Raw genomic sequence first — 57,671 nt, 5'->3', positions numbered from 1 at the left:
GGAACGATCAGCAATTTGCGCAGCCTCTCCATCCATCTTCTGAACAAGCGCAACGCTGGCTTCGATGCTGTTCACCTGCGTCTGCGCTCCTTCGGCTAATTTTTCTGTAATCGACGCAACATGCTCCGTAGCTTGTCCCGTTTGTTCCGCGCTGGCTGTCAGCTCTTCCGATGAGGCGGCAACCTGCTCCGCATTTGTGCCCACCTCCCGGATCAGCTCCCGCAAATGCTTGCCCATGTTGTTGAAGGCTTCTGCCAATTGACCAATCTCATCCTTATTCTTAATCTCCACCAAGGTATTTCGTAAATCCCCTCCGGCAATTTGAACGGCCATCTTCTGGAGCTTCTGGATTGGATTCGAAATTGCTCTGCTGATAATAATCGAAGCCAGAACTCCCAAGATCAGAGCGGAAGCTGTCAAAGCAAGGACCAGCTTCTTAATGTCAGAGACCTCCCCGAGAGTCGCCTCGGCTTCCATACTCAGTTCCTCCTCCTGAAGCTTTACAAAACGTTCCGCGGTACTGCTAAATTTGTTTAGGAGAGGACCCTGAGTTTTGAGGGTCTCCAGATAATCACTGTTATTCCGCTTCTTGCTGTCGATGATTTGCATAGCCGTACTGCTGTAATGTTCCTGAAGGAGATCTAGGCCGGCAAGGATTTGTTTATCATCACGATCGGGTACTAGTAATTTCAGCTGCCCGAGAGCGGTACGGAAATTCTCCTGCGCTTCCTCAAAGGCAGCCACATTCGCTTCATCTCCATCAATCAAAAAACTGCTGATACTTGCTCTTTCCATCTCCACTGCAATTCGCAAATCTTTAATCAGTTGGACCGACTGGGCTTTATTCGTCAGCAGTTGAGTGTAAGTATCATTGACCTTGGAAAGGTAAGAGTAGCTGGTGAAGGCTACTACAAGCAGGAGGATCAAGATCAATCCGAACCCGCCATATAATTTTTTTGTAATTGTCAGGTTGCCGAGTCTGCTCATTTCGCTCCCCCCTTCTCATTGCCCTTCAGAATGGAGTCAGCTTCTGTCCGATATTCCTGCGCCCCTTGTTCCGGGGTGATACTGCCGTCTAGCACACGATCACTTATGATCTGATACGCATTGTTGATAATGATTGAGCTACTTGGAACAGGAGGATCGATCGGCGATGAATGGGTAGTGAGATACTCCATCAGTTCATACTGTTGTTTCCCCGCTTCTTCGAGTTTGTCAGAGAGACTTGCAGCTATTACACTAGAGACAGGAACTCCCCGTTCCCCCTTCAGGATGTCATTTGCCGCTTCACTATTGATGAAGAAATCAATGAATTTGGCAGCTTCTTCCGGATATTTAGAATAGGAAGAAACTGCGAGGAACATGGATGGTTTAATGAACCGTCCTTCTTTCTCCCCCGCTTTCGGAAGCGGCAACAGCTTGATGGTACGTCCCGCCTTGTTACTCAAGACTGAGGCTGCATTACTGGAAACGGAGAAGAAAGCTGTCTTGCCCGTAATTACAGGATGATTCTCATCACTGCTGACTCCCTTGAACGAGCCTATCAAGCCTTCATCCGTCCATTGTTTATAGAGGGCGAAGTAATCCGCCAGATCCTTGTCTTCTTCATAACCAAGAGCCGTTCCGTCCGCATTATACATGGATACGCCTCTTGTTCTCAGAAAATAGCTTGCAGCAAACATATTCCCCATCGGATAGAAATCGGGGTCATCTATAGTTTCTTTTAGTTCTATAAGTGTCTTGTACAGCTCATCTATTGTATAGTCCTGAGAGGGGGCTTCAATGCCCGCTTCCTGAAAGAATGCCGGATCATAGACTAGAGCTTCTGAATTAATGCCGATATTTACCGCATATAATTCATCGTTCTTCATGCCTGCAACCAGGTACTCCGGAGGAACGTTCGATACGGAAAGACTCTTATTCGCAATATAGGGTCCAAGCGGCTCAATGAGATCCCGATTAATATAATTGAAAATAAAACCATAATCCCCCTGGATGATATCTGCGGTATTCTGATCCGCCGTCTCCATAGCCAGTTGAGCAGATACTGCATCTGTACCCGAGAAATCCTCAGTCACAATCTTGACGCCCGGATGATCCTTCATGTACATATTAATTATCTTGAGCGTATCCTCTTTCCGTTGCTCTTTCCCCCACCAAATAAACTTCAGTGTAATTTCCTGTTCTACAGCCTTTTCCTTGGTTGTGCCACTGGAGCTACTGCACCCTACAATTCCTGTAAGGACCAGAAGACCCACCAATACCTTCAATACCCCCAAAGCCTTACTTGTCCCCATAAAAAAACCACCGCCCGATCTATCTAATGATGTCGAATATACAAATATTTTGTAGTAATTTGTATATTTAACAACTAATTTCTTTATCGGATTATGTCGCGGATTTATGAACACAAATCGAGTAATACATTACATGGAATGTTAAAATATATCCCTCTCACAATCCCCTTCATCAAGGTCCGGCTGCTTGCTGTATCAGCAAACGCAAAAACAGATTTTAAACGCAGGATTTTAAATGACCGACGACAACCCCTAGCTCATGCACACGGGTATGATACGAATCCAATAGCAGGCTTATCTACTGAATTCTGCCGTCTGCTCCGCGAACATCTTCAGCAACTCGTCCACATCTAGCTCATACCGCAGCGTCGCCTGTAGAATCACATCCAGTGCGGGCAGCACTTCTTCGGGATTCTCCCGTAGAAAGTCAGTATAGGTAGTCAGCACCTCCACCCGGCCAGACAGAAGCTCAAGCGCATATCCGTTCGCTTGGGCCAGAAATCGGAACTCCTCTACAACCTCCACCCAGTCCTCACCTAGATCCTCCAGCCATCCCATCTCGGCATACTTATCAATGCAAGCACGCGCTTCCTCATACTTCCCCTTCTCCTGATAAGCCATTCCCCGAATCAGATGACTGAATCCGTAATAATAGACCAGCGGATGCCCCAGCTCGATTGTCAACAGTGGCAGAGACTTAGCCTTTCGATACTGCTGCTCCTGATACAAGCACTGCACGCATTCGTACAAAATCTCCGATGTCTCAATCACCTTGTCCCACTTCTCCAAGCGGCAAGCCATCTCTACCATCTCCACAATAACATCGAGGTTTAGTGATTTTAGAAAGGATGGGCGCACGGGTAGAGCCTCCTTTAGGCTATAAGAATATTTTTTATTTTTTGAGGGTACGTTATCTGTAAGCTATGTTTTGGGCCGAGTAACTTTGGATAATCGAGATACTACCAAGAAGTGCAGAAACGACATCAAAATATGTATATATTTTACTTTTTGTTGAATACTTTATCTGTTGTGACCATTATATCAGATTGATAATGGACTTAAAAGGGGTTATTTTCCTTGAGTGATCCGTCCAATATCATTAAGCAAATTATCGGAAAAACTGTTAAAGCGATACGCATCAAACAAGGACTAAGCCAAGAAGATCTAGCGCACGAATGCAATGTCGACCGATCCTATATTTCCATGATTGAGGTTGGCAGAAACGAGCCTTCCGTCACGAAAATATTTGATCTCTGCAAAGGACTGAAGATCAAGCCGTCTGACTTTTTTAAGCTGATTGAGATCGAATATGAGAAAGCGCGGGAGAGCGAGTGAACGTGAATAAGAGCGGGGCATGAAGCTGTTAGCTTGTGTTCCGCTCTTATCGTTTTTATGGGACACATGTTGTAAATCATAGGTTAATCTATGCTTGTTGTACGGCAAAATGCTTCCATACAAATAAGGAACAGTCTAACATTAATGAACCTGTCCCTTAACGATACCAGCCTTATAAGCAGTGTGACGTTATTAATTTAAGTTCTTATATCTTTATGACGCAGACTTAAAACGACTGCATTTTGCTTACTTTCACTGAGTCGATATCTGTCTCATTAAGTAGTGGTACTGATTATAATTAATTGTCTTTAGTCGATAAGCTCGCACTATCATTGCAGTACAATCAAAGTTGTCAGGATATTAGCAATTTCAATAGGAACTTGCAGAGTGTGTTGTTCGGATCACAAAGAATGTCCCTCGTGAATTGCTCCAGTTCCGCCTCTTCATCCAGTTTTGCCACGTTTCTCATAATCTCATCGTTTATAGTTCCAGCGGGAATTTTGATAACCTCATATAATTCATCAATCTCATGTATTTTTATTAATCTTCTCATATCATTTCGTTCTCCAAACGGATAAAGACGCTAGTGCATATCCTTTGTTTTCATTGCCGATCGTGCTTATTCAACCACATACTCGTCCATTAACTCGTCATGATTCATTATATATGACAGAACTTGACCATTTTTTTGGTTAAGAGCAAAAGGGATTAATAAAAATCCTACGTCCTGATGTTTTGTGATGGATAGAAGTAAGTTGGAAGATCATCAAGTGTCATCAATACTATTCCTGTTCCATTTGCATATGTACTAGCTCCAGACTGATACCCGGATGCTGAAACCATAATCCCCATTAAATTATCTATATCAAGGATTTTTGATTTGAATTCGCCTACTTTCCCCTTATCTACTGGTCGCCTATGGTTTTTACATTCAATAGCTACTCGGTGTTTAACAATTGCTTTTGTGAATTCATAGTACACGTCGAACTGATGAGAGGCCCCCGTCTTTCCCAGAATGGTAACGTTTTTTGAAATTAGTACAGTTTTATCTTCAAGTCTTAAAATAGCGGAGTAAACCTCATGCACAAAAGTTTCAAATGTTATACCTTTATTAACCATAGATGTCGTCTCACTCAGATTATAAATTGCTTCGAATACTCTTTTGATGTTCATAGCAGTAGATCCTTTTATTGAATGGTTTTGATTGCGACAAACAATATTCTTTAACTTTCTCCGTCATTGGCTTACCACATGCTGCACAAACATATAGATCACCGTCAGATGACCGCTGCGATTGCCTTATAGGTTCGGCAACATTTTGAGACACAATAATCTACAATACATACCAAGATATTACAATATCATTTCGACAAGGACAACATGATAGAGAATATATTATTCGGAAAGAGAGCTTGAATGTGAATTGGGAGTGGAATTATGAAAATGCTGGACTTATCGTTCCAACATCCCACATAAAGCAAAAAAGATAAACATTCTGAGGAAATGAGTGTTCATCCTGTTCTAAAGAAGGCCTGATTTTTATCTATTCAATGATTTAACCTTACGATTATCCTACAAGTTAACCAATCATTGTGTAGTACGATAAAAACTTCGCAGAAGCCTGTTTAAGCACCGTTCCGGCCAAAGAGTGACCTACCCTGCTCCTATAGTCGGCATGTTTTTCTGCAAAAAACTTGCCCGATACGGTTCTCTGCGCTGTCAGTAAGGGCAAGTTTCGTTAATCTATTCGTGCTCCGAATGCTATTCTAAAACCAAGGTCATCTATCTTGAAATCAGGCATGCTTTTCCTTCTAACCGTAGAACCACAGTTGTTTTCAACTTCTGCCCAACTCCCGCCTCGGAAGACCCTATAGTTGCCATATCGGTCTGTATCATAGAGATCCCAGCACCATTCCCAAACATTCCCGATCATATCGTAAAGTCCCCATGGATTAGAAAGCATTTTCCCAACTTCCTGGGCTGAACCGTTGGAATTTTCCTTATACCACGCAATCTTATCGATTCTTTCATACCGATATCCCTTGGTTCCCGCTTTGCATGCATACTGCCATTCAGCGTCCGATAGTAATCGAAATCCATTCGCTTCTTTGTTATATATTGTGCTCTCACTTTCCCTTGTTATTGTGTAGCATTCAGTTCTGTCAAGCACTCTAGATAATTTGTTACAAAAGACAAGAGTATCTAGCCACGAAACTTGCGTAATTGGCAGGTTACTCGCATCAGGTTCTACTTCTTCTTCATCCATGATAAAATGATACAACTGCCGTGTTACTGGATACTTCATTACATAGAAAGGTTCAATTGTTTCATTCAATAAAATAACCTTTCTATCACTTCCTCTTCCAGGGTCTGATAACGTGTAGTTAGAACTAAGCCATTTATTCGTATTAATATAATCGCGTAATTCAACAACCCCACCCTCAATCCGTACCATCATATTCATTATATCTTTGATAAAACCTTCACTGTTATTTCCGTACTGTCCTAATGTCATATGAAGTCCCCCGTTCACTCCAATATTTTCTCCATAGTCTACATCCACCAATCTGCATCTAGAGTACGTAAATTTATTCTCTTAGTAGTGATGCTTTGATTACTAGTTCATAGCCGAATTGGCATTCAGAACCTTCGAACCGCCGCGGTCTAAGGGATTACGGCACGGTTTACAATAACATCACTAAAGCTATTACATCTGTAAAGTTAGCCAAACAATGTACAAATATTCCCAATTTCAAAGAATCTTTTTTGTATACCAAATAAAATAGTGGTAAAAATGCTACAATTCTTGCGACTATTAGCCAAGGAGACCAGAAATGATAAACCGCAAATAATGCGAGATTGACCAGTACACTATACTTGCCCATCCATTTCATACGAGCCAGTAGAAATCCTCGAAAATAGAGTTCCTCCGTTATGGGTAGTATAAGTGTAATAATGAAAAAGCTTGCTACTATTGCAATTATGATATAGTTTTCACTGAATAGGCTCATGTCCTGGACATAATTGTACTCACTTGGAAGCCAATGAAATACTGAAACGGATCGGCTACTGCTGAATGATACAGCAAGCACATGGAGCATCGGAAAAAGTGCCGTAAATGCGCAGAGGATGAGGAACAACCCATTCAGAATACGAGCAATCTTTTTTACCATAGCCCTCCCTCCATCAGCGAACGCTATTACTCATATTTCGCAAGGCTTCTAAAAATTTTGCCCTACTTGTGATACGGGCTCTCGTCCTCATGAACCGATATGCCCAATCGCCGTCACAAAGAGGAAGAGGAAGACAGCCATCGATCCATTAATGATTTCAAAAAGTATAAGTGGCTTAGACATTTTAGTCGGTGATTTTGGAAAAATACCAGCTAAATCGATAATGTACACGATAAAGTATAAAACAGCGATAATTTTCGTGATGAAAATCGCATTAGGATGTGCAATCAACAAGAGATAACACGTGATAAACGACATAACACCAAGTAAGATAAGAAACAGATTAAATCCCCAAAATACAACCCCTTTTAATTTTGAAAAATCTCTATTCTCAATCGGCCCTCCCGGAACCAATATCGCCAACAACATTACATTAAAAAACACTAGTAAACTTGCTATGATCATAATATCCTGCATCGTTATTCCTTCCTCTCATCTGTTAGTGTCTCAAGATTAGCAGGAAGGAATAACAGTGTATTGTAAAAAATCAGCATCTATATGATCTGGCGTTCATCACTTCTGACCATGCCAGACATATCGAAGGGTTAATTCATGTGGAAGTTTCTCTAACTCTTTGACGGTTTTGCCTGCAAACTTTTTGAATGTTTTGATGAGGTGAGACTGATCATAGTAACGATACTGCATCTCCTCCCTCAATCTTTCATCCTCAACATGTTTTCTAAACTTCACAATATCCCCATACGTCTTTGGGGTAAGCCCGACATGCCTTTTGAAGAAACGCTCTAACGTACTTACTGAAATGCAAAAAAATTTTGCCATACGCACAATGTTCAAGTTTTCATACTCTCGTTCTACATAAGTAAGCATTTCCTCTATGCGGCCAGTATCCTTCTTATTCAACATCATCTTATCGAGTAAATAATGATTGATTGCTGTGATATTTTGTTCCACATCTTTAAATCTCATCATCCGGTACAGTTCATCTAGATCAGGGTCCACATCGGTGGCTTGTAGGATTCGCTCTTCCAATTCGAGGCCGGGCACTTGAAACAAGTGTATAAATCCTAACGGAGTTAATGAAATCCCGATTTGATACAACTGTTGTCCATATCGAACATATTTCGCGCTTTTCATTTGACCAATCACAACCGTATTGGGGATCACCACTTCCTGATCTTCTCTTACCAGACTGTAAGCAGACCCGTAATTGAAAATGATATTGATATACCCCAGCGGCATAATAATATCTTCTCTGTTGTCATTAGCGAGAAAGTCAAAGTCTACTACCCAGATATAGTCCACTATCCTATGTAAGCTATTTATTGGTTCAAAGGTTCGAATCATCGCATGTATCTCCTTACGAATTTTTCGCCATTACTTATGAGACGTTTGACCGCAACCTCTATTTGCATGATTTCCGACATGACTATTCATCTTCGTGAACAGCAGGAGGGCCAGCAGTAAAGCTATACTTACAACTGCAAGTCCTAACCAATTCAAGTGGAGAATGGAGGAATGGCTAATTACAAGGCCACCCAAACCAGAGCCAAGCGCAAATCCAAACTGAATAAAAGAGGTGTTCACACTTAAGGCAATATCAGGTGAATGGGGCACTAAGGTGACAAGATTTAATTGTTGAGCCGGCGAAATGCTCCAAGTCGCCAGCATCCAGATCATTAAGACACCGATTAACAATACCAGATTGTTACCAACAAGAGATAAAAAGAGAAACATGACTACTTGCAAGGTTAGCCCCAGGAAAATGGTCGATTTTGGCCCTTTCGAATCTGCCAATAATCCCCCACTCTCGAACCAACGAAACTGCAAACCCCAGCAAGAAATAAGATTCCACTAATTTCGGTCATCGAAAGAGGTGATGTCGCCTGGAGAAACAGCGTAATGTAGGTAAACAATGTTGAATAGCCACCGATATAAAGCAAGGTGATGACTAAGGCTACCAGAATTCTTTTGTCTTTTAATATAGAGAGCTGCATCCCAATGGTAACGGCTTCTTTTTCTTTAATGGCAGGAACTTTCTTATAGATTACGAGCAGTGGAAAAATAGTTATAAACCCCATCCAAATAAACAAGGATTTCCAGCCAAGCCAATCACTAAAGTAAGTGCCGATGGGAACACCGAATACGAGTGAACTGCTGAGGCCCATTAAAATAATACCGATGGCGTTGCCCCTTTTTTCCTTAACTGCCAGCCTAGTCGACACCGCCACTTAACCCTTGCAAAATGCGAGAAACAAGTACGGCCTCAAAGGTAGAGCTGAACAATGTTAACCAATTACTAAGGATGAACACACTAAGTGCACTCATTAATACTTTCTTACGGTCCATATTAATGGTCGTTGCAATTAAAATTTGGGCACCAATGGCAGCTGAGAGAGCAAACGCAGTCACTAATAATCCTGCGACCGAAGTAGAAACCTTCAAGTCTAACGCAATCATTTCGATGACTCCTGTAATAATATATTCAATGGTTCCGATCAAGAAAACAGCCAGAGCCAGAATATAGATCACTGTACTATTTTTCAATCCTCTCCACCACCTTTTATCGGAATTTGAATTTCTATCAATTGGATATCTTGTTCCGTGGGGAGCGGCAAATAAATCTCTCTGCCAGGTTGATCCTCTTTGATTTGATAACCATTGTTCTCGATCCATGTGGCTAAATCCACACAAGCGGTACAAGCAAAGGCTGAATCTGAGTGGAAGGTCAGTGTCGCCATTAATTCTGGGGGAAGAGAACGAATTTGAAGTTCATCAGGAAGTACTGACAGTTCGCCCTTTAAAAAATGGCCTACTTCAAATTCAAACTCATCCACGTTTTCATCCAATTCACTCCATATAACGATTTTGGGACTCTCCACCAGATTCAGGTTTTCTTTTCTTATCCATTGATTAAACGTTCGAAAAAGTCCCGGAATATCCTGTTCCTTACCGCGTGCTTTAAGTGAAAGAAATAGCTTATGTTCTACTGCTTTAATCACGACTTCCTGCTCTCTCTCCACACATCCCTCTTTCTCGATCAGCTGCATACGCTCCTTAATTCGAGTGAGTTTGGCTTGCTCAGTGTCGATGACCTGCTGAATTTCACTTCTTTTCAGGTTGAACATGCCTCGAATTTGTTCTAACGTAATGTCTTCATTTAGAAGCTCAATAATTTGTGGCAATGTAAAACCTAATTCCTTATACATAAAGATTCGGTTCAGCTCGAGGATTTGGTCAGCTGAATAATATCGATATCCTGTGTCCTGGTCAACGGTTCTTGGTTTTAACATGCCAATGTGGTCATAGTATCGCAATGCTTTTAAGGAAACCTTGCTTAACCTGGAAAATTCACTGATTTTGAACAAAATTTCGCCTCCAATCTAGATGATATTCAGAGTATAAAGCTTCCTGTGCAGGGGAAAGTCAAGCAGATTAACAAGCAGAGGACACGGCTCAGCAGAGGGAATCGACAGATAAAATGAAAACAAGGACGATTTCATAAACGAAAACGTCCCTGTTATTTTGCAACATCCTGACCTTATTCCAGTAAAAATTGTTTTAGCTGTGTGTCTATGAATAATGAATCTGGTTCATGCTGTCCAATCCCGGAACAGTGCCCCCATTTGGACTCAATTGGGAGAAAGATTGCGTTATGCATATGATGAGTCTCATACTCATTATCTTCAGGAGGAAAGAAAAGATCCGTACTCCCCGGCATGACAAGCGCTCGAGATGTTATCTTGCTTAGCGCAAGCTCAAAATCTCCTTGATACCGTTGATTTGCGCTAATATCTCCATGTATCCCTGTACGCAGCATGGTAATCAGGTCATTGGCATCGAAGGTTAGGAATACTTCATCCCAATAATCTACGAGATACTCTTCGAGCGTAAGGTAACCTTCCTGCTGAAATAGCTGCTCCAGATAATAAGCCTGAGAGAACCCCCATGCGGCATAAACCCGCCCCATTGCAGCTAATCCTGCCTTGGGCTGTTCGGTATAAAAGCCTTGCTTCCAAGCAGAATCAGCCTGAAGGGCTGCGATAAGTCCTTCAAAAACAACCTTCGCATGTGGCCGGGTCTTGGCCGTTCCTCCGAATGGAGCGATCCGATCCACCATATCAGGATAGCTTGCTCCCCATTGAAAGGTTTGTACGGCCCCGAGTGACCAGCCGACGACTAAAGCAATTTTGTTAATACCGAACTTCTGAGTTACTAGCTGATGCTGGAGTCGCACATTGTCATAGATCGTAACCTCTGGAAAGTTGGCCCGGTCATAAGGAGGGGGCGTGTTGCTCGGTGATGAGGACAACCCGTTGCCAAGCATATTCGGTACGATGATAAAATACTTATTCGGATCCAATGCCTTATCCGGTCCGATCAACCATTCATTATCGGCATGCTGACCTGCAAACCAGGTAGGATAAACAATCACATTATTTTTGGCTGCATTCAACGTCCCATAGGTTTTGTAGGCGAGAAACGCTTGAGGAAGTATTTCTCCGGATTGCAGTGTGATATCCCCAAGCTTAAAAATCTCATAATCTCTCAAGTAATCTTCTCCTCTCCGTATTCAAAGGTGGGCAATGAATTTCTTGTCATCACTTTAAGGCAATGCTATTGTTAAGTCAAAGAAACGTTTTTGAATAAAACGTTCATTTTTTTTGAACAAAAGGAGGACAGTACGATGGAATTGCGTCAACTTAAAACGTTTCATACCCTGGCCTCTACCCTCAATTTTAGCCGCGCAGCGGAAGCGCAGAACTACGTCCCCTCAACCATTACGATGCAGATGAAAGCATTAGAGGATGAGCTTGGGGTCAAGCTGGTCGATCGAATGGGGAAAAAGGTGGCGCTGACCGATGCGGGCAGAAGCTTTCTGGCTTATGTGGATCACATTTTGAGTGACCTGGAAGAGGCGCAGCATGCCGTCAAGCAAACGGGTGAAATGACAGGTACGCTAACTATAAGTGCGGATGATACCTTGTGTACGTACCGAATTCCGGCAGTGCTTAAGCGATTTCGCTTGCGCTATCCGGGAGTCCGGTTGATGTTTCGCCCGCTCTCGGAGCCAAACCTGAAGCAAAGCTTGCGGGAAGGCAGTGCAGACATTATTTTTGTGCTGGATGAGATCAAGGGAGAGGCAGGACTTTGTGGGGAAAAGGTGCTTGACGAGACCTTCTATTTATTGGTTGCACCAGAGCATCGGCTTGCTTCGCAGACAGCTTTGACGGTTGAGGACTTTAATGGCGAGACCTTCCTACTAACGGAGCAGGGGTGCTCCTATCGGATGTTTTTTGAGCGGAGTCTTTCCCAGAAGGCGATGGGAAGCATTACAGAATTAGAGTTTAATAGTGCGGAGGCGATTAAGCAATGTGCCAAAATGGGGATGGGTATCGCCATTTTGCCTGAAATGGCTGTAGCAGCAGAGGTGAATCGGGGAGAACTGATTCCGCTACCCTGGGATTTGACAGCCGTATCCTTTGCAACGCAAATGTTCTGGCATGAAGAGAAATGGATCTCGCCCGCGATTGATGCCTTTATAAATTTAACCAGAGAGACGTTCTCGAACCATCTGCCGGATTGTGGTGAATGATCCGTTTCTTGCTATCGTTTATCCACCAAAAGCCTTACGCTATAACGACTAAAGTATGCTAACATAATATTTATTACAAGTCACAATATTTGAGGTGATCAGAATGTTAGAACGTTCCATGGAGAATGTAATGGAATCCGTAAAAGGAAGGAGTGATGTCTAAAATTAAAAAGAAAAGAGGACGATTACATTGAATAAATACCTTAATATAAATAGCGATGGATTTGAACTGAATTATAGTGTAAAAGGAACTGGGATACCTATTTTGGTGATAGGCAGCAGCGTTTATTACCCTCAACTATTCTCAGAAAATTTATATGATACATTCCAGTTTATTTTCCTTGATCATAGAGGATTTGTGAAACCACCCCGAACTCTGCAACCCGAAGATTATAGATTGGACAAAGTATTAGATGATATAGAGACGGCAAGGCAGGATCTTAACTTAACAAATTTCATCCTATTAGGGCATTCAGGACATGCTTTCATGGCTTTAGAATATGCTAAAAAATATCCCCACCATGTCCAAAAAGTTGTCTTATTGAATTCAGCACCTACAAATAGCAAAGAAAGACAGCGTCAAAGTTTTGCATTTTTTAATGAGACAGCAAGTCCAGAGAGAAAAAGACAGTTCGAGATGGATACTGCTTTGTTAGAAAGTGACATTCAGAAAGATCCTGAACGACGATTCGTTCACATGTGTATACGGATGGGAGCCCAAAGCTTTTATGACTATACATTTGACGCAGCTTACATGTGGGAAGATGTATATACGAATATGCCAATTATCGATCATCTGTGGGGAGAAGCATTCGGAGAACTGAATCTTATACAATCACTCGCTAAATTCAACAAACCAGTATTTATCGGTTTAGGCAGGTATGATTATTTGGTAGCGCCTGTTTCACTTTGGAATTCTGTTGATGAGACCTATGAGCACGTAAAAAAAGTGATCTTTGAGCATAGTGGTCACAATCCGATGTTTGAAGAACCTCGAACCTTTGACAAAGAGCTAAGCAAGTGGATTCTTGAGGGCAATTGAGACTTTCCTTTGTATATCGAAAAACACTAAGTTGATTCTTAGTGTTTTTTTATTTCCTGCCTCTTTGGTTTTCCCGAATGAGTTTTACCACTGTGTCTAACTATTAAGACAGATGGTTTGGGATGAGTATCTCTTGAATCTATGTAATATTCTTCTAAATTCATAGTATTATACTAGTCTGATATTGTAAATCGAATATCGCTTTCTCTGCCTCCTTCAATAACTACCTGAGAAGCTTCTGCTAATACACGATTATAGGAATTAAACATCCACACTCAAACCCAATCATTATATAGCACAATAAAAAAGCTCGCATAAGCCTGTTTACACATTGTTTTTCATAGAGAGTGACCTACCCCACTCCTACGGTTTGGATGATGTTAATACAGGCTCCTGCGAGCTTTTCTTCAAAAACTTGCCCCTACTCATATACGGTTTACCGAACATCACATAAGATTAAAATAATACGAAAAGCCCGAGCATTGTCATTCTGCTCGGGCTTCTTGGGATGCTCTCTTATTTCATATTATACTAAAATAATCATCTTGTTTATAAGATCGGTCATAGCGTCGCCAATCTCTTTGGCAATAATAGCTGAAAAAGCTTGAGTTGCAAATATTTTTTTAAAGGTGTCTTGCATCTCTCGCATGGTTTGGTCATAGCTGATAGGCTTTTGATAAACCCCATCAATAATTTTCCTGATTTGTTCATTGCCATATGATAAATTAAAAGCTACTTTATCCATAACCATATAATACTTCTCACTAGAACTAAAGTATTGGCGTATAGCTTGATGTAAAATCTGAGTATTTCTTTGTTTATCAGACCACTTACTTATGAGTGCAGGATTTATATCGCAGAATGCAAGGTCTTTATAGTGTTGATTCTTATCAAATTCTTGAACCAAATGCTCCAATTCTATATCTATAAGATTATCGACTACCGTACCAATAACCTGTGATTCATAAAGTGTAAGAAAATCAGGGATTTCGTTACATAGAATTTTGTTCAACATAGCTTTCATATTGATGCTAAAGTTACCGTAGACATTAGCTCTAGTCGTATGACCTTGACCCCTTTGCAACTTATTATAATATGCAACGACACTTCTCCCACTAAGAGTATATTTTGTTGTTATGGTATATCCATTCACGACGGAATTGTCCTCAGTAAGGACATTTTGTATTGAATTGAAAATATTAGAAATCATTTTGCCTTCAACCTTCATCTCTACAGCTGGAGCATCCGCATCAATAGCAGTAACAAAGAGCGGGGTTTCAATACCTTCAGGTAGAATCCGTTTTTGTGTTTCACGAATTATTTCATCTATATTCTGATATAATCCAGTTGGTGTAAAACGTTCAAACTTATCACTGCCCTGATTTTTTAGTGCACGTTGTATGGGGTCAATCCCCTCATCCAAATATCTTAATGATAGCCACATTCCATTTTTCTGCGGAAGTTTAGTTAAATATCCCCTGATATTTTCCTCCATATTATCAATTGCACCGAGAATAGTTGCGTCATAATCATCTTGCTTAAGTACAACTGTTTCTTTGTTAGATTTATTAACAAGGTTTCCGATGAGTCGATCAGCCTTTGTGAATATAACATTAACTGGAACATCCAGTTTAGTAGCTTTAGAAAGTTTCTCTGCAATTGCATCACAACTTTCTGCAATGACATCATCACGTTCTTCAAGATTCATCAGCAACAAAATACTATCAGGACTACAATTTAATGCAATGTCCAATGCATCTTTAATGGAGTTACTATCCATTCCGATCTGAGTAAGTCCCATGGTATCACGTAAACAAAATCTCAGTGGAATGTTTTCATCTGACCTAGTTATTATCTCTGTTCTTGGTCTGCAAGCCAAGGTAATATCCTCAACAATTAAGCTGAATGGTTCGAACGGATCAAATAGTGTTTGAAGAATTGTTCCACCATACATAAAGATATCGTCTTCATTTGCACTGTAATCATGTATTCCTCCAAGTGAGTTATCTTCACCTAATAATAGATTCAAATTATTGGTAATATTCTCTCCTATATAATCAAGCCACTTAAAATATCTAGCTAATAAGTCATCAGAAATACTCCCCCAAATATCCTCAAAAACCATTCTTCTAATTTCGGATATTTTTACTTTCTGCTGAGCCAGTTCCTTCTTCTTTACCTTTACACGTTCTGAGAACGATGGCTCTGCATTCTCAATTGCACATAAGACATCAGCAATTGATTCTTTAAAATCCTCAATGGAAATCTGCTTTTCCATCTTCCCTAAATGATAGGCTGCATCTTTCGGTTCCAGAATATTCTGGAACCACTCAACATCAATGGAATCCAAAGTGTCCTCTGTAGACAGTTCGTTACTCGCAAATAGTTTTGCCAGCTGTTCAAGAATTTCGATATGTACATCCTTTGCCGAAAAATCTTTGATCCTAATACGCATGGCAAAATGCTCATCTTTTTCAATACGCTCATCGAATGCAAAGTTGCAAGGAATGATTGTGGTTTGGCTCTTGTCTCCGATTCCCACAGTGATAAACCCAATTATTCTATGATTCACCAACACATAAACCAAGGTACTCTTGCCAGATGTCGATGGTCCAATGACCACAATTGTTGGTGCTGACTTACTGCGCTTCAAAGCCTCTCTCGGCATAAGACTAGCAAACTTTTTTCTTTTCATAGTAAAAAACCTCCTTATTGGAATATAGAGATATGTCTTCCAACAAGGAGGTTTACATAGTGAAAAACCGTGCAAGTATGCACAGCATCATCGTAAAACCTCATGATTGCCGCATACAGGGAATCCTCGTAAGTTAAGGAATGTGTACTGGTTTATGATTTCACTCAGCGTTTTCGTGAATGCGCTTCTTGTGAAGATCATATCTCTTGTACTGATTTTATTGGAATAAGAGAAGTTTGTCAAACCTTTAGCTCATGATAGCTGAAGGAGCATGTGTACGCAGCTTTCTCATGGGAATGTGACCCAGCCCTAACCCATGGTCCTCATGCTGTAAATACAGGCTCCTGCGAGTTTTTCTTCAAAAAACTTGCCCCTATTTATGGTACGGTTCACCGTGACTAATCTTCACCGCGAGGTTCACCATTGACTTAAATCAATGAAGCTCCTGTGCCCGTATAGTACAATGTAACCACCAATCAATAGAAGGAGGTAATGTTGATGTCTGCTACAGTGGCGCGAATTGCCGGTATTTCAATCATTCTGATGGCGGTCGCCGCCTCGCTCTCGTATGGATATATTCATGGAAGTCTTGTCGTGGAGGGGGACGCGGCCGTTACCTTTGGCAACCTGAAGTCTTCCCCCATGCTGTTTAGAGCTGAAATTCTGGGATGGGTTCTGATCATAGCCTGTGACATCGTAGCCGCGTGGGCATTATATACGGTTCTGAAGCCTGTGCATCCGAGCCTGTCTATGTTGGGCGCATGGCTGCGTCTATCCTATACGGCGGTTTTGGCGATTGCCGTCTCCAGCCTGGTTGTCGTCTCGCTTCTTACAGACAGCAAGGGCCAGGCGCTTTCCGGATTCACGTCTGATCAGCTGCAGTCAGGGGTTGTGCTGTTTCTTCGAGCCTTTGAAGCGATATGGTCGGTCGGTTTGATTCTGTTTGGGGGGCATCTGCTGATTATAGGCCTGCTGACGTTCAAATCGGGGAATATACCGAAGATGATCAGTGTTCTGTTGCTGCTGGCTGCGGCCGGTTATTTCGTTATCCATCTGTTCCGCACCCTTGTTCCCGAGTATGAAGATCTCATTAAAGTGCTTGAATGGGTGTTAATGCTGCCGATGACCGCGGGAGAGCTGGGCCTTGGGATATGGCTGCTGTTCAGAGTCCCGGCTCCTCGTATTCGCGATAAATCCGCTTCTTGATCCGGCTCAGCGACTCCGGCGTCATCCCGAGATAGCTCGCCAGCTGATGCTGGGGGACCCGGCTGAGCAGTCCGGGTCTTTTTTGAACCAGAGTCTTCAAGCGCTCTTCGGGGGAAGAGGCAATAAAAGCGGCGAACTCCTCTTGAACCTGACCGAAGTTTTCCTCAATCATCCGGCGTGTCATGGTTTCCAGCTGCGTATATTTGGCGTACATTTCCCTCTCGTTGTCCAGCGGACCGACAACCATTACGCAGTCCTCCAGACAGGTCAGGGTGTACTCTGACGATTTATCCGGCTTATGTGCATTAAAGATGGAGATCGCCTGCTCCTCCGTGTAGAAGTTGGAGGTGATTTCCCGCCCCATGGCGTCAACTGCATGCTGCCGCACACACCCCTTCAGGACGAAATAGCATTTGTCGGGAACCGCTCCCTGTCTAAGCAGAACGGTTCCTTTCCTGTATTCTTCGACAAGAATTTCATCCAGAATCACGTGCTGCTCTTCTTCGCTTAAGGAGCTCAGCCGAGTCATATATTTGAGTAAAAGTTGCTTCATTTTACAGTCGTCCTCCCTCTACAATCATTGTTAGTTCTCATATATTCTGCCATAGTCTTTTCATATTAACAATCTCTATAGAAAGAAGCTGTGCTCATCAATGCATAATATCCTCCGATAACGCTCAACCTACTGGTTAGTGCTCTTAACGGGCGCATCAACTACCAGGAGGCGATACACTAATGGCAAAACCGGATAATCGGGCAGATAATGTCGAGCATTTGCAGCAAAATATTCAGCATACACTTCGGAACTTAAATGAAGCTGAGGATTATTTAGACGAATTCTCTTCTGAAATCAGCAGTGAAGAGCGTAACCAAATCGAAGAAAAGAATGAACGGCGTAGAGACAGTATTAAGGGCTTTCGCGAGGAAGTTAAGGACGAAGCAGCGCATTCCCAGGAATAGATGAACAAAGGCGATCAACCCCAATGTTCAAACGGGGAGTGATCGCTTTTTCTGCGGTGGATAAGAAGCTCCTACTTAAATTCTGTTAGTACTTGGTTGCGATCTTCACTTGCCGCATTCTTCCAATAACAGCCAGCATTAGCAAAATAGCCGTAGCTAGCAGGTAATACCGATATAACCCTAGGTCAAGAGATTGCTGTGAGGCTCCCATGAAATCCATAACTTCTAATTTGTTCAGAGGACCCAGATACCACATTAACATAAATATCACCTGAAAAATCTTGCCATTTCCCGACCATACACCTAAAGCTACTGCTAACGTTGGGATAAATAATCCTCCTACTGCCATCGCCTTTAGACTTTCCCATTCACCTGCGATAAGAAAATGAATGATAGCCCCGCTGCCTGTCAAATAAGCAACGATAATTCCGGCTAGCCACAATACTATAAATTGATTCCGAATCGGATGCGTGGCCGTAAACATTAATTGATGGGTACGGTGATACGTTTCATTCGTGCCCATTGCCGACCAGATCAGAATAGGCCAAACCCAAGTAATGGGTGCAACAAATTTTAATACAGACTCCATTGGCAACAACAACCCCAGTACGATCAAGACCCATGCGATCAAGTACCACCAAAAACGTAACCCTTTGAGCATAAGACGCAACTCCATAACTAATATCGTGATGTAATGGGATCGCCCCTGTACATTAGTATAGGGAGTTAACTTTATTCCACTATCATTCATATGCACAGAGATAATGTGCGGCTCTGCTTTTCTAAATTCACTGGGTTTACCTTTTTTATTAATTTTGGAAGAACGCGTCAGATCAAAGCGATGAAAGAAGATTGAAGCCACTGCTACAATCACTACTGCCACAGCTAACCAAATATAACGTTCTACAAACATCTGCATAGTCCAATGTACACCTGTCCAGTCGTATGTTAATAAATCCCCCTTGAGCGGGCTCATCCCAGAGACATGGCCGCCATTGCTATGAGGAAGCCCCGCATTGGCCTCACTCGATAGTCTGGTAAGGATCGGAGAAATCCCCAATATATCCTGGCTTGAATGAATGGCTGTAGTCGAAAATTTAAGCGAAATAATCCATAACACAAAATAAATTAAATTACCCAATCCCTTACGCAACAAAGGTACCGATTCAAATAAAATTGCAATTGAAGCTACCAAAGCCATAGTTGGCAATGTGGAATACAAAAATGGAAGCGATAATTTCAGCAGTTCAACCGTATAACTCTCCCCTCTAATCAGTTGCATGGCAAGGGCGGATACAATTAATACAGCAACAATAGACATCAAGAGAACGAAGTTACTCCACATTTTACCCATGGTGTACATCCACCTTGTAATCGGAGTCGTTGCTATAATTTGTCCCACTCCCGTCTGCACATCTCGTTCAATCGCATTTTTCACTAGAAAGAACGCTGGAAGACTTAATAGCATGGAGGCTAATATAGCTATTGCACTGCCGACCCAATCGGAGTTATATATGCCGCGCATATTGTTTAGTGATAAGGTTAAATAATTCTCATTACTTGAAGGTATAAATTTAAACACGATAAAAATGGATACAAGTACTGTAATCAAAAAACTGTATCTTCGGACCCTTTCTAAATAATCAGCTTTCATCATCTGAAATAGAATACGAAGCGATGTCATGCTGTTGCCTCCTGCTTTTTTGCCGAAATGCAATATAAATACGCGTCCTCCAAAGTTGGTGTCACCAAGTGGCTTTCAGCTGAAGGCTGAATATCGGCAATGACTTTCATACGTACCCCTTCACTGCTCTGAATAGTGCTGCTGATTAACAATTGCTTACGTACTTCCATCCATGTATCACTCGGTATCAACCACTCCCACACTTTCCCCTCCGCCGCAGCCAATAACTCACTCGGAGCTGCGTGTATCACGAGTCGGCCTTGATTGACAATAGCGATGTCTGTTGCGGTCGCTTCGACGTCAGATACAATATGCGTTGATAAGATTACAATCCGATCCCCTGACAATTCCGCTAAAAGATTACGAAAACGAATACGTTCTTCAGGATCAAGCCCAACCGTTGGCTCGTCTACGATTAACAGCTTAGGGTCGTTCAATAAAGCTTGGGCTATTCCTACACGTTGCTTCATCCCTCCTGAAAAGCTATGTAACGGTTTTTTGCGAACCTCATGAAGATTAAGTAAAAAAAGTAATTCATCAATTCTTTTTTTGGCGATTTTATGATCCAACCCTCTAATCGCTGCTAAATATTCCAAAAACTCAACTGCATTTAAATGAGGATATACGCCAAAATCCTGTGGTAAATAACCGAGTATGCCTCGCACAGTATTAGGATCCTTAGTAATATCGATGTCATTCCAGCTCACCTTACCCGCTGTGGGTTGAGTAATGGTTGATAGAATTCGCATCAAGGTTGATTTTCCAGCACCATTCGGACCTAACAATCCCAAAACACCTGTATTGATCTGAAGGGATAAGTCACGGAGCCCGTAAGAATCCCCCTTGTATTTCTTGCTTACGTTTTCAATGGTTAATTTCATAATTCCCTCCTGATGTATCTAGTAAAAACAAAGGGCTCTCCTATAACCTCAAGGGAGAACTCTAACATACGTTCATTGGGTTTGACGACGCCAAGGATGCTTTCCCCTCAAGTTTCACTAAGAATATTTTAGAATTTAAATATTTAAACGTCATACCGTCAGGAAACATTCGCGGGGAAAATAAAAAAGAGCATTATCCCTCAACATGAGATGAGGGACAATGCTCTTTTTTATTTGGCTCTATTTACTTGATTTGCAAGATACTTTACTCTTCTTGGAATATCTCCTTAATCCCCTCTAGTTCCCGGGGTTTAATTCCGGTAGGTAAAGAAAGTGGGGCAGCTTGCCCCCACGCTTCTATATGCAACTATACCGTATCCCGCCACCCAAAAGATAACGCGGCAGGATTCACTTCATGTTGTATCTAAGAATAAAGACACAACAAAAATTTGTATTAGTGGAGTCAATGATTTCATAGTATAATCTAGGAAATTATTCAATTGAAGGGCACTGCTTTCCTGGCTATGCCGGAGACAACCCCGCTGCTTATTGCGGGGTTGTTTTTATTTTTCATGAAAGGTGGAGGTTAACATGACTGAACTACAAGAATCAAGAGCTATCTTAACGAAAGAAGACCTAGTTAATCACTTTAAAAGCTACGGACTGATGGAAGGACAAAGCATATTTGTGCATACTTCGCTAAGCAAGCTGGGGTTTGTCGTTGGAGGAGCCGAAACGTTAATTCGGTCTCTTCTAGAAATTGTTGGAGAAGAAGGAACCTTGATGATGCCTTCCCAAACCTGGAAGAATCTCGATCCTTCAACGGGCGTGCACTGGAAAGAACCTGTAGAATGGTGGCCCATTATTCGGGAACACTGGCCTGCCTTTGATAAAGATATTACCCCGGCAATCGGTATGGGCGTCGTGGCCGAAATGTTTCGCAAATGGCCGGGGGCCAAAAGGTCGGATCACCCTGCACGATCCATAGCCGCGGTAGGCAAACATGCTGCATATATTACAAACACTCATGATTTAAGCAATATTTTTGGTGATGGCTCCCCGTTGGATAAATTATATCAACTGAATGGTTACGTGCTCTTAATTGGCGTAGGCCATGATAAAAATACATCCCTGCATTTAGCCGAAACCAGAGCCGACTTCCCTGGGAAGCAAATGGTCAACGAAAGCAGTGCGATCATGGCTGACGGGACTCGCAAATGGGTGACTTACAATACCCAGGCTATGGACGACAGCGATTTTGTCTCCTTAGGGGAAGAATATGAGAAAGAAAGAAATCTGAGGGTACATCGAATCGGGAATACCGATGTCCGATTTCTGGAACAAAAGCCGCTAGTCGACTGGGCCACGGCCTGGATGGAGAGGCATAGGGTCTAATCACATCCAACTGTACGGCAGACCTCTTTCACTAAAGATGTGTTGGGACTAGTGCGGTGCTCCAATCAGGCAATCAACAGGCCCGAAGGAATCTCTATGGGTGCAACAAGTACCGTCAGTCTTGAAGAAAGGCTATCCTTGCATAGGATAGCCTTTTCCTTGAGTGAAAATATAAATGATCTCTGTATCCCGCTTACGTCAGCAAAATGCCAAACTACGACAAAAAAGCTACATCGAGGATAGCACGTCATTTCCTAGTGGACTACAATTTCTGTTGTTCCAATAAACTAGTTTCTTCTTCAATCCGAGTAATATCAATACGCTCGAACAATAGCTTTAAGTTCTGGATTTTTCGGTTAGCTGGAACTGAAGTCAACCTCCAAACCGGTGGTTCAAGTGTTAGGAACTTTCCTATTTCTTCACAGGAGAAGGGAATAAACGGGTGCAGTACATTGGATAAATTCACTATAATTTGCACACATGTGTTCAGTGTATACCCACACGCTTCTCGGTTTTCCTTAATCTGTACCCATGGCTTTTGTTCATCAAAGAATTTGTTTGCTTGGCGAACGTAAGTAAAAATCAGCTCAATGGCTTCCTTTAGATGACCATCTTCAATTAAGGCCCCGGACTTAACGTACCCATCCTCAATAGTTCTCTTCCATTCTTCACTAAGATTACCGTCTGGAACGTATCCCTCAAAAGACTTGTCGATAAAAGCCAATGTACGATTAACCAAATTCCCAAATGCGCCAAGCAATTCCCCATTGTGGCTATGGATGAACTCCCTCCATGAGAAATCAGTATCCCGGTGCTCAGGCCCGTTTGCTATTAAAAAATAACGAATGGAATCCGGTTGATAGCGACTCAACATGTCCGGTACCCATACCGCCCAATTGTTACTTGTCGAAAACTTTTTTCCTTCTAAGGTCATGTATTCACAGGATATGATTCGATCTGGCAAATGGAGATCCCCCACACCTAAGAGTAGCGCCGGCCAAACCACTGTATGGAAAGGTATATTATCTTTACCATGTACATAATAAGCGATTGTTTTCTCCTTCCCTTCCAACCAGAAAGATTCCCAGCTACCCCCTGTCTCTGCAGCCCACTGCTTGCTTGCCGATAAGTAGCCGCTGACCGCTTCGATCCAAACGTAGATTTTTTTATCTTCGAACCCTTCAAGCGGTACATCTACACCCCAGGTTAAGTCCCTGGTTACAGCACGATCTTGAAGTCCTTCTTTTAAGTAGCGTCCAGTTAACTGTATAGCATTTCCTTTCCATCCTTGAGCTTGTTTGGCATACTCGGTCAATTCAGCTTGGAATCGAGAGAGCGCAAGGTAATAATGCTCTGTTGGACGCTGGGTGGGGGGATTCCCACAAATCTTGCAAGTCTTGTCTGACAGGTCTTCAGGATCTAACAGAGTTGAACAAAAATCACATTGATCACCTCGGGCGCGGTTCCCACACACAGGGCAAATCCCTTCAACGTATCGATCCGGTAAGAATCGTTGATCTGTTTCACAATAGGTCTGCTGTATTTCTTTCTTGTACAAATGTCCATTTTCCAATAAACTCAAAAACAATTCTTGAACTACATGATGATGAAATTCTTGGTCAGTACGTGTGTACAAATCATAAGTAAATCCCAGTTGCTTAAAACACTCGGCAAACTCCTGATGAAATCGATCTGCAATATCCCCTGGAGTGACACCCTCTTTAATGGCCTGGACTGCGACAGGTGTACCGTGGCAATCACTCCCTGATACGTACAATACCTGTTCTCCCTTTGCCCGAAAATAACGTGCTAGCACATCTCCTGGCAATAAACTTGCCAAACGTCCCAAATGCAATGAACCGTTCGCATAAGGCCAAGCTCCGCCAATAAAAATATTTGCCATGAAAACTCCCCCTTTTTTGACACACAAAAAAACCCTCATCCCAAAGGGACGAGAGCCTGCGCTCACGTGGTACCACCCAATTTTATTAATGCCTTGCGGCATTAACCTCTTCAGGTACGACGCGTTTCCCGCGTTTATACCCTAGCACTGTAACGGGTGCGGGTTCCGGCGCAGTCTACAACCACATGAGGGTTCGATGCGCAGCTCAGAGACCATATTCCCAAAGTTATTCTTTACCCCTTTTCAGCAACCGGGGCTCTCTGTTAAAAGACATCACCGTGGTACTCTTTCTCTTCATAGCTTTTGTTTGCATATTCAAGTTATTGGAAATTATACTGAATATGATTTCCTAAGTCAAGGTTATTATTGTGTTAATCCCCGTTGCCTCCTGTTAAGGACCGAGAGGCCTCTATTTGTACTGAATTTGGCTAATGCAGTACTGTTGCGGACTGAGGAGCCGCTATTGAAGTAACTTTGCCTCGTTTGAGGCCTGAATTCATACAATAACGGCCATACGGTCCGCCACAGCCAAAAAGTAGGCGAAATCGCCTGAATAGAGGCTATAGGGTCCGTATAAACAGCACTACCAAACAAAAAACCGCCCGGAGGGCGGTTGGTTTATGCGAAGGATGGTTTTCTGTCGTCTACCTTGCCGCTGATGCGTTTGACATATTCCTTGTCAGCGCCCTCTTCGGAAGGTCCAATATACACGGTGGTGCCGGAATGCTTGGTCCACTGTCCGCTGTCCGCTTGGTTCACCGGCTCAGTTGCGGGTTTCAACCGGCTGGACTTGCGGGTAGATCCGGTGATCCGGGCGATGTCTTTGCGTGAACGCTTGTTCATGGCGAATCCCCTCCTGCCAGGTTTCTGATCGTAATCAACAGCTCATCGTTATCTTCCACAATCTTGGCCAATTGCTCATCCGTTAAAGTATGATTGCCTGTAATATGAACCGATAACACATGATTCCTATCTAAAGGATAGCATAGGATATATACCTGCGCAATCTCGTGGCGGTCAAAAAACGTCCAATTTCCGCTGCGGAAGGCGTCGATCACATAAATCCGCTGCTCTCCTTCCGTCTTGCCTTCATTGTCACTAATGTGGAACGAGCGGCCACGCCCGACATTCCCGCCCACCTGGCGGATCAGTACCCCGGTCTGTTTCCAGATGGCCGCCCCGGTTACCCGGAACTCCGCAGGAGCCAGGAGTGCGTTGCGGATCGCCTCCGCGTATGCCGAATATCGTTCACCGGCATCTACAATGGTAATATTACGAATATACTCCCAGAAAAAATGCAAAATGCTCTGCTTGCGCCTAAGTGCCACTTCAGGATTCAGAAACACCTTCTCTGCTTCCATCGCCTTCTTGATCTCTCCACAGGCCGTATCCACGGCTGCCGCATATTTCCCGTCACTGCGCCTGCCATAGCTCAGCAAGGTGAGTCCAGCCAAATCCGAGAGCAGATGGTATTCGGAAACATTCGTATCCTTGATCAGATCATTGCGTTCAGCCAGATCCCTCGGAATGAGGCAGAAGACCCTTTTGCGGCCCAGCCTTCCCCAGAACAGGCCCATTTCAAATACCGTATTATCCCTCGTAATAAACACAGTCTTGTCGCGGATCAGCGCCACATCATCGGCAGCAAATATAAATACGCCAAAATCATTGCCGTTCAGCTCATCCTCCAGTGCTTCCATGGTATAGCTATTGGCGCCAAAGGTGCCTGCGTACCAAGGGTTTACTTGAGCAGTATATTCCAGCTGCGAGCTGACGGCACGGGCGTAGTCGATCGCTTCGCGGGAGCAGCCGATAAACACATTCGGCTTACTATGGGTTATTGTCAAGGTACCGCTCTCCTTTGAGAAGTGATTTATCCTATATTTGTAAGTATACAGGCAACTCCACAAGGGGGAAAGTATTCTTGCTCGTGTCTCCGGCAAAGCAGTGATTTTTACAAATCAATCGCATTAAATACAGCCTTGCTTCGACAGATTACTATTACGATCAGCAGCAGATTAATGCTTACTTGCAGCAGCAGATTAATGCTTACTTGCAGCAGCAGAATCCCTATGCTTGTGCCTGTTGAGAATTCGATACTATTCAGTGCCCAATATCCGGGTAAGATGTATTTTACATAGGGTATATAATTCATAATTGAGAAAACTGCATACATGAGCAGGACAAGGACCACGGATACAACCATTCTAAGTTTCGTAGAAAAGAGCAGAACCAGGTAGCATAATAAGAGAATGAACATATACACACCTAGAATAAGTACAACTTCTGATAATAGGCTCAAATTCATTTCAACGGGTAAATAATAAATCGATCCATAAATGAAAACGGTACCATTTTCCCACGCCATTTCCCAGAGCTGGCTTCAGCTAAATTTAGACCCGCATGACGAAGTAAGGCATTTCCGTGTGAGTAACCACTAAGATCACCAGCTTCTCCTAACACACCGGCTAGAGTGGTTACATTTACACCTCGAATGGTAAGTAACTTTTGGGCATAGGGAATGCGCTCCAATACGAGATGTACTTCGTGTTCAATCTGCTCAAGCTGGTGATGCGCCAAGTTGTATTCTTCGAGCAGTTGACCCAAGTGCAACTTGTAGGCTTGTAGCGCCTTTGTAGCACCAACGCTGCGTTTAGCTAGTGTAATAAGCTGCTCGGCCCGCCGTAAACCTGCATGACGTTTTACGTATTGTTTCCAGCCGGCAATGACTTGCTCTGTCGTTAATAGTCGGGAAACATTTAATGGCGGTATTCCTCAAGATAAAACAGGTAAATGGAATCAGGCATCCAGTTGGGGCGGCTGGCCTGGAGACCATTGGTTTAGAACAGGTTACAATGGCCAAACTGGTGTTGTCATTTATATGGTTAATAAGGGATACTTTGTTAAACAATCGAGTGAAAGTCAAGTGAGTGCAGGAAGTATAATGTATTGGAACACGACAAGTCATGTCGCTTTGGTGACTTATGGTGATGGAGTTAAAATTATGTATACTCAACATGGTGCTTCGCAGACTAAAGATACAGTATACAGAACAGAAAATGCTTCTTTTTATACGCCTTCTAGTAGTATACTGTAGTATATTGAAATAACTTTATTTCAGCTTAGAAGAGGAGATAGGAATGAAACAAATATTAATAATTTTCCTAGCTATTATTCTTAGTGTCTCTTTAGTTTCTTGCAGTAATGAGTCGTCAGCCGAGAAACAAAACTATACAGGGTATATTGCTTTGGAGGGAAATGTGCTCAAAATAGATGATTTCGAGTTTATTGACTCTGAAGACGAAGATAGAGTGAAAGAATTAGGGTTGACGATTGAAGATATGCCTAATGGCTACTACATTCACAATATATCTGAGGATATAAAGTCCTTCGCTGTTGACGACAATACAGAATATACATTTTATGATACAGGGACTCTGTTTGTACAAGATAAGGATAGTGATAGAATCTATACCACGAAAAGCAAGCAGGAATTTATGGCTTTTTTGTATGGAGATAATGAGGAACCGTTGATAAATCCGTTTGAGGTTTATACGCAGGGAGAAAAAGTAATTTCGATTAAAGAAATATTTGTTAATTGAAGCACCAAGCCAAAAACGCAGAGACTGCCGATGGATATTGTCGGCAGTCTTTTGTTTCATCTTAGCTTAATGCTACAGGAGAATTGGTGTTGAGGCAGAAAAAACATAACGTCGACGCTAGAGTAAATCATGAAGTAACAACAATTGATGTAAAGTCATTGAGTATGGAAGACGGAGAACCAACTTATACAAATACTTTATCTATTCCCCCAGGTTCTGGTTATCTTAAGTTATATGCCAATAATAATAACAGTCAACCGTATCGGATAACACTTCAAAGTGTTGATTATCCTCATTTTAGATGTTCGGAAGAAAATAAAGTATTAGACTGGAATCTAAACAGCCGGCAGCGATCGGCAGCGGTCACGATGCCAGCAGCTGCTCGATACTTCAGCTCACGCTCCTAATTTTCTCTGGACACGCCGGGCGCGATGATTGGCCACCGGCTACACCGGCCAGCAACTCATCGAGGCTACTCAGTCTAATAATTTATTATCTGGTTCGTTTCTTGTTGAGGCTCACTTGATGCCTCAGACTAACACTTATTTCTCAAAATCTGACGCTTTTCAAAAACGAAAACCGCATCAAATCAACAACTCCGGTCTAGTACTTTCTTTTCCTCATACAGTAGCTCCGATCCGAATAAGCACTCCAACCGAAGATCTGATTCCTCCCCTCCCTTCACTTTCCTCTTAGCATATCTGAAATCTTACTTTCTAGTATTTCATAAAATTTGAGTATGTACGTTGCGATTCCCTCTTTATTATTTTCATCCATTTTATCGATAGACGTTCTGAATACTAAACCTCTTGTTTCTTTCAATGAACTTTTTTTCAAGAACCCTTTAATGTTTCCACTAATTGCATCCAAAGCCTCTTCGTCTATACAATAATGAAATCAAGATTCGTATAGCTTCTTTCATCAGGAGGATCGGTTTCCACCTAATTTCTCCTCCTTGAAGTCATTAGTATATTGACATAACGCCACAAGTCTTCAGTCAACCTGATGCGTATTAAATATTCTTCAAAAGAAGTTATTCATATTCGGCTCCTTTCTTGATAAAATGTAATATTTAGCCAGTAAAATATACCACTATTTTCTACGTAATTTAATGATTTTTATCATTTCCAAAAATAGAGAAATAGAATGAATCTTCGTTACTACTTAGAGCCCCCTTGTGTTCCTTGTGTTACTCGTCCGAGCCTGTCATACCACACGGCGCGACAAGAAGGCTAAGCATAACAAAGGAAGGCTGTCGCCCGTAACCAGCGATTAACTTTCAGACTATTAACGGACTCAGGAACCCCTATTTGCTGTAAGAAGGCTGTTTTGCAGCTCTAACGGACTCAGGAGCCCCTATTCAAGCCGAAACCCACTAGGTAAGGCCTGTTTTTCCGATATAGAGGCTATGCGGTCCGTTACATTCCAAACCAGCGCAGAAATGAGGAAACAGGAGCTATACGGTCCGTTAGGACGTGGGTTACCTGAAGTTCGGGTGGGGGAGGGTTTGGATTACGGTAGTGCGATCTCCTAACCTTCGCAAGTAAACCTTCTATATCCTCGCAGGGTCCTAAGTAGTAACGAATCTTCCTATTAATGTCATAGGTACACCCTTTTTATTCCTGTAATAGAAAAAAACCCCGCCGAATTCGGGCGGGGGTGGTTCCTGTGCATATCTTTAGATTTTAAACTTCTCAACCAGCTGCTGCAGCTCTTTGGCGCTGAGCGTATTCTCATCTGCCATCGTGGCTTCATGCAAGGTTTTCTCTACGATATCCGCCGTTTTGACCGCGATATCCTGCACTCCGATCGCCCCCTCATTCACCGTGGCCGCTACTTCACTCACGGCTATGGCAATGCTCGACACGGTTGTGCCGAGATGGTCAGCGGCTGTCTCGAACTGGTTCATCAGCTCATTCACCATTGCGGCATCACTGTTATACTGCTGGCTGACTTCCGTCAGCCGTTCGTAATCACCCAGCACATTCTGGTCGATGAAGGCGAGGATGGCTTGGGAGTTGTCCTGCATCTGCTGCACAGAGGCGGTTACGCCACTGACCACCCCGCGGATTCCCGAAGCGGTCTCGGAGGATTTCTCAGCCAGCTTACGGATCTCACCTGCCACCACGGCAAAACCTCTGCCAGCTTCGCCCGCACGGGCAGCCTCAATGGCTGCATTCAGCGCGAGCAGATTCGTCTGGCTGGTAATCGACAGTATCGTATCTGCAAGCACATTGATCTCCGAGATCGTGTGCGATTGCTCTATGGCCTTCTGCATATCAGCCTTTACCGATTGATACAGGTGCTTCGCGTTGTCTATCGATTGAACGGCATCATGCTGAAGCACCAGCGCCCGCTCGGTAATCTGCCCGGACACCTCAGCCCCTTCACGGACCCGGCTGGAGATCTGCAGCACATTATTCTCGATCTCGTGGATGGCCGCTGTCATCTCCTGGGTGGACGCCGCCGTCTCCTCCATGCCTGCCGAGAGCTGCTCGGCGGTTGCCGAATTGTCATGGGCATTCTCCCTGACGTCATTCGACAGCTTCTCCAGTGTTACCGCATTATCCAGCACCTTGGACGAGATGGCAATCAGGCTTCCGGCCATTTCGCGCAGCGAGCTGCGCGTGCGGAACATCGCTTTGGCACTCGTGCCGGTTTCATCTTTATTCTTAATTAAGTGCTCATACTGGGCATCATATTTCAGATCCAACTCGGCGGTACGGTTAATCATTTCAGTTAATTTCACAATCGGCGAAGAGATTCTACCAGCTATCAGGACCCCGATAATCAGCGTCAGCAGCAGACTGCCCAGTCCCAGCAACAGGATATAGCTTGTCATGTTATCAACAGGCAACATAATTTCCTGCAGATCGCCCGTAAGCACCAGCGTCCACTGAGTTTCAGGGAGAACGGTAAAAGCCGCTTTTTTGTCCATTCCGTTAAACGTATACTCAATCACCCCAGCCGCGGGTTTCTCTCCTGCCTTCACCCGTTCAACGACGGCCTGTATCTGCTCATTCTCCACCGGCAAACCTACCTTGGTCTCGTCCGGATGATAGAGCATATTTCCCGTCTCATCGACGAGATACGCGTAAGAGGACGGAGCATTGGCTACCTTGGAATCTGCCAGATAGGTAATCAGACTGTTGGTAGTAACTGCCGACGCCACGAACCCGATCATTTTGCCGCCACTGGTCACCGGATGTACAAAAGCCAGCACGTAAGCACCCGTAGCTTTCGATTTCAATGTCTCGCTGATCCCGGGCTGTGCGCTCTTCAAGACGTTGATCGTATAATTCCGTTCACTGAAATCCGTCCCCACCAGCTTCGTATCACTATCCGCGACCGCAATACCTTGCAGGTTCGCCACAAACATATGCTCCAGATTGCCGGCATCCTTAACCTGCTCCTGCAGTTTGGTATTCACAGTGTTCTGCAGCGTTCCACTGGAAGCCAGCCCGCCGTTCTGCGAACTCAGCAGCAGCTGCTTGATCTCGGTCTCACCGGCCACCAGCGCTATGCTTCTCTTCTCCTTCTCAATCATGGCTTCGATTGTTTCCGCTTTGTTCGTGGTCACCTGGTTCATCGAAGATTCGGTCAAGTCCAGAATGGTTTCAGATGACTTATTGTAGATAAAGACCCCCATAACTGCAGTGGACAACAGGGTTACACCTATCATCATGATTGATAATTTCATTCGAATCTTCATCTGGGATCTACATCCTTCCGCCTCATTCATCTTTAGTGTTCGATACATAGCCAGGACCCAATGCAATTACATTTATTACAATTAATATCGGAAATGAGCAATAGATAATGAATATATTTAGCACGTATTTTCAAAAATAAAATCACTTTTTGTCGAATTATGACTTTATTTGTATGAAAAAAGCAGAACAGGCCCGTTTGCCCATTCTGCCTCTTATGTAGTTTCGGAGAATTGGCTTAGGCGTGCTGCGCTGCTCTGAGGCCCGCTCTGCTAATGGGAAACCGGCCGCTCCGGCGGAGCAGGCTGCACTGGCGCATGAATTCTCAGCAGCCGCCGGGCGCGGGCACGAATGAAATAACCGAACAAGGCCGCCAGAATCTGCTGGAACAGCATCCCGGAGATGACCGGCAGGGCCACGGCGGGAGGGAAATATTTGACCGCGAGTACAGCACCGGCACTCAGATTGCGCATGCCCGAATTAAACTGCACCGCCACTGCGTCCTCATAGCTCCAGCGCCGCTGCCGCGCCACCAGAGCTCCAATCACATAGCCAAGCAACACTGTCACAAAGGTCACTGCGATAATCAGCACCAGCTTGCCGTCGGGATGCTTCAGATAACGCGCAATGCTCGACCCATTGATGGCGACCACCACGAACAGCCCCACCTTCACAAAAGGTGCCAGCGGCGGGCCGCATACGGTATTGACCTTGCCCTTGGTCCATTGGTTCAGCAGCATCCCGACCAGGGAAGGCAGCACCACCATCCACAGCAGACCTTTCATCATCTCCCCGATCTCAATCTCCACACTCGCTCCCATCAGCAAGTACAGCGTACCCGGCACGATCAGCGGCGAGAGCAGCGTATCCAGTAAGATCAGTGCCAGCGTAAGCGCAATATTGCCCCCATAGATCGACACCCAGACCACACTCACCACACCGGTGGGGATCGCAAACAGCAGTACATACCCTGTCACCGTATACACATCACCCGGAAAAATCGCCATCGCCGCTAGCCAGCCAATCAGCGGCATCACGACATGCAGAATCAGCATCAGGATCAGCAGCTTCTGCGGCTTCAGCAGCACCGTCACCATATCGTGCATATTCGATTTGAAGCTGCCGACCAGTGTCATGAAGGCAAAAATCCACGGCACAAGGCCCGTATGCGGCAGCAGGGTCTGTTCGCTCAGAACGCCGACGGCAATGGCGGTGGGCGTGATCAGCGGCATGATTTTCTCCAGAAAGGTATTGGAGCGGATCAGCCCTTTCCTTACATTAGCTAACATGGGCAGTTCACCTTATGTATGAAGCCTCATACATTCCTTATCTGTAAAATTAATTTCCAGCTGTCTCTGGATATAACGGCAGAATGCTTCATCCTCCAGTTTCAGACCGTCTACCTCCTCACATGGGTGACATGAAGAGTCCGGGATCATTCTCTTTGAGCGCTGCCTCGATCAGATGGGCCTTCCGCATAGTCACGGTAAGGATAGATTTCTTTATCATGCTGCATATTGCGCCCCAAGTCCAGGGCATTTTAAACTCTACCTAACTCCGAAAGCATCTAATTTGGCCTTCTGAGCGGAATAAGCGGCATCGCCACAGAAAAAGGACACTCGCCTCTTACGGAAAGTGCCCTTTTTGCTGTAACTTGGTCTAGACTCCCTGCGGAAACAGTGCATCCAGCGCCGGACAAGGCTGCTTATCCAGAAACTTCGCCAGTGGAGCAGGCATGTTGCTGTAAAGATCCTTAAGGGAGGTTCCCTGATAAATGTTGCCGATAATGACCGGATGGCACAGCTCGGAGATCAGGATATCACCGTTGCCGTGCAGATGAAGCTGCTTCTTGCCTTCAATGCAGTGCGGGAAATACACGCCCGGTTCCTCCTGGAAGCCCAGCGCCTCCATAAAACGGTCCATGCAGGTGAAATACAGCACAGTATCTTGCTTTTTATTGTCGATCAGCTCTTGAACGGCCAGCTTCAGCTGCTCACGGGCAGCAATCGATTTCCAGCCGGTATGGTCCATAATGATACTGTTCTGAATCTCATGCGTGCGTACCCCCATACTGTACACATGCTCGCTGATCTCCTGCATATGGCCTTCGGTTTCGTTGAACAGCAGCGTTTCCAGTACCACATCGACGCTGGTGGCGGCGAACATCGTGATGTTTTCTCTGATTTTGGCATAGATCGTTGGATGAATATTGTAATAGCGGGAGAAGGCTTCCGCCGTGGTGAAGTTAAAGGAAATATGGATCGTGGTCAGCCCGGCTTCTACAAGCTGTTCAATCCGCTCCGCATTCAGCAGGCTCCCGTTCGAGTTCAGCTGAGTCTGAATCCCTCTCGATGAGCAGTAGGCTACGATCTCCACACATTCCTGGAACTTCAACGTAACCTCGCCTCCGGACAAGCGTACCCGCTTCAGCCCTGGCAGCTCCTCCAGAATCCGGATTACCTCTTTGGCATCCAGCGATTGTCCGTCATTTCTATTATAGGCACAGCAGTAATCGCAGCGAAAATTACAGTTGGAGGTGACTCCGATCTCCAGCCCCTCAAGCTCATAGGTGAGCGGTTTGTCCAGCTCCAGTGATTTATATCTTGTGCTCATGACCCAACGTCCTCCACAAATTAGAATAAGCCCGCCATGAAGGCAGGCCTTAACGATTATAATGCTTTGCGGCGGAGGAATATGTGACTTTTATTCTATCGCTGTACTTTGGAGACGGCAGGGCATCTATCCTACTCTTTCAAAAAAGCGCGCGGCGAGACATACACAAACCGCTCTGCAGGAGCCATCACATGGCTCTTCTGACGCGGAAAGTGGCGGTACAGATAGTCGACGAAATAGCCGGGATTCTCGGCATTGCCGGCGAAGATGTCATAATGCAGCGGAATCACTGTATCGAATCCGGCAACTGCAGCGAATTCAGCTGCTTCCCGGTAGCTCATGTTGCCGGCAATATTCCGCTTATTGCGGAAGTAGTCACGGCCGTTGATTGGCAGCAGGGCCAGGTCAATGACAAGCCCGCTTACCGTCTCCACCAGTTCCGGGAACAGCACTGTATCTCCGGCATGATAGAGCGTGACGCCATTCAGTTGAATGACATACCCGACATATTTCGGGTGGCCCTGCTCGTCCCACTCCAGCTGCTCATGCGCAGCAGCCACCGGCAGCACCTTCAGCTTGGAGCCGATTGATAACCACTCAGCCGTTTCTGCCTTGAGATATTGCCCTTCTGTCAGGCCAAGCTCCAGCAGCTGGTCCTTGCACACACCCGGAGCCACCACCTGCAGTCCTGGGTTGCTGCGGATGATCTGTGGCAGGGCATCCTTGTCCAGATGGTCGGAATGATCATGCGTGATCAGGCATATCTGCGCATTCGTGATCTCTTCCGTAGCCACCGGAGGCGGGAATGTGCGGTCGGGGTTGGGACACACATAAGGGTCAATGTAGAGCGTAACCCCGTCGCCTTTGATAATTACACTTTCCTGCCCCAGGAACCAGACCGCCACTGTACCGTAAGGCACCTCTGTGCGGTTGACCTCCTGAATAATTATTGCACCGGTGCGTTCATCCTGTTTCTTCATTAAACAACGCCTGCCTTTCCTTGGTCTGGGTTCTTTGTTGTAATTGTTGTTACGGCTGAAGCTCTAGCGATTTCTGCATTTCCGCCCATTCCGCCGTGCCGATAATCCCCAGCCGCCAGAACGCCACACCTTTGAGATTATATCGTTTAGCCAATCCGATCTTGGTATTCATCGAGCTTTCGTTCTCACTGGCGGTGGAGATCCCCAGTATCAGCTTATCCTTATTTACCTCTTTCAACGCAAGCCGGATGGCTTCATCTACAAGTCCTGTAGGCTCGGGGGATTTCTGGTCGCCATAAGCATAAGCCATCAGGATCAGGTCATCGGCGAGCGTGCCCAGCGTTTTGTAGTCATAGCCGGTATACGCGCTGTTGAGCGGGTGCACAATGACGGTAACCTGCAGATTGGCGGCGTGAGCACGCTGGGTGAGCTTCTGCACAAAAGCATTATAATCCGCCTTCGCCTTCGCTTTGTCCCCGCTGAAGCCCAGCTGCTCCAGATCGAGCGCGATGCCCTTGAAGCCGTTCTGTACCGCTGTATCTATAATTCCGCTGATCGTCTGCTCCTGAAGCTGCTTGTCCTCCAGGTTCTTGGTCAGCTCCAGGCTGCCATCTTCGGAGAATACCATCAGATATGGTGCTGTACCGGCGGCAGCTGCATTCTGGATAATCGACTCCGGCGTCACATCACCGGCAGGTTGCGGCCAACGCCAGGGCTTGACCGCAGTGGTATACTGCCCGGATTGATCAAGCTGGCTCCAGCCAAAAGCAGCCGCATCGAAGCTCGGAAGCATCGCGATCTGATCATACGATTCCAGTGCGTAGAAGCCAAGCGTGTACATGTCCTTCTTCGGCGAAGTAATGGATACCGTCTTCGTCGCCTGGCTCCAGCTCACCCCTGCCCCAAACTGCTGGCCGAAGAAGCTGAGCGGAAGCATCGTGGTGCCGCGGATATCCTGCGGGGCTACCGCCAGCGGGACCACTGCGCCGTTTACGACCGCATTTTTGCTGCCCAGCGTTAGTACAACCGTCTTCTTGCCTGCCGCATCCGTCTTCGTGGCGGTGATCTTCCTCGCCTTCTGGTTCCATTCCACCTGAATGCCCAGCGCTTCCGAGATCGCCCGGAACGGCACCATTGTGGTACCTTTCATCATTACAGGTGCTACAGGGAAGGGCAGCGGATACCCGTCGAGCATAATGCTGACCCCTCCGGCTGCTGCATAGGCTGAGCTCTGCGGTATAACTGTAAGACTCCCGAATGTGAGGGTAACTCCGAGGAATAATTTAGCTAATTTACTAGTCATGAGTGATAAGTCTCCATTCTGCTAGAGTATGAGCAAGGCTTGTATATAACTCTACTACTGTTTAGTAGTTTAGCAAAATAGATGAAAGAAAGAAATCGAACCTTTCGATCCCTCCCAAACCCTCCCTTCCAAGGGAGGGCCCCAAAGGGCTGCACCCTCTGGACACCCGCAAATTTGGCGAATGAGCCTGGCGGTACGGTGATTAGGAGGCTGGGGAGGTGGGAGCGCTTATCCCTACGGGACCGCTTGGACGCCGCATGGGCTGGCCCGCTATCCCTGACGGAATGCACGCCGGAGGCTAAGGTCAAAGGCGGGCTGTTCCTGCAGAATGCGCAAGACCTTAACGGCAAGGGCGGGCTGTTCCTGCGGAATGCGCAAGACCTTAACGGCAAGGGCGGGCTGTTCCTGCGGAATGCGCAAGACCTTAACGGCAAGGGCGGGCTGTTCCTGCGGAATGCGCAAGATATTATGACTATTTAACCAAAAGAGTTACTACTTAGGCCTCCCCCATGAACTAGCGGTAGAATTTCTTGCCACTTATACATACCTTATCATCAACAGAAAAAAACCATAATTTCCTACACAAAGAACAAAATCACCCTGGCGGGTGAATAACTTTCTAGCCAGCGGTTATTTATCCGCTGGCTCTTCTTTTCTCACCAAGGTTCCATTACAAACAGGACAGAAAAACTCTGGGGATTCTCCGCCTTCCAGTTCATACGAACACTCGGCTACTATAAATTCAGGTACAGGGTCCATCATCCCACATTTCACGCAGATATAATCGATCCATACCTCTGGCTCCTCTTCTTCCTCCCATGGATTCCATAGGTCCAGTTCTTGTTCTTTATCCTGTCCGGACTTTTGGCCCTGTTCTTTTCCCATGACTTCGTATCCCCCATTTCTTTTGGTTTTCATATTCTCGCTGCTCGTCATAATAATAAATTCTCCCATATTCCGCATGCCAAATCACCACAAGCAACATCCGGTGCTTGCAGCAGGGACAAAGCATCGGGTCTCGCCCATAGCTCTCCAGCATCCGCTGGCGGTAGCTTTTCTTCTTCCTTTCCTCCGCTGGAAAAGTCATCTCGATTTGTTTGTGGACCATGTACCGCCACAGATTAATTACCTTTTGTGACTCTTTGTTTTTCCCCCGGCTGTATAGACCATAGCGCCCCACCATCCGAAAATGCTTGGGTGGAATGTGCTGCACCAGATCGTAAATGAATTTCATTACCGGCGATACCACATCCACCCGTTTGCCCGTTCGGTGATCCTCATACCAGTAGTGCACCTTGTGGTAGTTGTAGCTTACTACCCGGTACTCCGCGATCGCCGGACGCGCCAAATAGCGCCCAATGTATTTCGCTGCTCCTCGGGCATTTTTCATCCGCTGCTCCGCATTCACATAAAACCCCTGCGAATAGCGCTGGTATAACTCATTCACCAGTCTCTTTATACGTTCTTCCTCCGGATACCATTTCATCATTAAATCCAGTAGCAGTTTCTGCCACGATTTCCGCAAGTACTCATACGAGATATACTCCGCCTTCTTCCACTCCTTGTTCCGGTCTAGCGCGCCTTCCGTAATTAGCGCATGGATATGCGGATTAAACTTTAAATCACGGCCAAAGGTATGAATCACGGTAATCACACCGACTTCGTATTTCTTGCTCTTATTTTTCCGCCGGTAATAATATTGAATGACCTTGGCCACTTGGTTACTCAGTTCATTTAACTTCCGCCGGTCTTGAAAGAATACCTTGCGTAGTTCTTCAGGCACTGTAAATACGAGGTGGCGATGAGGTACATCTAGTATTCGTTCTTGCTGCTTTTCCGCCCATTCATCCGTATATTTCTTCCCACATCCATGACAAAAACGGCTTTTACAGGTGAAGCAAATAAACACGGGTTCCGGCGTTCCCTCCGTGCATCCCTTGCACTCATATCTGGCATAGCCCATATCCCGTGTACCACAGCGTATCGCTTTATTCACGGTTTCTATCATGCTACTGTGGAGTTCCTTGGGCAGATGATGTCCGTGCATTTCCATGAATCCATGAAAGTGATCTTTTAAAATCTGCCGGATGACTCCTCGTTTCTTCCACCTCTCCTGATTCTTCACGTCCATCCCTCCTCCTTTTTTCATCGGAGTTATCCACATTTTTTTACACTCTATAATTTCCTATACAATAAGAAAAACCTGAGGCTCTGCCTCAGGTCCTTTGTGTGTTCTCGCCTTGCTTCTACGTGTAAAAAGCTAACTATCCTCCGTTTCGGCGGGTGTCATCGGAATTAGAGGGAATTCCCTTTCTTGTGTTCCTCTTATGTAGCCCTTAATAGAATGATTAATTTTCATATCCTTTTTGAAGGGACTCCCTCAACCCATGATTTTATACTTTCTGATACTTCAAGTAGAAACGGCATCGCCGTCCTCCCTTACTCTACTAGTTTCCCATTAGCCAACAAGAGCTCTGTCATTTGCACTGGTTTCAGTCTTTGTCTGGCTTGGATGAGGTATATCTTACTCAAATATATAACCAACGTACAATTGTCCAAACCATCTCTATTCTTGTTCATATACATAGACTATACCAAAAAAAAGGAGATGAAACCCACTTGAAAAAAGCTTTTATTACTGGTGTGACAGGTCAAGACGGCTCTTATCTGGCCGAACTTTTGCTAAGCAAAGGTTACGAAGTTCACGGGATGGTCCGCAGAAGCAGCTCAATAAACACAGAAAGAATTGATCATCTCCTGGAAGGTCACTCCGGGGACCGGCCGGATTTCGTCCTGCACTATGGTGATCTTGCAGATCCGGGAGGCTTAAGCAGGCTACTCCACAAGATTGAGCCTTCTGAAGTCTACAATCTGGGTGCGCAAAGCCACGTCAGAGTGTCCTTCGATATTCCGGAATTCACGGCGGATGTAGACGCACTTGGTACGATGCGCCTCCTGGAAAGCATTCGGGAAGTAAACCCCGGCATCCGGTTCTACCAGGCCTCCTCCAGCGAATTGTATGGCCTTGTTCAGCAAGTTCCGCAAAGTGAGCAAACATCGTTCTATCCCCGCAGCCCTTATGCCGTCGCCAAACTGTACGCTTACTGGATAACCGTTAACTATCGCGAAGCTTACAATCTGTATGCTTGCAACGGGATCCTGTTCAACCATGAATCGCCGCGCCGGGGCAAGAATTTCGTAACTCGCAAAATTACAATCGGCCTCGCTAACCTCTTGAATGGCAAGCAGGAGCGTCTTGTGCTCGGCAATCTGGATGCCAAGCGGGATTGGGGCTTTGCCGGCGACTATGTGGAAGCGATGTGGCTGATGCTGCAGCAGGAGCAGCCGGAAGACTATGTTATAGCTACAGGCGAAACTCATACCGTAAGAGAGTTCTGTGAGCTTGCCTTCCGCCATGCCGGAATTACGCTTGCCTGGACAGGGGAAGGCAAGGACGAAAAAGGGATTGATGCCAGTACGGGACGCGTACTGATCACGGTCAGCGAACAATATTTGCGGCCCAGCGAAGTCGATCTGTTGCTTGGCGATCCGGCCAAAGCGCGAACGAGGTTGGGCTGGGAGAAAAAAGTATCTTTCAAGGAACTTGTTGAAATGATGGTCAAGAGCGATCAGGGTGTCTGATGGATACCCTGTCTGCAGGATTAGCTTCACTTCATCTATTTGCAACCTACACCTCAACTGAGAAAGGAGTCACCTTTGTTGGAGAAGAACAGTCGGATTTATATAGCTGGACATCAAGGCCTTGTCGGCTCCGCTCTGATCAGAAACCTGCAGGATAAAGGATACACGCATATCATCGGTAAAACACGGCAGGAGCTTGATCTGACAAACCAGGCGGCAGTGGAACATTTCTTTGAAACGACGGACATTGACTATGTGTTTTTGGCGGCTGCCAAAGTCGGCGGGATTGGGGCGAACAGCACCTTTCCCGCAGATTATATTATGGAAAATGAACTTATCCAGTGCAACATTATACGCAGTTCATTTAAGAAACGTGTTAAAAAGCTTATTTTCCTGGGCAGTTCCTGCATCTATCCCAAGCTCTGTCCTCAGCCTATTAAGGAGGAGTACCTCCTTACGGGTCCGCTCGAAGAGACGAATGAAGCCTACGCACTGGCTAAAATATCAGGACTCAAAATGTGCCAGTACTATAATCGCCAGTATGGAACCAATTATATCAGCGTTATGCCCACCAACCTATATGGGCCGAACGACCAATTCGATGTCAACAACTCCCACGTCATTCCAGCCATGATCGCCAAAATTGATGCCGCCAAGTCAGCAGATCAGCACAGCGCGGAGTTGTGGGGTACGGGAAATCCGCGGCGGGAGTTTCTGTATATCGACGACATGGCGGACGCCTGTGTGTTCCTGATGGAGCATTATGACGGAACGGAGTACCTTAATATCGGTACAGGAGAGGATCTGTCCATTCGCGAACTGGCGGAAATGGTGAAGTCTGTTGTCGGTTTCAACGGCGAGCTGCTGTTTGATGCCACTAAGCCGGATGGAACGCCACGCAAACTGCTGGACGTATCTAAAATGGAGAAGCTCGGTTGGACGGCGAAAACCCGCTTGGAAGTAGGACTTGATAAAACCTACCGCTACTATCTGAACCACGTTAAGTAACTTCATAAACGACAGGCTTCGCATTCTGCAGCTCAATATCGGGGAGGTGAAAAAATGGATAAATATGCGGTTATCATGGCCGGTGGTGCTGGAACGCGGCTGTGGCCCCTCTCCAGGGAACACAAGCCAAAACAGTTTATCAGCGTGGAAGGAATGAGCAGCATGCTGGAGCAGACCCTTGCGCGCATTACCGAACTGATTCCGCCGGACAAATGTTTTGTCATAACTAACAAAAATTATGCAGAGCTCACCCGTGAAGTGCTTAAGACAATCATTCCTGTGCAAAATATTATACTTGAGCCACTCCGTAAAAATACCGGGGCTTGTATCTCCTATGCGGCCTTATGGCTGGAACGTCGATTTCAGACCGGCTCGGTCTGTTTCATTCCGGCTGACAGCTTTGTCAACAACAAATATGAGTACCTTAATGCGATCCACCAAGCGTATAGGGAGAGTATAAACAGCTCCGCTCTGACCATCATTGGTGTGAATCCGACCTACCCGGCCACCGGCTATGGTTATATTAAGATTGATCCGAGCAAACCATCCGTTTCCAATCATATCTCCCGTGTACTGCAGTTCAAGGAAAAACCCGATATGGCCACTGCCCGCACCTACGTAGAATCCGGGGCTTACCTGTGGAACAGCGGCATGGTCGCAGGCAATCTGCAGACCTTCAGGACCGGAATTCAGCAGCATATGCCGGAACACTTCAATATCCTGTCAGCAGTTTTGGACCAGTCGGACTCCCCTTCCTACGATTCGTCTATAGAGGAGGCTTACAGCCAGTTACCCGATATATCGTTCGATAACGGTGTGCTGGAACAAAGCAGCAGCCTTACGGCTATTAAGGGCTACTTCGATTGGGATGATATCGGCAGTTTGGACTCGCTGGCTACAATGATCGGCCAGGACAGCAGTGGTAATGCCGTCAGCGGCAGCCACATCGGAATGGACACTCATGATTCTGTAATATACAGCAGCGATATACTTGTAACTTCCATCGGGGTCTCGAATATGATAATTATCAAAACAGAGGATGTTCTGCTGGTTTGTCCCAAGGAGCGGGCCCAGGATGTCAAAGCGTTCGTCCAGTTGTTGAAACGCATCGGATACGGGGAACGGACCTGAAATTGCGCTTATCCCCTTGACGTAAAGGAAATACGGAGGTGATTAGGAAAAATGGAACGGGTACGATTTATGCTCATCAGAGGTTACAGCCACAGTATTTGGATGGATGTACGCCAACTGCTCGAACAGCTCCTTTTCGCAGATTTGACTGGAAGAATTCCGGTAGTGCATTGGGGCAGCAGCAGCTTTTATAACGGAAAGGTTTATAATAACGCTTTTGACATGTATTTTGAGCCGATATCTAACTACGTAATCGAAGACTTAATGAAACCAGAATACAGCTTTTTCCCCTCCGCATGGCAGCATGACAACCTGCTGCTGCCTGATCCCGGGCAGGTCACGCTGACCGAACGGAGCATCGGGGAAATGCTGGAGAGCGATGCTGATGTCGTGGTATGCGACACGTATCCGAACAAACTGTCCATCCCCTCTCTTGTTAGAGAGGATCACCCTTTATACGGGATGAATTCAGTGCAGATGTACCGTTCTTTGATGCATAAATATTTGAAACTAAAGCCAGACCTGACAAACAGGATCAATAAGTTTTTTTATTCCAATTCTATGCATGAAGGACCTGTGCTGGCTGTTCATGTCCGCGAAAACTTTACCATTAACGAATTTGAGCACAATTTAAACGAACGCTATCATTCCAAGATGTATAAGCTGAAAAGAAAGCCTGAGCAGAACACCAATGATACACTTAAGATTCATCAAATTTACCGGATTCATGAAGTGAACAAACTTGAGTCGACCAACAAGGTCTATCATAAGGAAATCCAGTATATGCTTGGGAAATTCAACATCAAAAAGATTTTCCTGCTCACAGACTGCACGGAAATTCTGGAAGAATACCAGCAGTTGTATGGATCGATGCTTGTGCATACAGATGCGCTGCGGCATTCGGCTAATGACGTCGAGGCTCCTTATCTCGAAACGCATATGCACCGTCGTCAAAACGGAATAGACGCCATTCTGGACGCCTATATTGCCGCGAACTGCAACTTCTTCATCGGTAATGGCTATTCAAAAATGTCTCAAGCGGTCACGTATCTTAAGGATTGGGCCAATACCAATTACAAATTGATGTACTGGGTACCGGAAAATTCGAAAACAGTCCATTATTCGCAGGTGGACTCCATCGTGTATCCTGACAATAAGTACGTAGGCAAATTCAGGCAGCTCGCTTATAGTGCGTCCCGCGCTTGGAAGCAATTGAAGGAGCGTTAATTCATTAAAAACCAAAGAATTGAGGTGCTCCATACGAATGCACGAGCAAAAATTCTTGCTTATTAAGACGTGGGGGTGGGGATTTTGGTCGGATATGGACCACCTGACCGGGCAACTGCTTGTAGCTGAGCTGACGAAACGGATACCTGTGGTGTACTGGGGGCCGCACAGCTTATATAGTGAATATATTGATACAAATGCCTTTGAATTATACTATGAACCTGTCTCCTCACACACCATAAATGATGTAATCCGGCCGGAACACACTTTTTTTCCTCTGATCTGGAATGCAAGCAACGCCTTGGTCGAGGATCTGGATAAGACGGCGCGGCTTCACCGCGGTATTGGGGAACTCATGGCCAGCAAGGCGGATGTGGCCGTCAGTGACGTCCATTTCTACTCAAGGCCGCTGCTCGCTTATATTCCGAAGGATCACTGGGCGTACGGAATGAGCGCAATACAGATCTACCGTCAGTTGATCCGTAAATATTTACGCTTAAAACCGGATATTGAAGCGGAAATCAATGAATTTCACAATGCGCATCTGAAGGACCACCGGCCTCTCCTTGGCGTCCATATCCGGGCCAGCGACAAAATACGCGAGGTGGAGAATCTTGCACAGCTTAACAAGCAGTACGATGGGGAAATCCGTAAAGTATTGAAGGAAGGCATCGGCCGGATATTCCTGATAACGGATTGTGATGATTCTATTGATGACTTCAACAAACGCTACGGTCCCATGGTCGTATACACCGATTGCGTGAGAGCTCCCCGCAACTCGGTTGACCAGGCTCCCCATCTGCAGAACTTTGTCGTAAAAAGAAGAAAAGGCATCGAAATCATCAAAGATACGTACCTTGCCGCCAAATGCGACTATTTTATCGGCAACGGGTATTCCAACGTCTCTTTTTTCGTCAACCGCCTGAAGGATTGGCCGGACAGCCACATTAAGCTTTTCTACAGAACATTGAAGCAGGATAAGAGAAACACCCGCAAAAGGGCAAAAGCCGAATGGGCCACCAAAAAACATCGGGCCAAGCAACACCGGGCTCAATACCCAAGTCTGTACGGAGGTGATTAACCAACATGAGCAGTGACCGATTTCTCCTAATTAAACCTTGGGGGTACAGCATTTGGGCAGACGTGGATCATATCGTAGGCCAGTTGCTGATGGCAGAGATTACCAGCCGGACTCCGGTGGTGTACTGGGGGATGGATAGTCTGTATTCCGAGTCATTGACGGAAAATTCGTTCGAGTTGTTTTTCGAGCCGATCTCCGAACATGCGCCCCATGAACTCACGCGATCCGATTATTCGTATTATCCGTCCACCTGGAACAGTCATAATGTTTTGATGGAGGACCCCGACAAACTGAAATGGGAGCTCCGAGATTTACAGGACATGGTAGCCACTGATGCCAACGTGCTGGTGAGTGATGTGTATTACCATGTCAGCTCTATTGTACCATTGATACCCGAGCGGCACCCTTTATACGGCAAAACAGCACACCAATTGTACCGGTATCTGTTCGACAAATATATTAAAATCCAGCCTCGTATTATTGACGAAGCCAAACAGTTTATCTATGTGAATCCACAGTTCCGTGATGAAAAACCGATCTTAGGCGTTCATATCCGGGCCAACGCACTCGTCAGTGAAATCGGACAAATCTATAATCTCAACGAATTTTATCATCCTAATATATGGAGTTTCATGAACAATTTCGAATGCCGCCATCTGTTTCTCATTACAGATCATTATAAGTTCGTACGCGAATTCCAAAAAATTTATGATAAATACGAGACGTTAATTGTAAGTGATAGCCGAAAGACGTTCTTAAAAGGAAAAGTCCATCCGAACCGGTCTAATTTTCCAAACCAGCGGCATAAAGGAATTGAACTCATAAAAGACACCTCAGACATTATTAAAGACACTTACCTTGCCGTTCAATGCGATTATTTTATTGGCAACGGGTATTCCAGCTTGTCGAATACGGTTCTGCGGATGAAAGATTGGCCGGAGAAAAACATCAAGCTGCTGTATTAAACATGAATAATGACATCCTCACACAGCGACCGTTTGCCAGTATTCCACTGGAGAGCGGTCGTTTGTTTTTTCTAAAGGGCTGAACACTTTTGAAAAATCACTCTTGCATCCCGTAAGATTTTGCTTTATTCTAATAATGAAAATAATTTTCTCGTTTATGTTAATAATACTAAAAATAATTTCAATATTCGCCAAAGAAAACGAGGTGGTGTTATGTCTCCAATCCTGCATGCCCTGGAGCACGGGAAGTCCAAGCTGTCCCAAATGGAACGCAAGCTGGCCGAGCGAATTCTCGCCTCGCCCGGTGAGGTTGTGCATATGGGCATCACAGAGCTGGCGGAGCAATGCGGCCTCAGCCCTGCAACGATAACGCGTTTTTGCAAGGCATTACATTTCAAGGGCTTCCCAGATTTCAAGATGAAGCTGGCGACCGAAATCGCCCACAGCGATGCACCTCAGGATGGCAGCTCCTCTTACCAGGATATTGTAGCGGGCAATCCGCTCACGGTTATTGTGGAAGCCATGCAGGCTAACCATTTGGCCTCCATCCGGGATACAACCTCACTGCTGGATATTGAGCGGCTGCAGTCCGCTGTAGATCTATTATGCCGGGCGCGGCGGGTCGATCTGTACGGGATGGCGACCTCCTCTATCGTCGCCCAGGATTTCTACCAGAAGCTGATCCGCATCGGTGTGAACTGCACCGCCTTTGCCGATTCCCATATGCAGATCACTTCCGCTTCTTCGCTCTCCGAAGGCGATGTCGCATTCGCGGTATCCTATTCCGGAGAGACTCCGGAAACCATTGATGCCTTAACCTGTGCCGGTGCCGGCGGCGCCAGCACGATCGCTCTAACGTCTTATGGCAGCAGCACATTGGCTACCCTGGCCGATATCCCGCTGTTCTCCTCATCCCTGGAGCAAGGGATGCGGCGCGGAGATATGGCTTCGCGCATAGCGCAACTGCATATTATTGATATCCTGTTCACGGGGATGGTCAGCACGCGGTTTGGCGATTTCATTCCCAAGCTGGAGCAATCTTACCTCAATGTCCAATACTACCGTAACAAACGAGGAGGTTTATCCTAATGAATATTTTAAAGTTCCGCAATGATGAGGATTTTGTGGAGACCGGCGCGAATCTTATCATCAGCCTGCTGCAGAGCAACCCCAAGGCCGTACTTGGTCTCGCTACCGGCAGCTCTCCGGTCGGCGTCTATGCCAGGCTGGTTGAAATGCACCGTAAAGAACTGGTCAGCTTCTCCAAAGCTTCCTCCTACAATCTCGATGAATATGTAGGGTTGCCCGTGAACCATCCGCAGAGCTACCGCAGCTTCATGAATGAGCATCTGTTCAATCATATCGACATTGATCCTGCCCGGACGCATGTCCCTGACGGCAATGCCGCCGACCTGAAGGCTGAATGCCTCACCTATGACAAAATGCTGGAGGATTATGGTCCCGTGGACCTGCAAATTCTCGGCATCGGAAGCAATGGCCATATCGGGTTCAATGAGCCGGATGCCAGCCTGAGCAGCGGCACCCATGTTGTCGATCTGCTGGAAGAGACACGGGAAGCCAATGCACGCTTCTTCCACAAGCTGGAGGATGTGCCCCGCCAGGCAGTCACGATGGGAATCGGCGGAATCCTGAAGGCGCGGCAGATTGTACTGCTGGTACGCGGCGAGGAGAAGGCCGAGGCAGTAAAAAATGCGCTGGAAGGCCCGATTACGACCCAATGTCCGGCCTCCCTGCTGCAAAGCCACCCCAACGTTGTCGTTCTGCTGGATGAAGGAGCAGGCAAATGGCTAAAATAAGCGCTGGAACTGGAGAGCTGCTGTTCGGTAAAGTATTGACTCCCCGCGGCGTGATTGATCAAGGGGTCATTGCTGTTTCTGAAGCCCAGATTCATTATGCGGGCGAAGCGACTTGGCTGCCGGAAGATTATGCGCACTGGCCGGCAAGTGGACAAGACGCAGAGGGTCTGCTCATTCCGGGATTCATCGATGTGCATGTGCACGGCGGCGCCGGCCATGACTTCATGTATTGTGATGCCGAGTCACTCGATGCTATTACTGAATTCCACAGTTCACAAGGAACAACCACCATGCTTGTCACCACGATGACGGCACCCAAGGCTTCCATTGACCGCGTCCTGTCCGTGGTGAACACGTACCGTTCCGCTCCAATGCCCTTCGCCCAATTGGCGGGCATGCATCTGGAGGGGCCGTTCATCAGCCCGAAATGGTCCGGTGCGCAGAATCCCGAGCATATCGTTCCGGCCAATATAGAATGGCTTGAACAATGGGAAACGGAATATCCGGGATTGATCCGGCAGGTGACCCTGGCACCGGAACGCGAGGGTGCGCTGGCAGCTATTCTCTGGCTCAGAAAGCATGGCATAACGGCAGCCCTCGGGCATACCGATGCAACTTATGAAGAGGTTATTGCTGCGGCAGATGCCGGATTAAATCAGGCTGTGCATATGTTCAACGCCATGACGCCGCTGCATCACCGCAAACCGGGAAGCGCAGGAGCCGTTCTGTCCGATAAGCGGATACGGGCAGAGATCATTGCGGACGGCATTCATGTTCATCCCGCCGCGATTGACTTGCTGGCCCGGCTTAAAAGCGCCGGCAATCTGCTGCTCATTACAGATGCCATGGCTGCCACCGGGCTCATCGACGGCGAATATAAAATCGGCGATTTGCCTGTTGTGGTGAAGGATGGCATAGCCACCCTCAAGGAAAATCCCGCAGCCCTGGCAGGAAGCACACTGACGATGATTCGCGGTTTTCGTTATCTGGTGCAGACCGTTGGCCTCAGCCTGGAAGAAGCTTCCCGCGCGGCAAGCCTTACCCCGGCACTGTCACTCGGCATAGAGCGGAGCACGGGCACCCTGGAAGCCGGCAAGCGCGGCGATATCCTGCTGCTTGACGGTGAATTGAATTTATGCGGAGTATGGGTTTGCGGCCGCAAAATTCACACAAATCAAGCATAGTTCCAAAATTAAATTAGAGAGAATCGATATACAGCCTTTTAGGGTGAATTCCTGCAATAATACAGGATTTTTCGGCGAAAGGATCGGTTTGGCGAGAAACAGGCAACTGATTGCGGAAGATATCTTCAGGCAGACTTCAGGTAGACCTCCGCCCGAACTCGTATGGATTTCGACCGAAACGCTCACCCCACCAGGCGCTGGCCGAAGTGGGGCGCAGCGTATTGCCCCGGATGACAATGATCATCGACATGGGGAACAATCGAATGGAGCACCCACTAAATAAAGGGGTACGGTTCGCTCCCCCTAAAACATATAGATTCTTATTTAACAAGCAGAAACGGTTGCCGTCCTTTTAGGGACGGCAACCGTTTCTGCGAGAAATAGAAGGATAAAAGATCAGGTAGAACTTATACTTTCTGATATTTTAAATAAACCACCGGCCCAGAGAGCAGCCGGCGGTTCGACAAAGCTTAGTTCATTGCATACGGAGCAGCGGCGCGCGTGAAACGCTCCAACGCCTCGGCGAGAATGGAACGCGGGCAAGCCAGGTTGATCCGCAGGAAACCCTGCCCTTCGGTGCCGAAGACGGAGCCTTCGTTGAAGGCGACCCGCGCTTCTTTGTACATCAGACGCTTCAGACCTTCGCTGTCCAGCTTCAGCCGGGTACAATCGACCCACAGCAGATACGTGCCCTGCGGACGCATCACCTCTACCTGCGGCAGCTCCCGGGTGAGAACGTCGATAGCGTAATTAACATTGCCGTCGATATGCAGCAGCAGCGCATCCAGCCATTCCTCGCCTTCATTATAGGCGGCCTGCACCGCCTCCGGTGCCAGGAAGCTGGCCATATGCAGGCTCAGCGTCTTCAGCTTGCGTTCAAACTTCACTCGCAGCTCCGGGTTCGAAGCGACAAGATATGAGGTCTGCAGACCCGGCAGGTTGAAGGTTTTGGTTGCGGCAAGCGTCGTAACGGTTATCGCAGACAGCTCCTCTGACAGCGATGCGAATGGAATATGGCGGTGTCCCGGCAGTGCCAGGTCGCAGTGGATCTCATCCGATATCACCGTTACCCCGTAGCGCAGACACAGCTCGCCCAGCTGAAGCAGTTCTTCACGCTCCCATACTCTCCCCCCTGGGTTATGCGGACTGCAGAGCAGCAGCAGCTTCGCTCCTCCCTGCATCAGCCCTTCCAGTTGCGCATAATCCATCTCATACCGGCCGCCCCGCAACAGCAGCGGATTGAGGGCAACCTTGCGGTCATTCATCCGGATGACATCATAGAAAGGATAATACACCGGAGACTGGATAATCACCTCGTCCCCAGGGCTCGTAAACAGCTCCACCGAGAAGCTTAGCGAGGTCACGATTCCGGGGGAATCCGTAATCCAGCCCGGAGAGATCTGCCAATCATGCCGTCTGCGGTACCAGTCGACGATAGCTTCCTTATAGGAGTCACTGGGAACACTGTACCCGTAGATTCCTTCTTCCACACGGTGCAGCAGCGCTTGCTTGACTGCGGGCGGACTCTCGAAGTCCATATCCGCTACCCATAGCGGCATGATATCCTTGTCTCCAAACAGCTTCTCCGATTGGTCCCATTTGTAGGAACGGGTATTGCGGCGGTCGATCACACGATTGAAATCATACTTCAACAAAAGTCACCTCATCCTTCCACACTTGTCCGGTTATTGTACCATGAGCAAATGCGCAGAGACCAGCCTAACCTTCTACTCCAGCATCTCAGGGCAGCTTATATAGAAAGATATTAAGGGGGTTTAACTGGCTTTCCACCCCCTCTTTTTATATACTAGAGACTAGCTTCTATTCCCTCTTCTCACCACCTAAATCGATCAAGGAGGCACACATTAATGAACATACCTGAGCATCTAATTAAACCCTTCCCCGCCTACGAGGATGTATTTTATGATGATATCGAGAACCACCGTAAGCATTTTTTGCCGATCTGCTCGGTGAATTTGCAGTGTATTTTTCCGAAGCGGGATGAGTGGGTGCATTTCGTGTCAGTCAAGGAGATCTACGGCGTCAGCTTGGGCGATGAGACCCAGGCCTATCATACCGCGTTCTGCAAGGAGGATATGATCGGCTTCGATGTGATTGAAGGCAAATACAAATTCGAGGCGGACTGGAATTACTTCCGGATCAATGAGGAGGAATACGGCGAAGATCAGGAGGAAGGTTATGCCCTCAACAGCGAGGATTACGAGCTGCGCAAGCAATTGTATCAGAAAATACATAGTATCTACCCCTATTCCACTTATGACTCAGATTTCGCATCCGTCGATGAATTGGTTCAGGATCTCACAGTCAAGCACATTATGGGCTGGGAACACTCCTATCCAGAGATCAATGGTGTGCTGGATGATATAGGCTTTCAGTCAGAGGATTGGCAGGAACATATGAGTGAATACGGGGATACGCTGGGAGAGCAGCTGGCGTTCGAGCAAACCAATCTGATCCATGTGCCCAAGAACAACAAGGGCGAGGTCCTCACTTATATCGGCAGCTTTACGGGGTATTACTTCCAAGCGGCCGCTGCCGACAATGTGTATCTGTTCTATGACCGGGAGCTGGCCAAGGCGGTAATCTGCTTCGAGTACACCTGATTAGCTGAGAAGCCTGCCGCTGTATGTATTTTTCTGCACAAAAACACATAAATCCCCGTAACCTTAACGTCTAAGGCCCGGGGATTTATGGTTTAATTAAACTATTCAATTCGATCTTTTCCTCCAGCAACAAACCATGTGCTACACATCGGTATTGTTATTCATTTTTTCCGCTGATTTCCCGCGTACACGATGTTCACGAGCTGCGTTATCACGGACGCCTCTCCTAGTGTGAGACCTCGTATTCGTACGCTTCGCTAACCTTTTCCACTGGAATCGCACTCCTTCTTAGCAAGCTTGTTCTTGCTTTGAATGGGACTTTCCTGATGACTCCGGTTTCGCTTGAACAACGGTTGGCCTTAGTTCCCACATTCCCACGGTCTGCACCAAGGACGTTGTCACCTCGCCCTGGATATCCTGCCTCCGATTCCGGAATGTTTCGCTAACGCTGGTACATCGGTTTCTCTCCTCTCTTAAACTAATGAATTAATTTAAGGATTGAGCGAATCACCTGAGGAATGTTTGTTGCTTCCTTGGTGATGTCTCTATCATAACGCATATTATTCCAATTTTAAACTTTCAAAATCGCTGATATTCTCCCGTTCCCCCCGATATTCCGCGATAGCCGCCGCCCATTTCACATTCTCTTAATATTTCTTGCGATTCTTGCCTTTTCCTGCGTATGCGTTTACATTCTGATCATAATCACACAACAACAGCACCATAAGGTGCTGTTGTTATATGAAATAGCCTCCTCTGAGGCTGCTTTAACGCTTTTCTTTTACACTATTTATACTAAACTAACGCCCGATCTCCAACCGTCCGCCCCACCTGCATCAGGATATCGGCCATCGACGCCGGATCGTTGACATCATAATCATCAATGTTTAAGCGCAGCACCGGGCAAGCGTTGAACCCATTGATCCACTCTGCATACCGGCCATGCATATGCTCCCAGTAGGAGACATCTGTCTGAATCTCCATCTCGCGCCCGCGCTCCTGAATCCGGGTCAGAATCGACGGCAGACTGCCTTCAATATAGATCAGCACATGGGGATGCGGGAAATAAGGTGTCATTACCATAGCCTCATAGAGGCTGGTGTAGGTATGGTAGTCGGTTGGGGACATCGTGCCCTGATCCGCATGCATTTTGGCAAAAATACCGGTGTCCTCATAGATCGAACGATCCTGCACGAAGCCGCCGCCCAGCTCGAACATCTTCTTCTGTTCCTTAAAGCGCTCGGCTAGGAAATAGATCTGAAGATGGAAGCTCCAGCGTTCGAAATCATGATAGAACTTCTCCAGATACGGGTTCTGGTCCACCTGCTCCAGCGAGGTCTGAAAGTTCAGCCGTGAAGCCAAAGCGCCAGTCAGCGTCGATTTACCGACACCCACCGTTCCGGCTACAGTGATAATAGCGTTGTCAGGGATATTATAGGGATTCATGTTAGCAGCTCCTTTACTTGTGAGGCAATTTCGGCAAAATGTTGCGGGTTCTCCACAAAGTCAAACTGATTCCCGTCAATCGCAAGGATCACTGTGTTCGGTTCCGTGACCGCCAGCGAAGCCATCGCCGAATCATAATCTTCAATTAACTGCTGCAGATAGGCATTATCCATTTCAGCCTCAAAGGAACGGCCGCGTTTGGCAATTCGGGTCAGCAAGGTGTCCAGATCCGCTCTGATGTAGAGTATAATATTCGGCTTCGGCAGATCATCGGTCAGCACATGGTAGATTTCGCGGTATTTGTCCCGTTTCGTGCCCTTCAGTGTGCGTTCGCCAAAGATCAGATTCTTGTATATATGATAATCCGAAATGACAGCCTTGCCTTTATCTATGTACTCCAGCACGGTGTCCTCCAGCTGCTTGTACCGGTTGCATAGAAAGAACATCTCCAGCTGAAAGCTCCAGTCATCCATATTCTGATAGAATTTGCCCAGGAACGGATTCTCCTCGACGATTTCTTTAATGACCGGCAGACCCAGCTCTGCGGCCAGCATGGTGGTTAATGTGGTTTTGCCGGCCCCGATTGGCCCTTCCACGGCTATAAATGATGCGTGTTTCATCGGTGTTGATTTCCTCCTCAGATGCGATCCCTGCCTGCTCGGTTCAGCTCCAAAAAACAGACTAAATTATTGTATCACAATCTGGCCTATAGGGAGAGTCCTAATTTCCGGCAACCTTAGGGCAGCCAATAACCTTTATGGAGAACGGTGCCATGATGACACTGGAGTCCGTTAGTTGTGTAGCTACCGCTGCATTCAGCAATCTGACAACTCAACATATGCAGCAAGCTCCCCTGCATACATAGCTGCCTCCGAGCACACACCACAACAGCTTCGCCCCCTTACCGCAAACAGCCCCTGCCATATACCGGCGGGGGCTGTTATCTATAGAACACGAGATTAGCTCAATCGTCCACTGAAATCCTCATAAGCGAACTGGCGGATGACCTTGATACCCTCTTCTTCATTATAAGAAGCAATCGAAGGCAGATTCACGCCGTTGAACGTGTGGTTCTTAACCATGGAATAGTGGGCCATATCCAGGAAAATCAGCTTGTCGCCATACTTCAGCGGCTGCTCGAAGGAATAGTCGCCGATCACATCTCCGGCAAGGCAGGTCATGCCGCCAAGTCTGTAGGTGTGGGCATATTCTCCCGGTTCTCCGGCGCCAACAATGTTCGGGCGGTAAGGCATCGCCAGCACATCCGGCATATGGCATTCAGCCGAGGTGTCGAGAATGGCGATATCCATTCCGTTGTGCATGGTGTCGAGCACAGTAGCTACCAGATACCCTGTGTTCAGCGCTACGGCTTCGCCAGGCTCCAGGTAGATCTGCACATCGTATTTGTCTTTCATGTAGTTGATGCAGCGCACCAGCGTCTCCAGATCATAATCAGGACGCGTGATGTGATGGCCGCCGCCGAAATTCAGCCATTTCATCCCATGCAGGTATTCGCCGAATTTCTCTTCAACCACCTGAAGCGTACGCTCCAAGGTGTCCGAATTCTGCTCGCACATGGTGTGGAAATGAATTCCGTCGATCCCTTCCAGCTCATCCGGCCGGAAGTTCGGCAGCGTTACCCCCATGCGGGAGAAGTTGTAGCAAGGATCATACAGCGGCACTTCAAGCTCGGAATATTCCGGATTGACGCGGATGCCGCAGCTGACCGGTTTCCCGGCCTGCTTCACACGGTCCTTGAACCGATTCCACTGGTCAAAGGAATTGAAAACTATATGGTCGCTGTAGCCCAGCAGCTCATCGAACTCGCTGTCTACATAAGCCGGTGCATACACATGCACCTCTTTGCCCATCTTCTCGAAGCCCAGCCGGGCTTCGAACAGCGAGCTGGAAGTGACGCCATGCAGGTATTGACCGACCAAGGGATACAAAGAATGCATGGAGAAGCCTTTTTGCGCCAACAGAATCTTGGCACCCGTACGCTCCTGAACCGAATTCAGAACCTCCAGGTTACGGGTAAGCAGTCTCTCATCCACAAGGTAGCTGGGGGACGGCAAGGTGCTGATATCGATATTAATATCCATGAACTGGCCCTAGTCCAGCAGCGTTGGCGAGAAATCCTCTTGCCAAGGCAGCCCTTGCTTGTTCAATTCTTCCATGAACGGGTCCGGATTAAATTCCTCGACGTTGTAGACGCCTGGTTTCTTCCAGATTCCTTTTATAATTAACATGGCGCCGATCATGGCAGGAACGCCAGTGGTGTAAGAAATCGCCTGGGAGCCGACCTCTGCGTAACATTCCTCATGATCGCACACGTTGTAGACATAATACGTTTTAGGCTGGCCGTCTTTGGTGCCTTGAATGATGCAGCCAATATTGGTTTTGCCTTTGGTTCTTGGTCCCAGCGAAGCCGGGTCCGGCAGAATTGCCTTCAGGAACTGCAGCGGAACAATCTCCTTGCCTTCATACAGGATCGGCTCAATGGAGGTCATGCCCACATTCTCCAGCACCTTCAGGTGGTTGAGATAGTTCTGCGAGAAGGTCATCCAGAAGCGGATTTTCTTCACGCCCTTGATGTTAACCGCAAGCGACTCCAATTCCTCATGGTACAGCAGGTAAATATCTTTCGGGCCGATCTCCGGGAGATCGTAGACTTTTTTCTCGGACAGCGGCGCAGTTTCAATCCATTCGCCATTCTCGAAATAACGGCCATTGGCTGTAATCTCGCGAATATTGATCTCAGGGTTGAAGTTGGTCGCAAACGGATAACCGTGGTCGCCCGCGTTCGCATCCACAATATCAATCGTATGGATCTCGTCAAAATAATGCTTCTGCGCATAAGCCGTAAATACGCCGGTTACGCCAGGATCAAAGCCGCTGCCCAGCAGTGCGGTAATGCCCGCCTGCTCGAACTTCTCTTTATAAGCCCATTGCCAGGAATATTCAAATTTAGCAGTATCCTGCGGCTCATAGTTGGCAGTGTCCACATAATGAACTCCCGTTGCCAGACATGCATCCATAATCGTCAGGTCCTGATATGGGAGAGCTACATTAATAACGACATCCGGCTGGAAGCTCTGGATCAGCGCAATGACCTCATCTGTATTATCCGCATCAAGCTGAGCCGTAGAAATCTTCGTGCGGCCTCCGGCCAATTTATCTTTCAGAGCGTCGCATTTCGCCAGCGTACGGCTGGCAATGCAGATCTCTTCGAATACATCCGGGTTCTGGCAGCATTTATGAACAACAACACTCGATACGCCGCCAGCGCCAATAATTAATGCTTTTCCCAAAATGAATAACCTCCCAAAAGTCATATTTCTGCTCAAAAATCAACAAGGCTGATTATACATAAATCATCGCAATAAATCAATAAAAACCGACAAATATTGATCTTATCTGTGTAAAATCTGCAATTTTCCAATTCATACTCCGAAATGCATGAAAATACACCGAAATACTCTATTTTTCACAATGATGCGACTGAGCAGAGGATCAGATTTCAAACTATCTGCCTAAGGCGGAGGCGCATCACGACAACTAGATTATTGTATCACAGCCGGATGATCCTTCATATGTTTTATTCAGAAAACAATGAAAATTATCACCGTCCTTTCAGATCCGCGAAGATCCACTGAATACAAGCTCCGCATAATCTGCCTCTTCGGCTCTCCAGCCGAGGCCGATTACCATGGCGAACATCACAGCAAAAAGGCCGTAATATATTCTTTTACCCGTTTTTGTGGTTATGTTATCGTGGTTCCGACTTCTGGAGGACTTTAGTCTTGAATTCACTATCTTTATTATGTACATAAAGAATGGCAACTATCGGCAGCAGTGAAGAACTATAGAAGCGAAAGTGGTTACTGCTTAAGTCCAGCAAGCAGTTAGAGTGTTGCTCTGGAACGTTCAGAGTAAATTAGATGCAAAACTGCAACTAATTCCAGCCGAATCGTGAAAAATCAGGCGATTAAGTGCGAAACTGCAACTAATTTTGAGTAAATCGCGATGTTTACGATCAAACGTCGAAATTAGATGCCTTTTTGCACTTATTTCCTCTAAAATCGAAAAAAGTAGTAATTTAGATGCGTATTCGCAACTAAATCATCGATGCGAACTTATGATAAGAACGCCGGAGCTTAAGCCCTGCTCCTTCTTCGGCTGCCCCTCTAACCGTCTCCACCGACCGCAGCCGAAAGGTTAAATCATCCCAATCCCTTAATGCCGCCTTCGGCAGCCGGGAAGGTCCTCGCATTTCTCATTTCGGATTCTACACCACCTGCTGTTTTCTTATTCTTTAGTATATTGATAACGATTATTAATGACAATCTCCGGAACGCTGCTTCCGTCATAAAACACAGTAAAAACTCTCCCCCCAGACTATGGGCGGGAGAGTTTGTTGTTCAAATATAAGAATGTATATGTTTCACGCTATCCATTATCCTTCTATTTCTCGCTGAAACACCCCGTCCTTTAAATGAACGGCGTAGCCGATTCCACTTGTTTCCGATGTATTTATAAGCTATTCACCAAATCGGTATAATAGCTGTTGCCATTGCGGTGGTCCAGCCGCGTGGCTGTGGACAACGCCTGCTGCTGAAGATATGCAGCAAGGGCGGCTACATCCGTCGCGTGCTCGGGATGCGGATAGCCAGCGGGCAGCTTCACCTGAAAGGCCACCGTCTCCTTAGCCAGCTGTCTGAACAGCCTCGCGGAGTAGGCATTAAACATCATAATGTCGTAAGGATTCTCGTGATCCAGCGAATGGGCCACATGATGCTCGAACAGCTCCAGCCCCTTGAACGGGTCGGTGAGAGCCAAATAGCGGATATGCTCCCCGATCTGCAGCAGAAATTCACGGTTCGTTTTGATCAGGCGGTAGCCTTGTTTCTGGATCTTCTCCGCTTCCTTCGCCTGGCCCAAGCGGTGCATCGGCAGCAGCAACATCGACAAGGTGACATGCGGAACCTCTCCGCAGGTCATTGTTCCGTCAAGAATTGGCCTCGCGGCCTTCAAGGCAAGCTCATCTCGGCCGACCATCACATTAAACTCTACTTCGCGGTTCTGTTCGCAGGCATCACAGTTTGCCATTTCATCCGCGTCCATACTCTTGAACTTCTCCATATACCGGGCGG

The 57,671-nt window shown here is 46.3% G+C and carries 51 protein-coding genes, 3 pseudogenes and 1 other annotated feature (2 of these 55 running past the window's edge); of the genes and pseudogenes, 20 read left to right on the top strand and 34 right to left on the bottom strand.

Features of this window, described 5'->3' with window-relative positions:
* The 3 genes from B9T62_RS06725 to B9T62_RS06715 all read right to left on the bottom strand — a co-directional run.
* Positions 1-987 carry the 5' portion of a methyl-accepting chemotaxis protein gene (locus B9T62_RS06725; RefSeq protein ID WP_087914562.1) on the bottom strand. The gene continues 711 nt to the left of window position 1, outside the view, so the window shows 987 of its 1,698 coding nt (coding positions 1-987); its start codon is at positions 985-987; its stop codon lies off the left edge, out of view.
* Positions 984-2,297 (bottom strand): ABC transporter substrate-binding protein, encoded by a 1,314-nt coding sequence (locus tag B9T62_RS06720; protein ID WP_087914561.1) that lies wholly within the window; start codon positions 2,295-2,297, stop codon positions 984-986. The genes B9T62_RS06725 and B9T62_RS06720 overlap by 4 nt, the downstream gene beginning before the upstream one ends.
* 294 nt (positions 2,298-2,591) lie before the next feature.
* Positions 2,592-3,155 (bottom strand): hypothetical protein, encoded by a 564-nt coding sequence (locus B9T62_RS06715; protein WP_157685483.1) that lies wholly within the window; start codon positions 3,153-3,155, stop codon positions 2,592-2,594.
* 219 nt (positions 3,156-3,374) lie between these two features.
* Between B9T62_RS06715 and B9T62_RS06710 the strand changes: the two genes are divergently transcribed.
* Positions 3,375-3,632: a helix-turn-helix domain-containing protein gene (locus tag B9T62_RS06710; protein ID WP_087914559.1), complete on the top strand. Its 258-nt coding sequence runs from the start codon at positions 3,375-3,377 to the stop codon at positions 3,630-3,632.
* Between the two features lie 352 nt (positions 3,633-3,984).
* Here B9T62_RS06710 and B9T62_RS06705 read toward each other — a convergent pair whose 3' ends face one another.
* The 9 genes and pseudogenes from B9T62_RS06705 to B9T62_RS06665 all read right to left on the bottom strand — a co-directional run bounded on the left by B9T62_RS06705 (position 3,985) and on the right by B9T62_RS06665 (position 11,375).
* Complete coding sequence (locus tag B9T62_RS06705; RefSeq protein WP_087914558.1) at positions 3,985-4,185, bottom strand: hypothetical protein; 201 nt, start codon at positions 4,183-4,185, stop codon at positions 3,985-3,987.
* 167 nt (positions 4,186-4,352) lie between these two features.
* Positions 4,353-4,805, bottom strand: a complete 453-nt coding sequence (locus B9T62_RS06700; protein WP_087914557.1) for a restriction endonuclease — start codon at positions 4,803-4,805, stop codon at positions 4,353-4,355.
* A 565-nt stretch (positions 4,806-5,370) separates the two neighbouring features.
* The gene (locus tag B9T62_RS06695; protein ID WP_076285082.1) at positions 5,371-6,147 is read right to left on the bottom strand and encodes a formylglycine-generating enzyme family protein; all 777 of its coding nucleotides are present in this window, start codon (positions 6,145-6,147) and stop codon (positions 5,371-5,373) included.
* 169 nt (positions 6,148-6,316) lie between these two features.
* Positions 6,317-6,805 (bottom strand): CPBP family intramembrane glutamic endopeptidase, encoded by a 489-nt coding sequence (locus B9T62_RS06690; protein ID WP_087914556.1) that lies wholly within the window; start codon positions 6,803-6,805, stop codon positions 6,317-6,319.
* An 87-nt stretch (positions 6,806-6,892) separates the two neighbouring features.
* Positions 6,893-7,282 (bottom strand): DUF8051 family protein, encoded by a 390-nt coding sequence (locus tag B9T62_RS06685; protein WP_081382684.1) that lies wholly within the window; start codon positions 7,280-7,282, stop codon positions 6,893-6,895.
* Positions 7,283-7,378: 96 nt separating this feature from the next.
* Positions 7,379-8,170 (bottom strand): helix-turn-helix domain-containing protein, encoded by a 792-nt coding sequence (locus tag B9T62_RS06680; protein ID WP_087914555.1) that lies wholly within the window; start codon positions 8,168-8,170, stop codon positions 7,379-7,381.
* A gap of 30 nt (positions 8,171-8,200) precedes the next feature.
* Positions 8,201-9,370: pseudogene (locus tag B9T62_RS06675) on the bottom strand (MFS transporter).
* Positions 9,367-10,191, bottom strand: a complete 825-nt coding sequence (locus B9T62_RS06670) for a MerR family transcriptional regulator (protein WP_087914554.1) — start codon at positions 10,189-10,191, stop codon at positions 9,367-9,369. The pseudogene B9T62_RS06675 and the gene B9T62_RS06670 overlap by 4 nt, the downstream one beginning before the upstream one ends.
* A gap of 173 nt (positions 10,192-10,364) precedes the next feature.
* Positions 10,365-11,375 carry an alpha/beta fold hydrolase gene (locus B9T62_RS06665; protein ID WP_087914553.1) on the bottom strand — a complete coding sequence of 337 codons (1,011 nt, stop codon included), beginning with the start codon at positions 11,373-11,375 and terminating at the stop codon, positions 10,365-10,367.
* Positions 11,376-11,510: 135 nt separating this feature from the next.
* Between B9T62_RS06665 and B9T62_RS06660 the strand changes: the two genes are divergently transcribed.
* Entirely contained in the window at positions 11,511-12,419 is a 909-nt protein-coding gene (locus tag B9T62_RS06660) for a LysR family transcriptional regulator (RefSeq protein WP_087914552.1), read from the top strand.
* A 190-nt stretch (positions 12,420-12,609) separates the two neighbouring features.
* Positions 12,610-13,461, top strand: coding sequence for an alpha/beta hydrolase (locus B9T62_RS06655; protein ID WP_087914551.1), 852 nt, complete (start codon positions 12,610-12,612; stop codon positions 13,459-13,461).
* A gap of 526 nt (positions 13,462-13,987) precedes the next feature.
* Here the strand turns inward: B9T62_RS06655 and B9T62_RS06650 are convergent.
* The gene (locus B9T62_RS06650) at positions 13,988-16,156 is read right to left on the bottom strand and encodes a hypothetical protein (protein WP_087914550.1); all 2,169 of its coding nucleotides are present in this window, start codon (positions 16,154-16,156) and stop codon (positions 13,988-13,990) included.
* Between the two features lie 498 nt (positions 16,157-16,654).
* Between B9T62_RS06650 and B9T62_RS06645 the strand changes: the two genes are divergently transcribed.
* Positions 16,655-17,362 (top strand): DUF4386 domain-containing protein, encoded by a 708-nt coding sequence (locus B9T62_RS06645; RefSeq protein ID WP_087914549.1) that lies wholly within the window; start codon positions 16,655-16,657, stop codon positions 17,360-17,362.
* Here B9T62_RS06645 and B9T62_RS06640 read toward each other — a convergent pair.
* The gene (locus B9T62_RS06640; protein WP_087914548.1) at positions 17,319-17,915 is read right to left on the bottom strand and encodes a Crp/Fnr family transcriptional regulator; all 597 of its coding nucleotides are present in this window, start codon (positions 17,913-17,915) and stop codon (positions 17,319-17,321) included. The genes B9T62_RS06645 and B9T62_RS06640 overlap by 44 nt on opposite strands.
* A gap of 182 nt (positions 17,916-18,097) precedes the next feature.
* Between B9T62_RS06640 and tlp the strand changes: the two genes are divergently transcribed.
* On the top strand, positions 18,098-18,322 hold the full coding sequence (gene tlp / locus B9T62_RS06635) for a small acid-soluble spore protein Tlp (protein ID WP_087914547.1): 225 nt from the start codon (positions 18,098-18,100) through the stop codon (positions 18,320-18,322).
* Positions 18,323-18,407: 85 nt separating this feature from the next.
* Here the strand turns inward: tlp and B9T62_RS06630 are convergent, their stop codons facing one another.
* Complete coding sequence (locus B9T62_RS06630; RefSeq protein WP_087914546.1) at positions 18,408-20,006, bottom strand: ABC-2 transporter permease; 1,599 nt, start codon at positions 20,004-20,006, stop codon at positions 18,408-18,410.
* A complete protein-coding gene (locus tag B9T62_RS06625; protein ID WP_087914545.1) occupies positions 20,003-20,887 on the bottom strand; it encodes an ABC transporter ATP-binding protein in 885 nt (294 codons plus the stop codon). The genes B9T62_RS06630 and B9T62_RS06625 overlap by 4 nt, the downstream gene beginning before the upstream one ends.
* 591 nt (positions 20,888-21,478) lie before the next feature.
* Here B9T62_RS06625 and B9T62_RS06620 point away from each other — a divergent pair.
* Complete coding sequence (locus B9T62_RS06620; RefSeq protein ID WP_087914544.1) at positions 21,479-22,282, top strand: AAC(3) family N-acetyltransferase; 804 nt, start codon at positions 21,479-21,481, stop codon at positions 22,280-22,282.
* Between the two features lie 262 nt (positions 22,283-22,544).
* On the opposite strand, the gene metG is transcribed toward B9T62_RS06620, so the two are convergent.
* The 5 genes and pseudogenes from metG to B9T62_RS41690 all read right to left on the bottom strand — a co-directional run.
* Positions 22,545-24,185 (bottom strand): methionine--tRNA ligase, encoded by a 1,641-nt coding sequence (gene metG / locus B9T62_RS06615; protein ID WP_087914543.1) that lies wholly within the window; start codon positions 24,183-24,185, stop codon positions 22,545-22,547.
* A gap of 41 nt (positions 24,186-24,226) precedes the next feature.
* Positions 24,227-24,492, bottom strand: a binding site (T-box leader).
* A gap of 311 nt (positions 24,493-24,803) precedes the next feature.
* The gene (locus B9T62_RS06610; protein ID WP_087914542.1) at positions 24,804-25,028 is read right to left on the bottom strand and encodes a hypothetical protein; all 225 of its coding nucleotides are present in this window, start codon (positions 25,026-25,028) and stop codon (positions 24,804-24,806) included.
* Positions 25,025-26,032: a TIR domain-containing protein gene (locus B9T62_RS06605; RefSeq protein WP_342746158.1), complete on the bottom strand. Its 1,008-nt coding sequence runs from the start codon at positions 26,030-26,032 to the stop codon at positions 25,025-25,027. Before B9T62_RS06605 ends, B9T62_RS06610 begins: the two co-directional genes overlap by 4 nt.
* Before the next feature lie 107 nt (positions 26,033-26,139).
* Positions 26,140-26,340 (bottom strand): hypothetical protein, encoded by a 201-nt coding sequence (locus B9T62_RS06600; RefSeq protein ID WP_157685482.1) that lies wholly within the window; start codon positions 26,338-26,340, stop codon positions 26,140-26,142.
* Between the two features lie 194 nt (positions 26,341-26,534).
* A pseudogene (locus B9T62_RS41690) lies at positions 26,535-26,930 on the bottom strand (transposase); the annotation flags it as partial.
* Positions 26,931-27,325: 395 nt separating this feature from the next.
* Here B9T62_RS41690 and B9T62_RS06590 point away from each other — a divergent pair.
* The gene (locus B9T62_RS06590) at positions 27,326-27,787 is read left to right on the top strand and encodes a hypothetical protein (RefSeq protein ID WP_087914540.1); all 462 of its coding nucleotides are present in this window, start codon (positions 27,326-27,328) and stop codon (positions 27,785-27,787) included.
* An 89-nt stretch (positions 27,788-27,876) separates the two neighbouring features.
* On the top strand, positions 27,877-28,194 hold the full coding sequence (locus B9T62_RS38755) for a hypothetical protein (protein ID WP_157685480.1): 318 nt from the start codon (positions 27,877-27,879) through the stop codon (positions 28,192-28,194).
* 1,271 nt (positions 28,195-29,465) lie between these two features.
* On the opposite strand, the gene B9T62_RS06580 is transcribed toward B9T62_RS38755, so the two are convergent.
* The 5 genes from B9T62_RS06580 to B9T62_RS06560 form a co-directional block, all read right to left on the bottom strand.
* On the bottom strand, positions 29,466-31,499 hold the full coding sequence (locus B9T62_RS06580; RefSeq protein WP_087914538.1) for a methyl-accepting chemotaxis protein: 2,034 nt from the start codon (positions 31,497-31,499) through the stop codon (positions 29,466-29,468).
* A 270-nt stretch (positions 31,500-31,769) separates the two neighbouring features.
* Entirely contained in the window at positions 31,770-32,786 is a 1,017-nt protein-coding gene (locus B9T62_RS06575) for a bile acid:sodium symporter family protein (RefSeq protein WP_087914537.1), read from the bottom strand.
* Positions 32,787-33,156: 370 nt separating this feature from the next.
* On the bottom strand, positions 33,157-34,110 hold the full coding sequence (locus B9T62_RS06570) for a radical SAM protein (protein ID WP_087914536.1): 954 nt from the start codon (positions 34,108-34,110) through the stop codon (positions 33,157-33,159).
* A 131-nt stretch (positions 34,111-34,241) separates the two neighbouring features.
* Positions 34,242-35,090, bottom strand: coding sequence for an MBL fold metallo-hydrolase (locus tag B9T62_RS06565; RefSeq protein WP_087914535.1), 849 nt, complete (start codon positions 35,088-35,090; stop codon positions 34,242-34,244).
* Positions 35,091-35,139: 49 nt separating this feature from the next.
* Positions 35,140-36,393 carry a stalk domain-containing protein gene (locus B9T62_RS06560; RefSeq protein ID WP_087914534.1) on the bottom strand — a complete coding sequence of 418 codons (1,254 nt, stop codon included), beginning with the start codon at positions 36,391-36,393 and terminating at the stop codon, positions 35,140-35,142.
* A gap of 174 nt (positions 36,394-36,567) precedes the next feature.
* On the opposite strand from B9T62_RS06560, the gene B9T62_RS06555 reads away from it, so the two are divergent.
* On the top strand, positions 36,568-36,873 hold the full coding sequence (locus B9T62_RS06555) for a hypothetical protein (RefSeq protein WP_157685479.1): 306 nt from the start codon (positions 36,568-36,570) through the stop codon (positions 36,871-36,873).
* A gap of 150 nt (positions 36,874-37,023) precedes the next feature.
* On the opposite strand, the gene B9T62_RS06550 is transcribed toward B9T62_RS06555, so the two are convergent.
* Entirely contained in the window at positions 37,024-37,278 is a 255-nt protein-coding gene (locus B9T62_RS06550) for a hypothetical protein (RefSeq protein ID WP_087914532.1), read from the bottom strand.
* Complete coding sequence (locus tag B9T62_RS06545) at positions 37,241-38,524, bottom strand: IS91 family transposase (RefSeq protein WP_169834340.1); 1,284 nt, start codon at positions 38,522-38,524, stop codon at positions 37,241-37,243. The genes B9T62_RS06550 and B9T62_RS06545 overlap by 38 nt, the downstream gene beginning before the upstream one ends.
* Before the next feature lie 488 nt (positions 38,525-39,012).
* Here B9T62_RS06545 and gmd point away from each other — a divergent pair, with 488 nt between their 5' ends.
* The 10 genes and pseudogenes from gmd to B9T62_RS41685 form a co-directional block, all read left to right on the top strand.
* Positions 39,013-40,035: a GDP-mannose 4,6-dehydratase gene (gmd, locus tag B9T62_RS06540; RefSeq protein ID WP_087914530.1), complete on the top strand. Its 1,023-nt coding sequence runs from the start codon at positions 39,013-39,015 to the stop codon at positions 40,033-40,035.
* 78 nt (positions 40,036-40,113) lie between these two features.
* Complete coding sequence (locus tag B9T62_RS06535) at positions 40,114-41,043, top strand: GDP-L-fucose synthase family protein (protein WP_087914529.1); 930 nt, start codon at positions 40,114-40,116, stop codon at positions 41,041-41,043.
* A gap of 54 nt (positions 41,044-41,097) precedes the next feature.
* Positions 41,098-42,174 (top strand): mannose-1-phosphate guanylyltransferase, encoded by a 1,077-nt coding sequence (locus B9T62_RS06530; RefSeq protein ID WP_087914528.1) that lies wholly within the window; start codon positions 41,098-41,100, stop codon positions 42,172-42,174.
* A 51-nt stretch (positions 42,175-42,225) separates the two neighbouring features.
* A complete protein-coding gene (locus B9T62_RS06525; RefSeq protein WP_087914527.1) occupies positions 42,226-43,401 on the top strand; it encodes an O-fucosyltransferase family protein in 1,176 nt (391 codons plus the stop codon).
* A 37-nt stretch (positions 43,402-43,438) separates the two neighbouring features.
* Positions 43,439-44,482 carry an O-fucosyltransferase family protein gene (locus B9T62_RS06520; RefSeq protein ID WP_087914526.1) on the top strand — a complete coding sequence of 348 codons (1,044 nt, stop codon included), beginning with the start codon at positions 43,439-43,441 and terminating at the stop codon, positions 44,480-44,482.
* A 5-nt stretch (positions 44,483-44,487) separates the two neighbouring features.
* Positions 44,488-45,447: an O-fucosyltransferase family protein gene (locus B9T62_RS06515; protein ID WP_087914525.1), complete on the top strand. Its 960-nt coding sequence runs from the start codon at positions 44,488-44,490 to the stop codon at positions 45,445-45,447.
* Positions 45,448-45,660: 213 nt separating this feature from the next.
* The gene (locus B9T62_RS06510; RefSeq protein ID WP_087914524.1) at positions 45,661-46,536 is read left to right on the top strand and encodes a MurR/RpiR family transcriptional regulator; all 876 of its coding nucleotides are present in this window, start codon (positions 45,661-45,663) and stop codon (positions 46,534-46,536) included.
* Complete coding sequence (nagB, locus tag B9T62_RS06505; RefSeq protein ID WP_087914523.1) at positions 46,536-47,264, top strand: glucosamine-6-phosphate deaminase; 729 nt, start codon at positions 46,536-46,538, stop codon at positions 47,262-47,264. The genes B9T62_RS06510 and nagB overlap by 1 nt, the downstream gene beginning before the upstream one ends.
* A complete protein-coding gene (nagA, locus tag B9T62_RS06500; RefSeq protein WP_087914522.1) occupies positions 47,252-48,448 on the top strand; it encodes an N-acetylglucosamine-6-phosphate deacetylase in 1,197 nt (398 codons plus the stop codon). Before nagB ends, nagA begins: the two co-directional genes overlap by 13 nt.
* A 143-nt stretch (positions 48,449-48,591) precedes the next feature.
* A pseudogene (locus B9T62_RS41685) lies at positions 48,592-48,711 on the top strand (group II intron reverse transcriptase/maturase); the annotation flags it as partial.
* A gap of 207 nt (positions 48,712-48,918) precedes the next feature.
* On the opposite strand, the gene B9T62_RS06490 reads toward B9T62_RS41685, so the two are convergent.
* The gene (locus tag B9T62_RS06490; RefSeq protein ID WP_087920156.1) at positions 48,919-50,100 is read right to left on the bottom strand and encodes a MalY/PatB family protein; all 1,182 of its coding nucleotides are present in this window, start codon (positions 50,098-50,100) and stop codon (positions 48,919-48,921) included.
* 216 nt (positions 50,101-50,316) lie between these two features.
* On the opposite strand from B9T62_RS06490, the gene B9T62_RS06485 reads away from it, so the two are divergent.
* Complete coding sequence (locus B9T62_RS06485; RefSeq protein ID WP_087914520.1) at positions 50,317-51,072, top strand: siderophore biosynthesis protein; 756 nt, start codon at positions 50,317-50,319, stop codon at positions 51,070-51,072.
* A gap of 795 nt (positions 51,073-51,867) precedes the next feature.
* Here the strand turns inward: B9T62_RS06485 and B9T62_RS06480 are convergent.
* The 5 genes from B9T62_RS06480 to B9T62_RS06460 all read right to left on the bottom strand — a co-directional run.
* Positions 51,868-52,518 (bottom strand): deoxynucleoside kinase, encoded by a 651-nt coding sequence (locus B9T62_RS06480; RefSeq protein WP_087914519.1) that lies wholly within the window; start codon positions 52,516-52,518, stop codon positions 51,868-51,870.
* Complete coding sequence (locus B9T62_RS06475) at positions 52,515-53,138, bottom strand: deoxynucleoside kinase (protein ID WP_087914518.1); 624 nt, start codon at positions 53,136-53,138, stop codon at positions 52,515-52,517. Before B9T62_RS06475 ends, B9T62_RS06480 begins: the two co-directional genes overlap by 4 nt.
* A 339-nt stretch (positions 53,139-53,477) precedes the next feature.
* Positions 53,478-54,614, bottom strand: coding sequence for a carboxynorspermidine decarboxylase (nspC, locus tag B9T62_RS06470; protein WP_087920155.1), 1,137 nt, complete (start codon positions 54,612-54,614; stop codon positions 53,478-53,480).
* A 15-nt stretch (positions 54,615-54,629) separates the two neighbouring features.
* The gene (locus B9T62_RS06465; protein WP_087914517.1) at positions 54,630-55,829 is read right to left on the bottom strand and encodes a saccharopine dehydrogenase family protein; all 1,200 of its coding nucleotides are present in this window, start codon (positions 55,827-55,829) and stop codon (positions 54,630-54,632) included.
* Between the two features lie 1,222 nt (positions 55,830-57,051).
* Positions 57,052-57,671, bottom strand: the 3' portion of a protein-coding gene (locus tag B9T62_RS06460) for a hypothetical protein (RefSeq protein ID WP_087914516.1). 430 nt of this gene lie beyond the right edge of the window; only the last 620 of its 1,050 coding nucleotides appear in the window; the start codon falls outside the window, past its right edge; the stop codon is at positions 57,052-57,054.

This window comes from Paenibacillus donghaensis (assembly GCF_002192415.1).
Taxonomy (GTDB): Bacteria; Bacillota; Bacilli; order Paenibacillales; family Paenibacillaceae; genus Paenibacillus_AQ; species Paenibacillus_AQ donghaensis.
The sequence above is the reverse complement of the archived record's forward strand: the minus strand, read 5'-3'. Positions and strand labels throughout refer to the sequence as shown.

Coding starts and splice junctions, on each gene's coding strand:
- B9T62_RS06720 (WP_087914561.1), bottom strand. CDS start 2,297: ATGGGGACAAGTAAGGCTTTGGGGGTATTGAAGGTATTGGTGGGTCTT.
- B9T62_RS06705 (WP_087914558.1), bottom strand. CDS start 4,185: ATGAGAAGATTAATAAAAATACATGAGATTGATGAATTATATGAGGTT.
- B9T62_RS06700 (WP_087914557.1), bottom strand. CDS start 4,805: ATGAACATCAAAAGAGTATTCGAAGCAATTTATAATCTGAGTGAGACG.
- B9T62_RS06695 (WP_076285082.1), bottom strand. CDS start 6,147: ATGACATTAGGACAGTACGGAAATAACAGTGAAGGTTTTATCAAAGAT.
- B9T62_RS06690 (WP_087914556.1), bottom strand. CDS start 6,805: ATGGTAAAAAAGATTGCTCGTATTCTGAATGGGTTGTTCCTCATCCTC.
- B9T62_RS06685 (WP_081382684.1), bottom strand. CDS start 7,282: ATGCAGGATATTATGATCATAGCAAGTTTACTAGTGTTTTTTAATGTA.
- B9T62_RS06680 (WP_087914555.1), bottom strand. CDS start 8,170: ATGATTCGAACCTTTGAACCAATAAATAGCTTACATAGGATAGTGGAC.
- B9T62_RS06660 (WP_087914552.1), top strand. CDS start 11,511: ATGGAATTGCGTCAACTTAAAACGTTTCATACCCTGGCCTCTACCCTC.
- B9T62_RS06650 (WP_087914550.1), bottom strand. CDS start 16,156: ATGAAAAGAAAAAAGTTTGCTAGTCTTATGCCGAGAGAGGCTTTGAAG.
- B9T62_RS06645 (WP_087914549.1), top strand. CDS start 16,655: ATGTCTGCTACAGTGGCGCGAATTGCCGGTATTTCAATCATTCTGATG.
- B9T62_RS06640 (WP_087914548.1), bottom strand. CDS start 17,915: ATGAAGCAACTTTTACTCAAATATATGACTCGGCTGAGCTCCTTAAGC.
- tlp (WP_087914547.1), top strand. CDS start 18,098: ATGGCAAAACCGGATAATCGGGCAGATAATGTCGAGCATTTGCAGCAA.
- B9T62_RS06630 (WP_087914546.1), bottom strand. CDS start 20,006: ATGACATCGCTTCGTATTCTATTTCAGATGATGAAAGCTGATTATTTA.
- B9T62_RS06625 (WP_087914545.1), bottom strand. CDS start 20,887: ATGAAATTAACCATTGAAAACGTAAGCAAGAAATACAAGGGGGATTCT.
- B9T62_RS06620 (WP_087914544.1), top strand. CDS start 21,479: ATGACTGAACTACAAGAATCAAGAGCTATCTTAACGAAAGAAGACCTA.
- metG (WP_087914543.1), bottom strand. CDS start 24,185: ATGGCAAATATTTTTATTGGCGGAGCTTGGCCTTATGCGAACGGTTCA.
- B9T62_RS06610 (WP_087914542.1), bottom strand. CDS start 25,028: ATGAACAAGCGTTCACGCAAAGACATCGCCCGGATCACCGGATCTACC.
- B9T62_RS06600 (WP_157685482.1), bottom strand. CDS start 26,340: ATGAATTATATACCCTATGTAAAATACATCTTACCCGGATATTGGGCA.
- B9T62_RS06590 (WP_087914540.1), top strand. CDS start 27,326: ATGAAACAAATATTAATAATTTTCCTAGCTATTATTCTTAGTGTCTCT.
- B9T62_RS06580 (WP_087914538.1), bottom strand. CDS start 31,499: ATGAAGATTCGAATGAAATTATCAATCATGATGATAGGTGTAACCCTG.
- B9T62_RS06575 (WP_087914537.1), bottom strand. CDS start 32,786: ATGTTAGCTAATGTAAGGAAAGGGCTGATCCGCTCCAATACCTTTCTG.
- B9T62_RS06570 (WP_087914536.1), bottom strand. CDS start 34,110: ATGAGCACAAGATATAAATCACTGGAGCTGGACAAACCGCTCACCTAT.
- B9T62_RS06565 (WP_087914535.1), bottom strand. CDS start 35,090: ATGAAGAAACAGGATGAACGCACCGGTGCAATAATTATTCAGGAGGTC.
- B9T62_RS06560 (WP_087914534.1), bottom strand. CDS start 36,393: ATGACTAGTAAATTAGCTAAATTATTCCTCGGAGTTACCCTCACATTC.
- B9T62_RS06550 (WP_087914532.1), bottom strand. CDS start 37,278: ATGGGAAAAGAACAGGGCCAAAAGTCCGGACAGGATAAAGAACAAGAA.
- B9T62_RS06545 (WP_169834340.1), bottom strand. CDS start 38,524: ATGGACGTGAAGAATCAGGAGAGGTGGAAGAAACGAGGAGTCATCCGG.
- B9T62_RS06530 (WP_087914528.1), top strand. CDS start 41,098: ATGGATAAATATGCGGTTATCATGGCCGGTGGTGCTGGAACGCGGCTG.
- B9T62_RS06525 (WP_087914527.1), top strand. CDS start 42,226: ATGGAACGGGTACGATTTATGCTCATCAGAGGTTACAGCCACAGTATT.
- B9T62_RS06520 (WP_087914526.1), top strand. CDS start 43,439: ATGCACGAGCAAAAATTCTTGCTTATTAAGACGTGGGGGTGGGGATTT.
- B9T62_RS06515 (WP_087914525.1), top strand. CDS start 44,488: ATGAGCAGTGACCGATTTCTCCTAATTAAACCTTGGGGGTACAGCATT.
- B9T62_RS06510 (WP_087914524.1), top strand. CDS start 45,661: ATGTCTCCAATCCTGCATGCCCTGGAGCACGGGAAGTCCAAGCTGTCC.
- nagB (WP_087914523.1), top strand. CDS start 46,536: ATGAATATTTTAAAGTTCCGCAATGATGAGGATTTTGTGGAGACCGGC.
- nagA (WP_087914522.1), top strand. CDS start 47,252: ATGGCTAAAATAAGCGCTGGAACTGGAGAGCTGCTGTTCGGTAAAGTA.
- B9T62_RS06485 (WP_087914520.1), top strand. CDS start 50,317: ATGAACATACCTGAGCATCTAATTAAACCCTTCCCCGCCTACGAGGAT.
- B9T62_RS06480 (WP_087914519.1), bottom strand. CDS start 52,518: ATGAATCCCTATAATATCCCTGACAACGCTATTATCACTGTAGCCGGA.
- B9T62_RS06475 (WP_087914518.1), bottom strand. CDS start 53,138: ATGAAACACGCATCATTTATAGCCGTGGAAGGGCCAATCGGGGCCGGC.